Origin of the sequence: Skermanella stibiiresistens SB22 (assembly GCF_000576635.1) — a bacterium.
GTDB classification, from domain to species: Bacteria; Pseudomonadota; Alphaproteobacteria; order Azospirillales; family Azospirillaceae; genus Skermanella; species Skermanella stibiiresistens.
This window is the reverse complement of the sequence record NZ_AVFL01000016.1, coordinates 114785-168663: the sequence shown is the minus strand read 5'-3', so window position 1 is coordinate 168663 and position 53879 is coordinate 114785. Positions and strand designations below refer to the sequence as shown.

The 53879-nt window shown below is 66.0% G+C and carries 40 protein-coding genes; 16 read left to right on the top strand and 24 right to left on the bottom strand.

What is annotated here, in order from left to right; translation table 11 throughout:
* The first annotated feature begins 454 nt into the window (after positions 1-454).
* Positions 455-1138 carry a phasin family protein gene (locus tag N825_RS36750; protein ID WP_051512696.1) on the top strand — a complete coding sequence of 228 codons (684 nt, stop codon included), beginning with the start codon at positions 455-457 and terminating at the stop codon, positions 1136-1138.
* Between the two features lie 75 nt (positions 1139-1213).
* Here N825_RS36750 and N825_RS20935 read toward each other — a convergent pair whose 3' ends face one another.
* Both N825_RS20935 and N825_RS20930 read right to left on the bottom strand, forming a co-directional pair.
* The gene (locus tag N825_RS20935; protein WP_037456434.1) at positions 1214-2059 is read right to left on the bottom strand and encodes a 23S rRNA (adenine(2030)-N(6))-methyltransferase RlmJ; all 846 of its coding nucleotides are present in this window, start codon (positions 2057-2059) and stop codon (positions 1214-1216) included.
* Positions 2060-2134: 75 nt separating this feature from the next.
* The gene (locus N825_RS20930) at positions 2135-2788 is read right to left on the bottom strand and encodes a transglycosylase SLT domain-containing protein (RefSeq protein ID WP_084164929.1); all 654 of its coding nucleotides are present in this window, start codon (positions 2786-2788) and stop codon (positions 2135-2137) included.
* 334 nt (positions 2789-3122) lie between these two features.
* On the opposite strand from N825_RS20930, the gene N825_RS38030 reads away from it, so the two are divergent.
* On the top strand, positions 3123-4460 hold the full coding sequence (locus tag N825_RS38030; RefSeq protein ID WP_051512694.1) for a tetratricopeptide repeat protein: 1338 nt from the start codon (positions 3123-3125) through the stop codon (positions 4458-4460).
* Between the two features lie 20 nt (positions 4461-4480).
* Here the strand turns inward: N825_RS38030 and N825_RS20920 are convergent, their stop codons facing one another.
* The 5 genes from N825_RS20920 to N825_RS20900 form a co-directional block, all read right to left on the bottom strand.
* The gene (locus N825_RS20920; RefSeq protein WP_037456431.1) at positions 4481-5965 is read right to left on the bottom strand and encodes an alkaline phosphatase D family protein; all 1485 of its coding nucleotides are present in this window, start codon (positions 5963-5965) and stop codon (positions 4481-4483) included.
* Between the two features lie 118 nt (positions 5966-6083).
* Positions 6084-6317: an anti-sigma factor family protein gene (locus tag N825_RS20915; protein WP_037456427.1), complete on the bottom strand. Its 234-nt coding sequence runs from the start codon at positions 6315-6317 to the stop codon at positions 6084-6086.
* A gap of 336 nt (positions 6318-6653) precedes the next feature.
* A complete protein-coding gene (locus N825_RS20910) occupies positions 6654-7127 on the bottom strand; it encodes a sigma-70 family RNA polymerase sigma factor (protein WP_037456424.1) in 474 nt (157 codons plus the stop codon).
* A gap of 463 nt (positions 7128-7590) precedes the next feature.
* Complete coding sequence (locus N825_RS20905; RefSeq protein ID WP_037456421.1) at positions 7591-9075, bottom strand: RimK family protein; 1485 nt, start codon at positions 9073-9075, stop codon at positions 7591-7593.
* Positions 9076-10158 carry a GNAT family N-acetyltransferase/peptidase C39 family protein gene (locus N825_RS20900; protein WP_245613184.1) on the bottom strand — a complete coding sequence of 361 codons (1083 nt, stop codon included), beginning with the start codon at positions 10156-10158 and terminating at the stop codon, positions 9076-9078.
* 357 nt (positions 10159-10515) lie between these two features.
* Between N825_RS20900 and N825_RS20895 the strand changes: the two genes are divergently transcribed.
* The 3 genes from N825_RS20895 (at position 10516) to N825_RS20885 (ending at position 16566) form a co-directional block, all read left to right on the top strand.
* Positions 10516-12993, top strand: coding sequence for a glycogen/starch/alpha-glucan phosphorylase (locus N825_RS20895; RefSeq protein ID WP_037456420.1), 2478 nt, complete (start codon positions 10516-10518; stop codon positions 12991-12993).
* A gap of 471 nt (positions 12994-13464) precedes the next feature.
* A complete protein-coding gene (locus N825_RS20890) occupies positions 13465-14904 on the top strand; it encodes a DEAD/DEAH box helicase (protein ID WP_063833890.1) in 1440 nt (479 codons plus the stop codon).
* Positions 14905-14952: 48 nt separating this feature from the next.
* Positions 14953-16566 carry a peptide chain release factor 3 gene (locus tag N825_RS20885; RefSeq protein WP_037456418.1) on the top strand — a complete coding sequence of 538 codons (1614 nt, stop codon included), beginning with the start codon at positions 14953-14955 and terminating at the stop codon, positions 16564-16566.
* A gap of 61 nt (positions 16567-16627) precedes the next feature.
* On the opposite strand, the gene N825_RS20880 is transcribed toward N825_RS20885, so the two are convergent.
* From N825_RS20880 to N825_RS20865, 4 genes are all read right to left on the bottom strand, one after another.
* On the bottom strand, positions 16628-17836 hold the full coding sequence (locus tag N825_RS20880) for a GGDEF domain-containing protein (RefSeq protein WP_037456415.1): 1209 nt from the start codon (positions 17834-17836) through the stop codon (positions 16628-16630).
* Positions 17837-17907: 71 nt separating this feature from the next.
* The gene (locus N825_RS20875; RefSeq protein ID WP_245613183.1) at positions 17908-18984 is read right to left on the bottom strand and encodes a transglutaminase family protein; all 1077 of its coding nucleotides are present in this window, start codon (positions 18982-18984) and stop codon (positions 17908-17910) included.
* On the bottom strand, positions 18962-21571 hold the full coding sequence (locus N825_RS20870) for a circularly permuted type 2 ATP-grasp protein (protein ID WP_245613182.1): 2610 nt from the start codon (positions 21569-21571) through the stop codon (positions 18962-18964). The genes N825_RS20875 and N825_RS20870 overlap by 23 nt, the downstream gene beginning before the upstream one ends.
* Positions 21564-24896, bottom strand: coding sequence for a transglutaminase family protein (locus N825_RS20865; protein ID WP_037456412.1), 3333 nt, complete (start codon positions 24894-24896; stop codon positions 21564-21566). The genes N825_RS20870 and N825_RS20865 overlap by 8 nt, the downstream gene beginning before the upstream one ends.
* A gap of 402 nt (positions 24897-25298) precedes the next feature.
* On the opposite strand from N825_RS20865, the gene N825_RS20860 reads away from it, so the two are divergent.
* The 5 genes from N825_RS20860 (at position 25299) to N825_RS20840 (ending at position 29581) form a co-directional block, all read left to right on the top strand.
* The gene (locus N825_RS20860) at positions 25299-25610 is read left to right on the top strand and encodes a hypothetical protein (protein ID WP_037456410.1); all 312 of its coding nucleotides are present in this window, start codon (positions 25299-25301) and stop codon (positions 25608-25610) included.
* 181 nt (positions 25611-25791) lie between these two features.
* Positions 25792-27312: an aldehyde dehydrogenase gene (gene adh / locus N825_RS20855; protein ID WP_037456408.1), complete on the top strand. Its 1521-nt coding sequence runs from the start codon at positions 25792-25794 to the stop codon at positions 27310-27312.
* Positions 27313-27432: 120 nt separating this feature from the next.
* Positions 27433-27816, top strand: coding sequence for a DUF779 domain-containing protein (locus tag N825_RS20850; protein WP_037456405.1), 384 nt, complete (start codon positions 27433-27435; stop codon positions 27814-27816).
* A gap of 79 nt (positions 27817-27895) precedes the next feature.
* On the top strand, positions 27896-28453 hold the full coding sequence (locus tag N825_RS20845) for an RBBP9/YdeN family alpha/beta hydrolase (RefSeq protein ID WP_037456402.1): 558 nt from the start codon (positions 27896-27898) through the stop codon (positions 28451-28453).
* 78 nt (positions 28454-28531) lie between these two features.
* Positions 28532-29581, top strand: a complete 1050-nt coding sequence (locus N825_RS20840) for a metal-dependent hydrolase (protein ID WP_037456399.1) — start codon at positions 28532-28534, stop codon at positions 29579-29581.
* Positions 29582-29589: 8 nt separating this feature from the next.
* Here the strand turns inward: N825_RS20840 and N825_RS20835 are convergent, their stop codons facing one another.
* The 3 genes from N825_RS20835 to hrpB all read right to left on the bottom strand — a co-directional run bounded on the left by N825_RS20835 (position 29590) and on the right by hrpB (position 34525).
* A complete protein-coding gene (locus N825_RS20835; protein WP_051512693.1) occupies positions 29590-30705 on the bottom strand; it encodes a methyl-accepting chemotaxis protein in 1116 nt (371 codons plus the stop codon).
* A gap of 96 nt (positions 30706-30801) precedes the next feature.
* Complete coding sequence (locus tag N825_RS20830; RefSeq protein ID WP_037456397.1) at positions 30802-31986, bottom strand: BaiN/RdsA family NAD(P)/FAD-dependent oxidoreductase; 1185 nt, start codon at positions 31984-31986, stop codon at positions 30802-30804.
* A gap of 16 nt (positions 31987-32002) precedes the next feature.
* Positions 32003-34525 carry an ATP-dependent helicase HrpB gene (gene hrpB / locus N825_RS20825; protein ID WP_037456573.1) on the bottom strand — a complete coding sequence of 841 codons (2523 nt, stop codon included), beginning with the start codon at positions 34523-34525 and terminating at the stop codon, positions 32003-32005.
* A gap of 199 nt (positions 34526-34724) precedes the next feature.
* Between hrpB and N825_RS36745 the strand changes: the two genes are divergently transcribed.
* Positions 34725-35669, top strand: a complete 945-nt coding sequence (locus N825_RS36745; protein WP_051512692.1) for a putative metalloprotease CJM1_0395 family protein — start codon at positions 34725-34727, stop codon at positions 35667-35669.
* Between the two features lie 129 nt (positions 35670-35798).
* Complete coding sequence (locus tag N825_RS20815) at positions 35799-37034, top strand: ArsB/NhaD family transporter (RefSeq protein ID WP_037456395.1); 1236 nt, start codon at positions 35799-35801, stop codon at positions 37032-37034.
* 520 nt (positions 37035-37554) lie between these two features.
* Here N825_RS20815 and N825_RS20810 read toward each other — a convergent pair.
* From N825_RS20810 to N825_RS20800, 3 genes are all read right to left on the bottom strand, one after another.
* Entirely contained in the window at positions 37555-38676 is a 1122-nt protein-coding gene (locus tag N825_RS20810) for a CobW family GTP-binding protein (protein WP_037456394.1), read from the bottom strand.
* Positions 38673-39230, bottom strand: a complete 558-nt coding sequence (locus N825_RS20805) for a Fur family transcriptional regulator (protein ID WP_063833889.1) — start codon at positions 39228-39230, stop codon at positions 38673-38675. Before N825_RS20805 ends, N825_RS20810 begins: the two co-directional genes overlap by 4 nt.
* A gap of 120 nt (positions 39231-39350) precedes the next feature.
* Positions 39351-41369, bottom strand: a complete 2019-nt coding sequence (locus tag N825_RS20800; RefSeq protein WP_051512691.1) for a PhoX family protein — start codon at positions 41367-41369, stop codon at positions 39351-39353.
* A gap of 237 nt (positions 41370-41606) precedes the next feature.
* Here N825_RS20800 and N825_RS20795 point away from each other — a divergent pair, with 237 nt between their 5' ends.
* Together N825_RS20795 and N825_RS20790 are read left to right on the top strand one after the other, a co-directional pair.
* Complete coding sequence (locus N825_RS20795) at positions 41607-42335, top strand: SDR family NAD(P)-dependent oxidoreductase (RefSeq protein WP_037456392.1); 729 nt, start codon at positions 41607-41609, stop codon at positions 42333-42335.
* Positions 42336-42562: 227 nt separating this feature from the next.
* Positions 42563-43957 (top strand): DEAD/DEAH box helicase, encoded by a 1395-nt coding sequence (locus N825_RS20790; protein WP_037456389.1) that lies wholly within the window; start codon positions 42563-42565, stop codon positions 43955-43957.
* An 86-nt stretch (positions 43958-44043) separates the two neighbouring features.
* On the opposite strand, the gene N825_RS20785 is transcribed toward N825_RS20790, so the two are convergent.
* The 3 genes from N825_RS20785 to N825_RS20775 all read right to left on the bottom strand — a co-directional run bounded on the left by N825_RS20785 (position 44044) and on the right by N825_RS20775 (position 47790).
* The gene (locus N825_RS20785; RefSeq protein ID WP_084164927.1) at positions 44044-45099 is read right to left on the bottom strand and encodes an SGNH/GDSL hydrolase family protein; all 1056 of its coding nucleotides are present in this window, start codon (positions 45097-45099) and stop codon (positions 44044-44046) included.
* Positions 45100-45198: 99 nt separating this feature from the next.
* Positions 45199-45831, bottom strand: a complete 633-nt coding sequence (locus N825_RS20780; RefSeq protein ID WP_037456386.1) for a DedA family protein — start codon at positions 45829-45831, stop codon at positions 45199-45201.
* Positions 45832-45915: 84 nt separating this feature from the next.
* Entirely contained in the window at positions 45916-47790 is a 1875-nt protein-coding gene (locus N825_RS20775) for a potassium/proton antiporter (RefSeq protein WP_037456383.1), read from the bottom strand.
* A 409-nt stretch (positions 47791-48199) separates the two neighbouring features.
* On the opposite strand from N825_RS20775, the gene N825_RS20770 reads away from it, so the two are divergent.
* On the top strand, positions 48200-49357 hold the full coding sequence (locus N825_RS20770) for a porin (protein WP_037456381.1): 1158 nt from the start codon (positions 48200-48202) through the stop codon (positions 49355-49357).
* Between the two features lie 71 nt (positions 49358-49428).
* On the opposite strand, the gene N825_RS20765 is transcribed toward N825_RS20770, so the two are convergent.
* Both N825_RS20765 and N825_RS20760 read right to left on the bottom strand, forming a co-directional pair.
* On the bottom strand, positions 49429-50010 hold the full coding sequence (locus N825_RS20765; RefSeq protein ID WP_037456379.1) for a peptidoglycan-binding protein: 582 nt from the start codon (positions 50008-50010) through the stop codon (positions 49429-49431).
* Between the two features lie 15 nt (positions 50011-50025).
* Entirely contained in the window at positions 50026-50487 is a 462-nt protein-coding gene (locus tag N825_RS20760) for an RT0821/Lpp0805 family surface protein (protein ID WP_037456560.1), read from the bottom strand.
* 217 nt (positions 50488-50704) lie between these two features.
* Here N825_RS20760 and N825_RS20755 point away from each other — a divergent pair, with 217 nt between their 5' ends.
* Positions 50705-50992, top strand: a complete 288-nt coding sequence (locus tag N825_RS20755; RefSeq protein WP_157619452.1) for a hypothetical protein — start codon at positions 50705-50707, stop codon at positions 50990-50992.
* Between the two features lie 51 nt (positions 50993-51043).
* Here N825_RS20755 and N825_RS20750 read toward each other — a convergent pair whose 3' ends face one another.
* Positions 51044-52243 carry an acetate/propionate family kinase gene (locus N825_RS20750; RefSeq protein ID WP_037456374.1) on the bottom strand — a complete coding sequence of 400 codons (1200 nt, stop codon included), beginning with the start codon at positions 52241-52243 and terminating at the stop codon, positions 51044-51046.
* Positions 52240-53658 (bottom strand): bifunctional enoyl-CoA hydratase/phosphate acetyltransferase, encoded by a 1419-nt coding sequence (locus N825_RS20745; RefSeq protein WP_037456556.1) that lies wholly within the window; start codon positions 53656-53658, stop codon positions 52240-52242. Before N825_RS20745 ends, N825_RS20750 begins: the two co-directional genes overlap by 4 nt.
* Positions 53659-53879: the final 221 nt, after the last annotated feature.

Here is a 53879-nt window from a genome sequence, read left to right as displayed (position 1 = left end):
CGCCGCGGCATCGTCGGCGAGATCGGCGCCCTGATCAAGGGCAAGGGCTGAGGGCGATCGAGGGGCATATCCTTCATTCGAAAGGAGGCGGTGGTCCTGGCCACCGCCTCCTTTTGATTCCTTATCCAGATTATCGAATTCATTAGGACGCTTGCTAAAGTGTTTCTGTCAAGAAGACCGCAGGTTTTTGTTTCCATCCCGCACACGCTAACGCTTGGAATCCCTCCCCTAAGTGCAATGGAACTGTACGAAAGGTGCATGTGATTGTTTGTGTGCGCCGCAACTAGGATAAATATTAAATGCTGTGTTTTGCCGATTAAAAAACTTTCACGGAAACTTACTTTGCTGCATGTGCGTTATCGTGGTATAGGTGCGCGACAAGTGAAGTTAATAAAGCGTTAATACCGTGTCGGGGCCGAGGCTCGGACCGGAAGCGATAGCTGAGGAGAACACGATGGCGACCGATAAGGACACCACCACCACTCGCACCGTGAAGGACGCTGGTGAGGATGCTGTGAAGACCACCCGCGCCGCCGCCAACGAGGCCGCCGATACCGGCAAGAAGGTCGCCCGCGACGCAGCCGACGTGACCGAGAAGACCGCGGACAAGGCAGCCGAGGCCACCCAGAAGGCGGTCGATCAGGGTGCTGAGAACACCAAGCGTGGTCTGGAAGTCGGCAAGCAAGTCGCCGCCAAGACGACCGAGACCGTCACCAAGATGACCGAGGAGGCCGCTGGCGCCGCCCGTCAGGTCGCCGACCAGTCAACCCAGCGGCTCGGCCAGGTTTTCAGCATGCAGGCCAAGGCTTCCGAGGAAGTCGGCAAGCGCGCCCAGCAGAACCTGGAAGTCATGATGCAGGCCAGTTCCGTCCTCGCCGAGGGTTTCCAATCGGTGATGCGCGAGTGGGTCAGCTACTCCCAGTCGGCCATGCAGCGTAACATCGACGGCATGAACACGATCATGCGCGCCCGGACTATGCAGGATCTCATCGCCGCCCAGAGCGATCTGGTCAACGCCGAGGTCGAGCTTCTGCTCAACAGCAGCGTCAAGGTATCCGAAGTGACGGCCCGCGTCGCCAACGACGCCGCCAAGCGCATCAATGGGCAGGTCAAGCAACAGGTGCTCAAGAGCGCCTGACAACCCGCTTACCTTCGTCCGGACTGGCGAGCGCCGGGGTTCCGCTGGGAGCCCCGGCGTTTTGCCGTGCGCGCCTTATTCCGGCACCAGCCACTCGATCTTGCCGCCACCGGCGCGGGCGCCCAGCGCCGCGTGGAGCGCCGGCAGCACCGTCTCCAGATCCTTGTCGAGTTGCCAAGGCGGGTTGACGATCAGCATGCCGCAGCCGTTGAGCCGCATATGCGTGTCCTCATCGTGGACCGTCAGTTCGGCGATCAGCACCTTGCGGATGCCGGACCGTTCGATCGCCTCATGGAAGCGCCACACGGCGGGTCGTTCCTTGATCGGGTACCATAGCGCGAAGATGCCGGTGGGCCATTTGCCATGGCCCATCAGCAGCGCGTCGGCCATCCGCTCGAACTCGTCGGTCACCTCGAAGGGTGGATCGATCAGCACCAAGCCCCGCCGCTCCTTGAGCGGTAGATGGGCCCTGATGGCGCGATAGCCATCGATGTGCTGGACGCTGGTGTTGCGGTCGCGCGAGAACTCCGCCCGCAAGGTTTCGACATCCTCGGGGTGCAACTCCGCCAGCAGCAGGCGGTCGGACGGGCGCATCAGCATCCGGGCCAACCTCGGCGAACCCGGATACCAGCGCAAAGCACCGCCTGACCCTAGGTTGAGATCGCGGATCGCTTTGAGGTAGGGCTCCAGTGCCGCCGGCAACGTCTCCGCTCCAGCCATGACGCGGGTGATGCCACCCAGGTGCTCACCGGTCTTGCTTGCTTGCGCCGAGGTCAGGTCGTAGCGCCCGATCCCGGCATGGGTGTCGAGCACGCAATAGGGAGTTTCCTTGGAGCCGAGCCGGCTCAGGATCATGGCGACGACGGCGTGCTTCATCACATCGGTGAAGCTGCCCGCGTGGTAGATGTGGCGGTAGTTCATGGGACGATCATCTAGCGCCTGGAGCGACGCCAGACTAGCCTTTTAGAACCGGCCGCCCTCGATGGGCGGACCTGCCTAGCCTTGGTCGGCGACCTGGGCGCGGCGGAAGGCACGGCGCGTCTCCGGAGCGATGGCGGGATCGCCCTGGCGGGCGCAGCGGGCGCCATCCAGCAAGGCGGCGCTGTTCCGGTCGAGGCTTTCCAGGTTCTGGTGGATCTTGCAGGTGTAGTCGCGCTGCTGCGACCGGCTGCCACCATTGTACCGGGCGACGGCCACGCTCCAGCTGCCGCTGTCGGCGCGCAGGCGCTTGAGGTAGCGGGCGGCGTACCAAACATTGGCGGCGGGGTCGAGGATGCGCTCGACCGGGCGGAAATTGGCCCGGTGATGCTGGACGGAGAGCTGCATGCAGCCGACGGTGGCGTTTTGGCGTACCCGCCCTTGCCGGTCGATCAGGTGGCCCTTGGCTTCGTCAGCCGTGTCGGAATAGACGGATTTGCCGTCCAGGTTCATCGCGAAAGGTTGGGGAATGCCATCCTGGCCGCTTTCGACCAAGGCGATCGACAGGAGCAACCCCCGGGGAATGCCGAGTTCCTGTTCCGCTTCAAGGACATGACCGGTGCAACTGTCCGCTCGCGCCGTGCCCAAGGGGATGAAGCTCAGTCCCGCCGCCATCATGGTGGCGAAAAGACCCATGCACCGGATGCTCGATAGCCGGCCAAGTGCCCGCATTGTCCATCTTCCCCCTCGTCGCACCAGCTTGCGCGCTGGCACCGTGCCCCTTGCACGGATTTATTCACCGGCCGCCGATACCGGTACGGCGACCGCCTCCTGGCTTGAGTTTCGAATGCGACACGCGGCATTCGTAAGGATGTTTCACAGATTTTCCTCGAAACGTCAACTCCTATGTAACTCGGACCCGTAAAGCGGGAGAAACCGGGCCGCACAAGCCGCGATGGAATCAAAGCTAAATAGTGGTGGTGAAAAAGCCGGATTGACCCATCGGTGAATGTGCGGCATATCCATTTGGATACATGGCTCCTGGCCTTTCATGGGTTTACCAATCTTGCCCGATCAGCTTGCTCAGGGCGACATCGATGTCGCCATCGTCACGGCCGTCGAGATGGCGCTGGCGTCGGGACTCGCCTTTCGGGACGCTGGCGACGCCGCCACGGCTGAGGCCAGCTTCCGTGCGGCATTGGATATCGATCCGCTGGCCGCTGACGCGCGCGGGGCCTTGGCCGACCTGCTCGCCGACGCCGGTCGCTGGGCCGAGGCGGCCGAGGCCTTCCGCGCCGCGCTGGCGATCGAACAGGGTCGCATGGAATGGCGGGTCAGCCTGTCCGACGCGCTGGTCCGCTCGGGCGACGCCGACGCGGCGATCGAGGTGTGGCGGGAACTGCTGGAGCGGCGGCCTGACAGCGCGGCGGCGCACAGGGCGATGGCTCGGTTGCGCGTCGCCGTCGGGCAACCCCTGGAAGCCCTCGATAATTTCCGCGAGGCTTTGTTCCTGGATGCCGGCGACCCGGATACCGCCGTCGAACTGGCCGAGGCGCTGGTGGTCTCCGGCGATCCGCTCGCCGCCGTCGAGACGCTCCAGCCCATTCTGCGCCGTCTACCCGATTACGCCGCGGGGGTGTTCACGCTCGGCAAGGCGTGGCTCGACCTGGGAGAGCGGGACAAGGCGCTCGGCGCGTGGCGCCGCTGTCTCGACGCCGACCCCGACGATCGGCGCGGCGTGGCCGTCCTGATCGCCAGCGTGGAGGGCGATACGACCGAGACGATGTCGCAGGCCTATGTCCGCGCCCTGTTCGATCGGTATGCCGAGCGGTTCGACGAGGATCTCACGATCCGACTCAAGTATCAGGCGCCCCAGACACTGCGCGCCATGGTCGACCAACTCCTCGGCGCGGACGCCGCCGGCTTGGACGTGCTCGATGTCGGTTGTGGCACGGGGCTGGCGGGCGTCGCCTTCCGGTCGATGGCGGGGCGCCTGCATGGCTCCGATCTGGCCCCGCGCATGGTGGAGAAGGCCCGGCGCCGCGGCGTCTACGACGATCTCCAGGTCGGCGAGTTGACGGCTGTCCTCGCGCGCGAGGCCCACGCCTGGGATCTCGTCATCGCGGCCGATGTCCTCGTCTATGTGGGGGAACTCGGCCCGGTCATGATCGCCGCCGCCGCCGCGTTGAAGCCGGGTGGCCTGTTCTGCGCCTCGACGGAGCGGTGCGACGGCGACGGCTTCGCCTTGGGCCCATCGCGCCGGTTCGCCCATAGCCCGGCCTATCTCAGACGCATGGCGGTGGAGGCCGGGTTGGAGATCATCGTGATGGAGGACGCCGTGCCCCGCTGGGAAAAGGGCCAGCCGGTCCCCGGTTTGGTTTTCGCGGCGCGCCTCCCGGCTTAGACTCTCCCGGCTTAGACCCTCTAGACCTGGACGACGCGGGTCAGGGCTTCCGCGGCGCCTTCCACGTGCCACCGCGCGTTCAGCCGCCGATCCTCATCGAAGTGAAGCGCGAGCCAGTTGCGGGCCCTGATATAGCGCCGTCCGGTTTCGGGGAAGGGGAGCATTTCCAATGTCGTCCCCGTGGCGATCGTCTCCCGTCCCCGGCTGAGGCGTTCGAGGATCCCCGCGTAGAGCTTGGACGGGGCGGGATGCACGATGCCGGACGATGTCAGCTGCCAAAGATCGTAGCCGGAGCCGCGGATCACACCACAGGCGCCCAGATGGATCTCACCCGAGAGGAAGGTGATCCGCATGCCGCGCTCCCGGGCGATGTCTCCCAGTAGCGTGATAAGGCGATGGTACTCCTTTTCATGGACGTAGCTGCGCCATTGGTCGCGCAGATCGTCCTCCATCGACGCTTGGCCGGGCAGCAGGTTGACCAGGCGTTCGACCATGTGGAGGTTGGCGAACACCATCGGCACGCTCGACATGAACAGCAGGTGGTCGCACCCGGTGAATCGATCCAGCCAGCCCGGCAGCAAACCCCAGGTGTCCTCGCCCATCACGCGGCTCTGACTACGTTCCGTCCGTAGGTCGGGCGCGAAGATACCGAGATTTCCGATCCGGAACCCCTGGGTGAAGGTGCCGGTGGCGGCGCCCCAGACGCAGTCGGCGGGATCCTCCACCGCGCAGCCCAGTTGGAACAAGGCGAAAGCGCGCCGCGCCACATCGTGGAGTCCCTGGAACACGGCGCAGTTCCGTTGGTCGTCCGGATGCGAGCCCCACCCGTCGAAGATGTCGTGATCATCCCACATCATGATGGAGGGCACGGTGGAGAGCAGGGCCGCCGCCTCGGCCTGACTCCATTGGCGACAATACAGGTCGAAGTAGAACCTCTCGGCTTGCCCCGCCATCTCCTCGGTGAAGGGTGCCTCCAGCTGGTCCTGCGACGACAGGGATCGCCAGGCCTCCAGGGTTGGACAGTCCGTCCAAACGGCGTCGGCGTAGAGCTGGTCGCCGCCATGGAGCAGCAGATGGAAAGGCAGGGAGCGGTGCCGGGCGTTGAGGTCGCCCCAGCGCGCGTTGCGGGGGGGATTGCCTTGGCTGAAGACTGATTCGTCCTCAGTGCCATTGCACGCCGTATAGGCGATCCTGGGTGCCTCGTCGGTCCCCGGCACCGTCATGTACCAGTGGTCACCGCCAGCGAACCCGAAGCCGACGCGGCTCTCGGCGGCAGCACGAGGAACGGCGAACTCCCAGCGCCAGACATGCCGGTCATCGAGTGTCGCGATGTGTCGAGCGGGAGCGGGAAGCAACACGCCGTCCACCTCCATGTCGGGCGGTTCGGCGGCTCCCGTGAGGACGAATAGGGCGGAGATCCGCCAGCGGTCACCTTGGACGCCCCGGAAATGCAGGACGGGGCCGATCAGTTCCCGGCGTTCTTTCTTCTTTGGCGGCAACGGCATTCAAGGCGCCTGTCGTTCCTGGGTGGTGGATCAAGGAACAACAACGCGGCGCGCCAGCGCGGGTTCCTCCGCGCGGATGGTCGGACCCATGATTTGCCCTAGGCCGGCGAACGTCGGATCAGTCGGACTCGGATCGGCGGCGGCGAAGTAGATCAAGCATCCTCTCGGGAACCGGCTCGTTCAAGACGCCGTCATAGATGCGGTGAAGTTCCTGAACATGCTGACGATATTGCTGGAGCAGGGCGGCGGCCTCGACATCGGTCTTGATGACCAACTCCACCTCCTTCTTCTCCTCGTCGTTCAGCGCGCCATCAAGATAGGCGTTGATGTCGCTCATCGTCAGTCGCTTCATTGATGTACATCCCGGCGCTACTAGGGGCGGTTCACCCCGCAACGGGAACAAACCGAAGCAGGCGGTCTCCTGTGATCCGTGGGCACTCTTGAGACGGTCGAGCACTTTCATGCCATTTACGCTAAACAACCGGATATCCGCAACGGGTTAGCGGATCGCGACCTCCCGGCAAGCATGAAAAAGGGTTGAACCGGCAGCAATCGTGGCGTCGGGTGCTAAACAAGATTGCCCCTCTCCTTGTTCCTACCGGAAGCTTGGGACCGGAGGCGCGGCGGGCGCGCCTCCGGTCATCGGCACCTGGAGTCCACTGGAGCCTGTTCCCGCGCGAGGCCGGGGTCAGGCGGCCATCAGGGTGTTGAGCCGTTCGCGGGCCCGGCACAAGCGTGACCGGATGGTCCCGATGGAAACGTTCAACTTCTCGGCGGCTTCCTGGTAGGGCCTACCTTCGATCGCGACCAACCGGACGACCTTCCGCTGGCAGGGTGTCAAGCTATCGAAGGCGCGGTCGACGTCGCGGAACACGAGGCGGGAAAGCTGGGACGGTTCGACCGACATGGCGTGATCCCAAAGTTCCACCTTGGTCACATGCTTGTCGCGCTGCAGATTGTTGAAGTGGAGGTTCTTCAGCATGGTGGTGAGCCACGCCTGCATGTTGGTGCCCGGCTCGAAGCGGTGGGAGCGGGACAGGGCGCGCGCGAGGCAGTCTTGGGTCAGGTCCTCGGCGCTCGACGCGTCCCGGGTAAGCTTACATGCGTAACGCTGCAGATTGGGAATGCAGTTGACTAGTTCCATGTCGAACGAGTAAGCCATAGTGCGCTCCAGTGGTCTCTTGTTCTTCGAGGGCGGCTCCGGGGAAATGGCGCCACACCCTCAAGCGATCGGGAGTGGGTGAGGTCTGGGCGGGAGGGACTGGCAAGTCCAAACCGCTTCGATATCTCACCGGGTCTTGGTTGGTGGAGAACGTCTCCTTCCGCTCGTCGGCGGGAGATCCACCTTGGAGTGCCGGTGGCAGCCGGCCCTCCCCGGACTCCGCGCCGGTGGGAGCGCGTCGGTCGGTTCCGTATTCTCGGTCACTTCGTGAACAGTCCATACGGTCACGGTCGGCATCGGTGTCGGGCGCCTCATCGATCCGGAGCGTGTCCAGGTGGCACCTTATCTGGGTGCCGGCCGGTTGCTCCGGTGTTGTGCGATTTCAACGCAAGCCGTTTACGAATGTTCCAATCGGGACCTACAAAGAAATAAGTCTTGAAAGTGCAACTAAGCGGTATATCGATCAGCCGCGTCCGGCTTCCCCGTTTGACCTGCCGTCCAAACGTCGTATGAACTCGCGAATGATAATTTTATATAATTCATCCTTTAATCTGAGATCCTCAACGCCTGTATCAATATTGGGGTTGTCATTGATCTCGATGACGAAGATCCCACGGTCGTTCTGCTTCAGATCAACTCCATAAAGACCGTTACCGATCAGGCCCGCCGCCTTGACCGCGATCTCCACCACGGCGCGCGGCGCCTCGTCCACCAGCATCGTCTTGAACGACCCCTGCTCGAACCGGCCATCGCTGCCATGCTTGACGATTTGCCAGTGTTTCTTCGCCATCAAGTATTGGCAGACGAAGATCGGCTGCCGGTTCAGCACGCCAACCCGCCAGTCGAATTCCGTGTACATGAACTCCTGTGCCAGGATCACATCGGATTGCTCGAACAGCGTCGCGGCGGTCGCCTCCAGCTCGCCCCGGTTCTGCACCTTGTAGACCCCGCGCGAGAACGAGCCGTCCGGGATCTTCAGGACGATGGGGTAGGGGATGTCCCGCTCGATCGTGGCGACCTTGGCCTTGTCCACGATGATGGTCTTGGGTGCCGGCACCTTGTTGGCCCGGAGCAGTTCGGCCAAGTAGACCTTGTTGGTGCATTTCAGGATCGAGTTGGGGTCGTCGATCACCGCCATCCCCTCCTTCTCCGCCTTTTTGGCGAAGCGGTAGGTGTGGTCGTCCAGGGCGGTGGTGTCGCGGATGAACAGCGCGTCATATTCCGCCAGCCGCAGATAGTCCTTCTTCTCGATGAGGTCGATCGCGATGCCCAGGCCCTCGCCGGCCTTGATGAACTTCTGGAGTGTCTTGGCGCTGCTGGGCGGCAGCTCGTCCTTCGGGTCGTGCAGCAGCGCCATGGTGTAGCGGGGTGGGGCCTTCTCGGTCGGTTCGCGCCACGTGGCCTTGGTGTAGGCGTCCAGCGCGGCGCGGAAGTGATCCTCCTGGTCGGGCCGGAGGTCGTCCAGCGCCAGCGGCTGGAGCGAATGGATGTGCCAGTCGTCCTTCAGGCGGATCTGGATCTTCAGCATCGGGCAGCGGAACACGTCGAAGGCGCGCCGCGTCAGGTCCTGGAACCGGCGGTCGTCGGCGCTGCCGAAGAAGCTGTACAGGGTGAACGAGGCTTCCGGCGGCTGCGCCATGCGCTTGGCCCGCCGGCGCAGGAGTTCCTCCAGCTCGGGCAGCGCGAAGCGGTAGATGCTCTTCTGGCTGAGATCGAGGATCGTCTTGACCGACGGGATCACCTTGTGCGACCGCGCCTCCGCCAGCAGCGAGCAGTAGTAGCCGGCGCCCAGATAGCTGTAGGCGCGGCTGAGGTTGACGATCTTGGGTGCCCGCGTCCGGATCGTCTCCGGTCGGGCGATGTAGTCCTTGGTGGTGATGATCTCCAGGTCGGAGCGGTCGAATTTGAAGGTGGAGGCTTTGTCGACGATGATCAGGTGGGACGACATTCAATGAATATCCTGGCGATTGTGACCCCGGACGGAGCCTTGCCGCCGGGAGCGTAGGACGACCATGGCCTTCAACTGCGCCTTGCCGTAGCGGGCCATGCGCTCGAAGTCCTTCTTGAGGATCGGCATGTTGACGCGATCGGTGTCGCTGGTGTGCTTGGCCGTCTCGACCAGGGGATCGTGGACATAATAGAACCGCTCGTCGCAGCCGGCGACGACGACCCAGTGCGGAAACTTCTCGCGGTAGATCCGGTAGGAGCTGATCAGCACCACCGGGATCGCCCCGGACGCCAGCAACTCGGTCAGTTCACCGGCGCCGAACGCCCGATAGCTGACCGTGATGTCGGTCTCCGCGATGTCCTTCTGCATGTCCTCCTGGACCAGCCTCAGCACCTCCTTCTTCTCCTCGCTCCGGACGCTGTCCAGGAACAGCGCGCGGTCGTCGTTGAGGATCAGTTCAACCTCGAAACCGCGCCGCCACGCCGACAGCGCCAGCCCGTATGGACCGCAGCCGCCATGGCCCGAGGTCATGAAGATGGTGGTGGACTCCCGCCAGATCCGCAGTTCCAGCGCGCGGTTCAGGTCCAGCGCCGGGTCCAGGGCCTTCATCGCCATCATCAGGGCCGATGGACCACAGGTGAAATCCAATGTTTGTTCATAATAGGGCACCTTGATGCCCCGCGGTCCGGCCGCGTTGGTCAGGCGCTTCTCCAGGCGCAGCGCCTCCATGTGGTCGGCGTAGTAGTCCCGGTAGATACCGAACTCGCGGAACCCCGAGCGCCGGTAGAGCGAGATCGCCGCCTCGTTGTCGCGCCGCACCTCCAGACGGAGATAGACGCATTCGTGGTCCCTCGCCTCGCGCTCGGCCTCGTCCAGCAGGCGCTGGGCGACGCCCTGGCGCCGGAAGTCGGGATCGACCGCGAAGGAGTAGAGCCGCGCCAGCGAGGTTCCGGCGTTGAACAGCAGCAGCACGTAGCCGGCGACGCGTTCGGAGGGAATGCCGGGCGTGGCCGTGGCATGGCTTTCCAAAAGACAAACGGCATTGCCACGCTTGAGCAGATAGTTGAGGTTGCGCCGCGTCAAGCGATCCTGCTCGAAGGAGCGGTTCTCGACCTCCAAAAGCGCCGTGATATCCGAAACGGTAGCGCGTCTGATCCTCTTTGCCGGCCCGTTTTGCTGAACTACTGTTGTATCCGTGGTATCGTCCTGCATCTTGCCCTTCGGGATGGACACCGGCGGCCCAATGGCAACCCGGTGGCCCCTCCATCCTACTCCCTTCCCGGCGACAGGGAAGATGCGGCGAAAATAACCGGGCGCATAGATCCGGATAGCAACGCTTAGGAAGTCTTAACTGAAATAGCGGTACACGGGTAGTCATTCGCGCGACAACACCGACGCGCGGTCCGATTCATGAAGTTTGCAGCAGAAAGTCGCGTATCCATGGACGCACGCTACAATCCGCGAAACCTGGAACACCGGGGCCTGGACACCGAAGCCTTCAAGCGATCCTTCCTCGAGGGCTTGGTTTACACGGTTGGTAAGGACAGTCGTTCGGCGACCCGCCGCGACTGGTTCACCACTTCGGCGTTCGCCGTGCGGGATCGCCTTGTCGACCGCTGGATGGAGACGACCCGGAACTATTATCAAGCCGACGCCAAGCGGGTGTACTACCTCTCGCTCGAGTTCCTGATCGGCCGCCTGATGACCAACAGCCTCGCCAACCTGGGCGTGATGCGCGAGGTCGGCGAGGCGCTGGACGGATTGGGCATGCGCCTGGACGACATCGTCGACGTCGAGCCCGACGCGGCGCTGGGCAATGGCGGCCTGGGCCGTCTGGCCGCCTGCTTCCTGGACAGCATGGCGACGCTGGGTCTCCCCGGCTATGGCTATGGCATCCGCTACGAGTTCGGCCTGTTCGAGCAGCGGTTCGAGCACGGCTGGCAGGTGGAGCATCCGGAGCACTGGCTCCAGTTCGGCAATCCGTGGGAGTTCCCGCGTCCCGAGGTGCTGTACCCGATCGAGTTCTACGGCCGGGTCGAGGAGACCCGCGACAGCATGGGCGAGCGCGCCTACAAGTGGGTCGATACCGAGCGCGTGCTCGCGATGGCGTTCGACACCCCGGTCGTCGGCTATGGCGGCAAGACCATCAACACGCTCCGGCTCTGGTCGGCGCGGGCGACCGCCGACTTCCATTTCGGGCATTTCAACGACGGCGACTACATGAAGGCCGTCGAGCAGAAGATCCTGTCCGAGAACCTCAGCCGCGTGCTGTACCCGAACGACGCGACCGACGCCGGCCGCGAGTTGCGCTTCAAGCAGGAATACTTCTTCACCAGCGCCTCGCTGCAGGACATCCTGCGCCGCTACACCCAGCACCACAGCGGCTTCGACGAGCTGCCGGCCAAGGCGGCGATCCAGATCAACGACACGCATCCCGCCATCGGCATCGCCGAGCTGATGCGTCTGCTGGTCGATAAGCACGCGCTCAACTGGGACCACGCCTGGGACATCACCCAGCGCACCTTCTCCTACACCAACCACACCCTGTTGCCGGAAGCGCTGGAGGCGTGGCCGGTGCGGCTGATCGAGCGTGTCCTGCCGCGGCACATGCAGATCATCTACGAGATCAATGGCCGCTTCCTCCAGAAGATCCAGGCCCGCAAGACCGTCGACAGCGGCACCCTGTCGCGCGTCTCGCTGATCGACGAGAACGGCGATCGCAGGGTGCGGATGGGCAACTTGGCGTTCATCGGCAGCCACAAGGTCAACGGCGTCGCCGGCCTGCACACCGAACTGATGAAGCAGACCGTGTTCGCGGACCTGCACAAGGAATTCCCGGACCGCATCAACAACAAGACCAACGGCATCACGCCGCGCCGCTGGCTGCACCAGTCCAACAAGCCCCTGTCAGACCTGATCACCAGCCGGATCGGCAGCGGCTGGATCCGGAACCTGGAGGAGTTGGAGGCCCTGAAGCCCCGCGCCGAGGACGAGGTCTTCCGCGAGGAGTTCCGCCGGGCCAAGCGGCAGAACAAGAAGCGTCTGGCGGCGCTTATCGGCCGGGAACTCAACATCGAGATCTCCGTCGACAGCATGTTCGACGTCCAGGTCAAGCGCATCCACGAATACAAGCGCCAGCTTCTGAACGTGCTTCAGACGATCGCGCTGTACAACGACATGCGCGACAGCCAGACGGTCAACTGGGTGCCCGTCACCAAGATCTTCGCCGGCAAGGCGGCTCCCTCATATCACATGGCGAAGCTGACCCTGAAGCTGATCAACGACGTCGCCAAGGTGGTCAACCAGGATCCGTCCGTCCGCGGCCTGCTGAAGATCGCCCTGCTGCCGAACTACAACGTCACCCTGGCCGAGGTGATCATGCCGGCGGCCGACCTGTCGGAGCAGATCTCGACGGCGGGCATGGAGGCGTCGGGCACCGGCAACATGAAGCTGGCGCTGAACGGCGCGCTGACGATCGGCACGCTGGACGGCGCCAACGTGGAGATCCGCGAGGCCGTCGGCCCCGAGAACATCTTCATCTTCGGTCTCAACGCCGAGGAGGCCGGCTCGCTGCGCCACGGCAATTACAACGCGCGTGACGTCATCGCGGCGAACCCGCCGCTCAAGCGGGCACTGGACATGATCGCCAGCGGCGTCTTCTCGCCGGATGATCCCCACCGGTATCGCCCGCTGATCCAGGCCTTGACCGACGGCGGCGATCCGTTCCTCGTCACCGCCGATTTCCAAGCTTACCGCGAGGCGCACGAGGCGGTCGCCGACCTGTACCGCAACGCCGACCAGTGGACCCGCAAGGCGGTGATCAACACGGCGTCGATGGGCTGGTTCTCCAGCGACCGGACCATCGGCGAATACGCCAAGGACATCTGGGACGCCGTCCCGGTCCTGCCGGAGGACTGAGCGCGACACCCCCGGCGCTCCGCGTCCAAGGGGTGCCGCATTTCGTTGGGGTGAGCAAGCCCGCCCGCGGTGTCAACCACCGCGGGCGGGCTTTCGCTTTTCGGATAGCCTGGGCGCGCAACCCTGCCATGACAGCATGCCGCAGGGGGCGTAACATTGAAATCGCCTCTGGTAATTTCCGGAAAAGGTGCTATCTACACCCGTGTTGAGTGGCTTGGGCCCCCGACGGTCGGCATGGTGCCGTATCCGCATTTCGGCCCCTCGTGCCTTGCGGATATTGTATTGCTGGACCATCGGCCGCGACTTTTCGCCCGATCGCCCCGCTCCCTCATTCTCCGAAAGCAGCCGCTCGTTGCGCGCGACGCCTCCCCGCCGGATACGCCGACGGGAGCGCCGCTTTTGTCTTGTCCCAAAGTGGTGGCATGTGCCTCCGCTCTGTGGACGCACGTATCGAGGATTACGTTTTTGACCATGACTTTCGCTGAGCTCGACCTGCACCCGACCCTCCTTCAGGCCGTTGAAGCCGCTGGCTACAACGAGCCCACGCCAATCCAGGAGAAGGCTATTCCCCTGGCGCTGAGTGGTCGGGATCTGGTCGCGTCGGCCAATACCGGAACCGGCAAGACCGCCGCGTTCGTTCTTCCGGCCCTTCAGAAGCTGAAGACGCCGCGCCCGGCCGGCAGCTTCGGACCCCGCGTCCTGGTGCTGTCGCCCACCCGTGAACTGGCGACCCAGATCCTGGACGCCGTCCGCAAGTATTCCAAGTTCGACCGGGTCCAGACCGGCGTGATCCTGGGCGGCATGCCGTACCGCGAGCAGCTCCGCATGCTCGAGCGGCGCGTCGACCTGATCGTCGCCACTCCGGGCCGTCTGATCGACCATCTGGAGCGCGGCCGCGTCAACCTGTCGGGCCTGGAACTGCTCGTCCTGGACGAAGCCGACCGCATGCTGGACATGGGCTTCATCGAGCCGGTCGAGCAGATCGCCGCCGCCTGCCCGGCGACCCGCCAGACCCTGATGTTCACCGCGACCTGCGATGGTCCGATGGAGCGTCTGGCCGCCCGCCTGCTGAAGAACCCGGAGCGGATCGACATCGCTGGCCGCAACGTCAGCCATGACACGATCGACCAGCGTCTGCTGCGCGCCGACGACCTGGGCCACAAGCATCGCCTGCTCGACCATCTCGTCACCGCCGACGCCGCTGGCAAGACCATCGTCTTCGCCGCGACCAAGCGCGACGCCGATCGTCTGGCGGAGGAGCTTTGCGCCAAGGGTCACGCCGCCGGCGCGCTTCATGGCGACATGAAGCAGCATCAGCGCAACCGCACGATCGAAGACCTGCGCCGCGGCCGCATCCGCCTGCTGATCGCGACCGACGTGGCCGCGCGGGGCATCGACATCTCCGACATCACGCAGGTCATCAACTTCGACCTGCCGAAGATCGCGGAGGATTACGTCCACCGGATCGGCCGCACCGGCCGGGCCGGCGCCACCGGCAACGCCTTCTCGTTCTTCACCCGGAACGATTGGAAGCAGGTCAAGGCGATTGAGCACTTCATCGGCAAGCCGCTGACCAACCATGTCATCGCCGGCCTCGAGCCGACCGAGCGTCCGCGTGGCGCCAGCGCTCCCGGCGGCTACGCCAAGCGTCCGTATCGTGGTGGCGGCCAGGGTGCCGGCGCTCCGGGCGGCCGCGGCGGCTTCGGCGGCCAACGCCGTCCGGACGGCGCTCCGGGTGAGCGCGCGCATGGCCATGCCGAGCGTGGCGGTCACGGTGACCGGCCGCACGCCGAGCACCGCAACGCCGGTGGCGATCGTCCGCATGGCGAGCGCGGCGGCTACAACCCGGTGCGTCGCGACCGCGACCATTCGGCTGGTGGCGGCCGTCGCGGGTACTCGTCGGCCAGCTAAGGCTGGTAGGACGATCCGGTACGGTTGGTAAGCCAGGAGAGGCATCTCATGAGTGATCTGCAGGATGCCGTCTCCCGGCGCCGGACGTTCGCGATCATCGCGCACCCCGACGCCGGTAAGACGACCCTGACCGAAAAGCTGTTGCTGTTCGGTGGTGCGATCCAGCTCGCCGGCGCCGTCAAGGCGCGTGGCGAGCAACGGCGCGCCCGGTCGGATTGGATGAAGGTGGAGCGCGAGCGCGGCATTTCGGTGACCGCCTCCGTGATGAACTTCGACTACGACGACCGGACCTTCAACCTGGTGGACACGCCAGGCCACGAGGATTTTTCCGAAGACACCTACCGCACGCTGACAGCCGTCGACAGCGCCGTCATGGTGATCGACGCCGCCAAGGGCATTGAGACCCAGACCCGCAAGCTGTTCGAGGTCTGCCGACTGCGCGACGTTCCGATCATCACGTTCGTCAACAAGATGGACCGCGAGGCCCGCGATCCGTTCGAGTTGATCAGCGAGATCGAGGAGACGCTGGCGATCGACGTGACGCCGGCCAGTTGGCCGATCGGATCGGGCCGGGACTTCCTGGGCTGCTACGATCTGTTGCGCGACCAATTGATCCTGATGGACAAGCGTCAGGGCGATGTCGCGAGCCAGGGCGTCAAGTGCGAGGGCTTGGACGATCCCAAGCTGGACGAGTTGCTGCCGGCCCACGCCGTCGCGACCCTCCGCGAGGAGGTCGAGATGGCGCGCGGCTTGTGCCCGGAATTCGATCTCGAATCCTACCGCGCCGGCCACCTGACGCCGGTGTTCTTCGGCAGCGCCATCAATAATTTCGGCGTTCAGGAACTGTTGAAGGGCCTGGGCGAACTTGCCCCGCCGCCGCGGCCGCAGCCGGCCGACGGACGGATGGTCGAGCCGGACGAGCCGAAGGTTACCGGCTTCGTGTTCAAGGTCCAAGCCAACATGGACCCGAACCACCGCGACCGCATCGCCTTCTTCCGTCTGTGCTCCGGCCATTTCCGCCGCGGCGTCAAGCTGAAGCACATGCGGTCGGGCAAGCTGCTCGCCGTCAACAACGCCGTCCTATTCCTGGCGCGCGACCGGGAACTGGCGGAGGACGCCTGGCCGGGCGACATCATCGGCATCCCGAACCATGGCTCGCTTCGGATCGGCGACACGCTGACCGAGGGTGAGGATCTGCGGTTCACCGGCGTGCCGAGTTTCGCGCCGGAACTTCTGCAGCGCGTGCGGCTGGATGATCCCATGCGGGTCAAGCATCTGCGGAAGGCGCTGGAGCATTTCGCGGAGGAGGGGGCCAGCCAAGTCTTCAAGCCAATGCTGGGCTCGGATTGGCTGGTTGGCGTGGTCGGTCAGCTTCAGTTCGAGGTCTTGGCCGCGCGGATAGAGGCGGAATACGGCATCGCCGCCCGTTTCGAAACAGCGTCGGTCGACGCCGCCCGGTGGATCGAATGCGAGGACCCGGTCGAGATGAAGCGGTTCGTCGACTCGAACCGCGCCAATCTCGCCGAGGACCACGACGGTGCGCTGGTCTTCCTGTCGCGCAACACGTGGCACATGAACCGCACCCAGGAGGACTTCCCCAAGGTGCAGTTCCTCAAGACTCGCGAGCAGAACCGGATCGTACAGCAAGCCGCCGCGCAATAGGCGCGGCGGCCCCTCAGCGTCATCGGGCCGCTTTATCGGGCCGCGATCCTCGGCCGCCTGCTCACACCGCTTCCAGGGCTTCCAACTTCTCCTCGATCGACGCCTGCTCACCACTGCAGACGCGGTCTTTTCCCGCTTGTTTGGCCACGTACATCCGATGGTCCGCGATTTCCACCAGATGGTCGGCTGTCAGGGGATCTTCCGCCAGGGCTTCGGCGACTCCGATGCTGGCGGTTTGAGGCTTGCCATCGGGTCGCATTCCCAGGCCGAACGACCGCAGGCGCCTCAGCGCCGATAAGGCGCCGGGGGTGTCGGTATCCGGCATCACGACCAGGAACTCCTCCCCACCCCAGCGGATCACCAAATCGCCCTGCCGCAGGCCGGTCAGCAAGGCTTGGGCCGCGTCGCGCAGCACCCGGTCGCCCCCCTCGTGGCCGAAGCGATCGTTGACCTTCTTGAAATCATCCAGGTCGATGAAGACCAGCGACAACGGGCGCTGGTTGCGCCGCGCGTTGCCGAACTGGAGATTCAGCATTTCCTCGCCGATCCGGCGGGCATAGGCGCCGGTGAGCTTGTCGTGCGAGGACTGGCTGACCAGCGCCATCAGGAAGTGAAGCTGGCTCATCGCCGCCAGCGTCGCGACCGACGAGAGCAGCAGCAGAAGCCACATGGCGCCGAGATAGGAATTGAACGGGAAGATCGCCGAGCCGTAGACACCGGCGGTCAGATGGGCGAGCAGCAGCGGCGTCGCGAAGACCACCCCCTCGATCGCGGTGATCGGGAAGACGCTGAGCCCGGCGCACATGACGAAGGGCAGGAACGCGTAGCCCGCCGCGATGGCCGCCGCCGCGCTGGTGGGGTCGAACTCGTTGACCATCGGATGCGACGCGATGAAGAACAGGGTGGGCACCGACAGCAGCCAGCCCAGCGCCGTCCAGGCGTGCCTGATGCCGTCACCACCCTTGTACCACAGCGCCAGAGTGCCGAAGGCGATGCTGGCGGTGATCCGGAGCGCGGCGAGATAACCCCACTGCGGCCAAGCGAACAGATACATGTCGATGGCGATCCAGATCGGAGTCAGGATCGAGAAGACCCCCGCGACGATCCGGGCTCGCGAGACGATCAGCGCGGCGCGCCGCCGTTGGATCACCGGCGAGTGTCTCCTCGGTTCGATCAGGTCGTGAACCTGCGCCAGGGAGATGTCGCCATCGATGTTCGCCAAAGTTTTGTCGGCGATCTGGACCAGGAGTTTGGAGAGTTTTTGTTTCACGCCTTCGCCCGCAAGGCCTTGGTCTATTTTGCGGGATTATACTAAAATAAGCCCTACATTGGTAGGGTTTTTCAATCGGACAGCGGCTCTACATCCACCTCCACATCCAGGGAGTGGCCCCAGCCACCCAGAATCACGCCTCTGACGGGACTGACATCGTCATAATCGCGACCCCACGCGAGCGTGATGTAGTCCGTGTCGGCCGGCTTGTCGTTGGTCGGGTCGAGATCGACCCAACCTACCTCGGCGCCGCACCAGACCGAGAACCAGGCATGCGACGCGTCGGCGCCGATCAGCCGCTCGCGGCCCGGCGGCGGGTATGTCCGCAGATAGCCGCTGACATAGCGGCCGGGCAGTCCAAGCGAGCGCAGGCAGCCGACACCGAGATGGGCGAAATCCTGGCAAACACCGCGTTTGTGGGCCAGCACCTCGGCCAGGGGCGTCGCGACTGAGGTCGCGGTCGAATCGAAGGTGAAGTCCTCGTATATCCTGTGCATCAGATCGAGCGCCGCTTCGGCCACGGGACGATCCGCCGGGAACGAGGGCGCCGCGTAGGCCGCCAGATCGGCCGACGCCTTGACCATGACGCTGTCGAACAGGAACTCGTTGGCCTCGATCGCCTCCAGGCCGCGCGGCGCTCGGGCGGTGTCGCGGACCTTCTCCCATGTGGGCGAGGCGGCCGCGTCCAGCCCGGTCGGCGGCTTCACCTCCAATTCGATGACCGACTCGATGACCAGGGACCGATGGGGAGCCTGGACCGCGAAGTATTCGGACGGGTTGCCGAAATAATCCGTCCAGGCGTTCCGCACCGCCGGTTCCGGTTTGATCGTCAGGCTGATGGACGAGCAGGTTTGCCGCAGATGCTCGCGCGGGAGCAGGTGGACGATGTGCTGCGACACCGATACGCCGTCACCATAGTGATAGCTGGTGGTGTGCCTTGTCCGGTAGCGCATCGCCGCCGCGGCGGTCGGCTTCCCGGCCTCAACCTCGGGCTCCGCGCCCGCTTCAAGCTCCGCCCCAGCGTCAAGCTCCGCCTCCGCCGCGGTTTCTGGCGCGGCCTCGGTGACGGCCGGCGCATCCGGCGTCGGCTCGGGAAGGTCGGGCGACTCCGCCGCGGTGACGGGGTCAGGCGGGGCGGGAGAAGGCATGGCTGAAATAGGCATGGGCCAACAGGTTGGAGATTTCCGGCAGCCGGTCGGCCAGACTATTGAGCGCGCCGCGCAGCGCGAAGCGGTCGCGGATGATGTCGGGTTCGCGCAGCATCTCGCGCGTGTCCTCGATCAGGCGGATCGCCGCCGTGATCGGGCTCTGGTTGACCCGCAGGTTGACCACCGGCGGACGCGGCAGCGCCGCCAGATGGCGCGCCAGATGGGACAGCTGATAGGCCAGCGCGCGCGGGTTCGACTCGTCGCACAGCAGCAGGTACAGCACCGGCGTGCGCTGCGCGGTCGTGTAATAGCGCTCCCGGTAGGTCATGAAGCTCTCGCCCAGTTCCAGCAGGATCTCCAGCACGGCGGCCTCGTCAGACGCGCCGTCGCTGATCCGGGAGCCGCGCATCAGCGCGACGCAGTTGATGCCGCGCTCCAGGCGCCTGCCGATGTCGAGGAATCGCCAGCCCGGACCGCGCGTCATGCTCTCCTGCTCCAGGCCGGCCAACGCCGCCAGCGTGGTGATCATGTCATCCAGCCGCAGCAGCATGGCGGTGTCGATCCGCGCCCGCGCCGGCGCCGGTTCGCACTGCCGATCCAACTGCGAGATCACCCGCCACATGTCGAGCGAGAGCCGGTCGCGGACGCCGGCCGCCGTGCGGTGCAGGCGCTGGATGTTGGCGCGCAGGCTGTTGGGATGGCCGCCATCGAACACGGCGCCCTGGAGCGCCTGGCGCAAGCCGCGTCCCGTCCCCCGTTCCGCCATGTCGGCGAGATCACGGGGCACCATGCCGCTCCAGTCCATCAGCCGCATCAGCGGCACCAGCTCGTCGCCGGCGCCAGGCCGCGTTCCGTCGGACAGCCGGGTGTAGACCCCGCGCAGGATCCTCAGCGTGCTTTCCGACCGCTCGGCGTAGCGCCCCAGCCAGAACAGTCCGTCCGCGACCCGCGACGGCAGGTCGCCGCTTTGTGATTTGAACTCGACATCACGGGACGCCACGGTGCGCGGCGCCGTGTTGCGGACCTCGGATGGAACGCCTTGGACGCGCGGCGCCGCCGCCCGCCCCTCGGCGGGGCCCTTGGCCAGTACCCAGGTGTCCTTGCTGCCACCCCCGTGCTGCATCGAGACGATCAGCCGGCCGGGAGTCGCCGACATCCGGGTCAGGCCGCCGGGCATCACCGTGTATCCGCCACCGGGCTTGGCGGCCAGATAGACCCGCATCACCAGTGGGCGGGGCTGCAACCCGCCGTCGATCCAGGTCGGCACGGTCGAGAGGCCCAGCTGCTCCTGGCCGATGAAATCGCCCGGCCGGGCTTTTATGTTGGCGACCATCTCCTGGCGTTCCAGCCGCGTCAGCGACGATCCGAACACCGGGTTGGAGCCGAGATGGGCGAAGGCGGGCTTGATCACCAGACGATCGAGGTGCTCGATCACATAGGTCCGTTCCTCCTCCTGCCCGCACCACCACATGGCGACACCGGGCAGCTTCAACTGCTCGCCCATCAGGTGGCGGCACAGCATCGGCAGGAACGGCTTGAACGACAGCGACTCCACCAACCCGCTGCCGAGCGCGTTGGCGACCGTGACGGTGCCGGCCCGCACCGCCTGGACCAGCCCCGCGACGCCCAGCGAACTGTCGGCGCGCAGTTCCAGCGGGTCGCAATAGTCGTCGTCCAGGCGGCGCAGGATCACGTCGACCGGCTCCAGCCCGCTCAGCGTCTTCAGGAACACCTGCCGGTCGCGCACGGTCAGGTCGCCGCCCTCGGCCAGCGTGATGCCCAGGTGGCGCGCCAGATAAGCGTGCTCGAAATAGGTTTCGTTGTAGGGACCGGGCGTCAGGAGGACGATGCGCGGGTCGTCGGTCGGGCGGGGCGCCAGCTTGACCAGCATCTCGCGGAGCGTGGTGAAGAAGGGCGCCAGCGTGCGGACATTGCAGTCCTTGAAGGCGTCGGTCAGCACCCGGCTGACCACGGCCCGGTTCTCCAGCGCGTATCCGGCGCCGCTGGGTGTCTGGGTGCGGTCGGCCAGCACCCACCACCGCCCGTCGGGCGCCCGCGCCAGATCGGCGGCGTAGAGATGCAGGAAGATGCCATTGGTCGGCGTGGCGCCGTGACAGGCCCGCTGGAACCCCCGGTCGGAGAACAGCAGCGAGGGCGGCAGGCGGCCGGACCTTATCAGGTCCTGGGGACCATATAGGTCGGTCAGGATGGCGTTGAGCAGGGAGGCGCGCTGGGTCAGCCCCGCCTCGATGGCGTCCCACTCGTCCGCCGGGACAAGCAGGGGGATCATGTCGAGCGGCCAGGGCCGTTCCATGCCCTGCGGGTCGCCGTAGATGTTATAGGTTACGCCGTTCTGGTGGAGGAGCCGGCGTGCCGCCTCCCACCGCTCGGCCATCAGCGACGGTTCGAGCGCTCCCAGGCCACCCATGAACTTCTGCCAGTGCGCGCGCAGCCGTCCACCCCCGGTGACCATCTCGTCATAGACCGGGCCGGTGCCATAGTGGAGCGCGTGGGCGTCACCGAACAGGGAACCCTGTCCGGTGACGGTGCGGTCTTCTTCGGATGCTAACGCTTCAATATCAGCCAAGGCGCAGGTCGAGGGTCAAGGGAAACTCCAGGTTCCGCCGCTCGGGCGGCGTCTCCATAGGACCCGGAGTGTGACCGAATGGGAAGAAGCGGGCAAGCCGCCGTCCTTCGGCCTCGTGGGCGTTAACCGGGAATGTCTCGTGATTCCGGCCGCCGGGATGGGAGACATGGTACGAGCAGCCGCCGACCGAACGGCCCGACCACGTGTCCAGGATGTCGAACACCAGCGGGCTGTGGACCGGGATGGTCGGGTGCAGGCAGGAGGGCGGCTGCCAAGCCCGGTAGCGCACCCCAGCGACGAATTCACCCTCCACACCCGTGGGATGGAGCGGAACCCGGCGTCCGTTGCAGACGACGGCGTGACGCGACCCGGTCATGCCGCCGATCTTGACCTGGACCCGTTCGACCGAACTGTCCACGTATCGCACCGTGCCGCCGCCGCCCGGCTCCTCGCCCAGCACGTGCCAAGGTTCGAGCGCTTGGCGGATCTCCATCACCATGCCGCGATGCGCCACTTCGCCGCACAGCGCGAAGCGGAAGTTAACGTGTGGGGCGAACCACTCGTCCTGGATCGGATAGCCATGCTGCCGCATGTCGGACAGCACGTCCGACAGGTCCTGCTGGATGAAGTGCGGCAGCATGAACCGATCGGCCAGCTCGGTGCCCCAGCGCACCAGCTTGTTCTTGTAGGGCGTCTTCCAGAAGCGGGCGATCATGGCGCGGATCAGGAGCTGCTGCGTCAGGCTCATCTGGGCGTGCGGCGGCATCTCGAAGGCGCGGAACTCGACCAGCCCCAGCCGTCCGCTGCTGCTGTCCGGAGAATACAGCTTGTCGATGCAGAACTCCGCCCGGTGGGTGTTGCCCTGCATGTCGGTCAGCAGATGGCGCAGCACCCGGTCGACCAGCCAGGGCGGGCAGAATCCACCATCGGCGGCGTGGTCGATCTGATTGAAGGCGATTTCCAGCTCGTATAGAGAATCGTTCCGCGCCTCGTCGATCCGCGGCGCTTGGCTGGTCGGGCCGATGAAGAGGCCGGAGAAGACATAGGACAGCGACGGGTGGTTCTGCCAGTAGGTGATCAGGCTGCGCAGCAGGTCGGGCCGGCGCAGGAACGGGCTGTCGTTGGGCGTGGCCCCGCCGACCACCACGTGGTTGCCACCGCCGGTGCCGACATGCCGCCCGTCCAGCATGAACTTCTCGGTCCCCAGCCGCGCCAGCCGCGCCTCCTCGTAGAGGGCGACGTTGTTGCGGACCAGCTCGTCCCAGGTGTGCGAGGGATGGATGTTGACCTCGATCACGCCGGGGTCCGGGGTGACGGCCATGCTGTTGAGGCGCGGATCGCGGGGCGGCTGATAGCCCTCCAGGATCACCGGCATGTTCAGTTCCACCGCCGTCGCCTCGATCTCCGAGACCAGCGCCAGATAATCCTCCAGCATGCTCATGGGCGGCATGAAGATGTAGAGCTTGCCGTCGCGCGCTTCGCAGCACAGCGCGGTGCGGACCACCCACCACGCCGACTTGCCGGCTTCCGGCACCTCCGTCCGCACCTCCGCCATGGCCTGATAGGCTTGGCGGCGCAACGCCTCGGGCTTCGGCGGCTCGATCGTGCGCTGGCGCAGCGGCACCGTGTTGGGGGGCAGGGGGGCCCGGTCGTCGAACGGGTCCTGCTCCCACGAGAACGGGTAGTCCCGCATGTCGACCCAGGGCAGCGAGCCCAGCGGCAGGCGATAGCCCAGCGCGCTGTCGCCCGGCGCCAGCAGCAGCCGCTCCTGGCGCAGCGGCCACGTGCTGGACAGCCAGACCGGTCCTTTCTGGTCTATCCGGCGGTTGATCGGCAGGGCGAATCCCACCGGCTCGTTCAGGCCGCGCTGGAAGACCTTGGCGAGCCTCGCGCGCTCCTCCTTGTCCTCCAGCTTGCTTTCCAGCGGATCGACGTTGATCGGAAGCTGCGACTCCTTGCGCAGGTAGTGCCAGGGATCCTCGTAGGCCGCCAGCACCAGGCTGGCGTCGATGCCCAGCCGCTTGGCCAGCGTCACCAGGAACAGCCCGGCCTCCTCGGTGCCGAAGCCGTAGTCCACCGTCTCCTTGCCGAGCAGGTCGGAGTTGGCCCACAGCGCGTCGCCGTCGCGCCGCCAGTAGATGCTCAGCGCCCAGCGCGGCAGGCTCTCGCCCGGATACCACTTGCCCTGGCCGTAATGCACCAGCCCGCCCGGCGCGAAGCGGCGCATCAGGCGGTCGAGCAAGGTGGCGGCGTATTTCCGCTTGGTCGGCCCGACGGCGGCGGCGTTCCACTCCGACCCCTCCATGTCGTCGATCGCGACGAAGGTCGGCTCGCCGCCCATCGTCAGGCGGACGTCGCCCTCCGTCAGTTCGAGGTCGATCTTGTGGCCGAGCGCCTGGATGGCGCCCCATTGGGTATCGGTATAGGGCTTGGTGACCCGAGGCGCCTCGTAGATGCGCTGGATCGTCATCTCGTGGCCGAACTCAACCTCGCACTCGTCAACGGCGCCGGTGATGGGCGCGGCGCTCGACGCGTCAGGGGTACAGGCCAGCGGGATGTGTCCCTCGCCGGCCAGCAGCCCGGAGGTCGGGTCGAGGCCGATCCATCCGGCACCCGGCAGGTAGACCTCGGTCCAGGCGTGCAGGTCGGTGAAGTCCACCTCGGTGCCGCTCGGGCCGTCGATCGACTTCTGGTCGGCGGTCAGCTGGATCAGGTACCCGGACACGAAGCGGGCGGCCAGTCCCAGGTTGCGGAGGATCTGGACCATCAGCCACGCGCTGTCGCGGCATGACCCGGTACCAAGCGTCAGCGTCTCCTCCGGCGTCTGGATACCGGGCTCCATCCGGATGACATAGCCGATCTCCTGCTGGAGGCGCTGGTTGACCGCCACCACGAAGTTGACCGACTGCATCGGCTCGCGCGGGACGGAGGCGACCCAGGCCGCCAATTTCGGCCCAAGTTCCTCCGTCTCCAGGTAGGGCCGCAGCTCGCGCAGCAGCCACGGCTCGTATTCCAGCGGCCACTGCTCGGCGCTGGGCTCCAGGAAGAAGTCGAACGGGTTGATGACCGAGATCTCGGCGACCAGATCGACCTCGATCGACAGCACGTCGGTCTTTTCCGGAAAGACGAAACGCGCCAGGTAATTGGACTGCGGATCCTGCTGCCAGTTCAGGAAATGCTGCTTCGGCTCGACCTTGAGCGAATAGCTGAGGATCGGCGTCCTGCAATGGGGGGCTGGCCTCAGCCTGACGGTCTGCGGCCCCAGGGACACGAGCCGGTCGTACTTGTAAAAGGTCTTGTGGTTGAGTGCGACGTGGATCGCCATGAACTTGCCTCGAAATTCTTGGTGCGCGGCGCGCCGTTCGCCACGCGGGAAAGGTCCGGCCGCCGGTCGACATCCCGGGCGTCCTGTCTCAGCCTAACATCATATCCCGCAATGCGGCATCGCGGTACCCGGCAGAATCACCCGAATGAGGAAAAACGCCGGTCTTGTTGACCCCACCGAAGCGGCCTATCTCTAGCGACACTATGTCGCATGCATAACCGGGCGTGCATAGTGGGACGAAACATGGTTCCAGAAACCTCACACGGGAGGTGTCAAGCAAGCCCAGACCCGGGCATCGCCCACCGGTTCCAAGCCCTCCGGCCGACGTGACGGCGGCATGCCCAGCGGAATTCGAACCAAGAAAAAAGAAGATGGAGGGCACCCTGGGGAAGGAAGCCTGTGATGGGGATCGTCATCGAACTCGGCAAGGGGTTTGGTCCTGAAGCCGAACCGGAACGGGGAATACCCGAACTGGCCGAGCGGGTCGCGGACGCCTGCCGTAATCGCCTGCTGGAACGGAAAGCCGCCGCCGTCTCGTTCAACCATATCAGCGAACAGCTTGGCATCGATCCGCGGCTGGTGCCCCGCGCGGTCGCCTGGCTGGAGCGGAACGGCAGGGCGGAGGTGCGGGACTTCAAGATGCGCAGCCGACCGCACGTGACGGTGCTGGGGATCTGCCGGATCGACGACATCGACATGTGCCCGCCGACCTGAGGCGGTCGGTTCCCCGCTCGCAGGATCAATGCCGCCGGGGCGCGACAAGCGCTCCGGCGAAAAACCGTCCGTCAGGACAATCTGTCGCAGTGCGTCTAAGGTATCATATACAGCGCCCCCGGTTTTCCGGCATTCAATAGGCCGCATCAGGAAAACCAGACAGTCGTACAAGGGGGAAACAATGATTCACCAGGCTCTCGACAAATTCAGTCAGAAGATCGCGATCCGTCCGAAGTATGATAACTTCATCGGTGGACAATGGGTCGCTCCGGTTCGCGGACAATACTTCAGCAACATTACCCCGATTACCGGAAAGCCGGTTGGTGATATCGCCCGTTCGACCGCCGAGGACATCGAGCTGGCGCTGGATGCCGCCCACAAGGCCAAGGACAAGTGGGGCCTGACCTCTCCGGCCGAGCGCGCCAAGGTGCTGAACCGCATCGCCGACCGGATGGAGGAGAACCTCGATCTCCTGGCCTTGGTCGAGACGATCGACAACGGCAAGCCGATCCGCGAGACGACCCACGCCGACCTGCCGCTGGCGGTCGACCACTTCCGCTATTTCGCCGCCTGCATCCGCGCCCAAGAAGGCTCCGCCTGCGAGCTGGACAGCACGACGGTGGCCTACCACTTCCACGAGCCGCTGGGCGTCGTCGGCCAGATCATCCCCTGGAACTTCCCGCTGCTGATGGCCGTGTGGAAGCTGGCTCCCGCCCTGGCCGCTGGCAACTGCATCGTGCTGAAGCCGGCCGAGCAGACGCCCCTGGCGATCATGGTGCTGGTCGAGCTGATCGCCGACCTGCTGCCGCCGGGCGTGCTGAACGTCGTCAACGGCTTCGGCGTCGAGGCCGGCAAGCCGCTGGCGCAGAACAAGCGGATCTCGAAGATCGCCTTCACCGGCGAGACGACGACCGGCCGCCTGATCATGCAGTACGCGTCCGAGAACATCATCCCCTGCACGCTGGAACTGGGCGGCAAATCGCCGAACATCTTCTTCTCCGACGTGATGGCCGAGGAGGATGATTTCTTCGACAAGTCGCTCGAAGGCTTCGCGATGTTCGCGCTCAACCAAGGCGAGGTCTGCACCTGCCCGAGCCGCGTGCTGATCCAAGAGAGCATCTACGACCGCTTCATGGAGAAGGCGATCGCCCGCGTCAACATGGTGAAGCAGGGCAACCCGCTCGACAGCTCCACCATGATCGGCGCCCAGGCGTCCAACGACCAGCTCCACAAGATCCTGTCCTACATCGAGATCGGCAAGGCCGAAGGCGCCAAGGTGCTGACCGGCGGCAACCGCGCCATCCTGGAAGGCGAGCTGGCCGACGGCTACTACGTCCAGCCGACCGTGCTGGAAGGCAACAACGCCATGCGCGTCTTCCAGGAGGAGATCTTCGGGCCGGTCGTGTCCGTGACGACCTTCAAGACCGAGGAGGAGGCGCTCGCCATCGCCAACGACAGCCTGTACGGGCTGGGCGCCGGCGTGTGGAGCCGTGACGGCAACCGCGCCTATCGCATGGGCCGCGGCATCCAGGCCGGCCGCGTCTGGACCAACTGCTACCACCTGTACCCCGCCCACGCGGCGTTCGGCGGCTACAAGCAGTCCGGCATCGGACGTGAGAACCACAAGATGATGCTCGACCACTATCAGCAGACCAAGAACCTGCTGGTCAGCTACAGCCCGAAGGCGCTGGGCTTCTTCTGACCGCGGGAATGTATCCGGACTATCCTCGCTGAACTTGGCCTCTCTCCCCGGCGACGGGGAGAGAGGTTTTCGTCGTTCCGGCGAGTCGGGCGAAAAATGGGAATAGGGAGGAGAATAGTCATGGTGGATCGTGTCACGGTCACGCCGGAAGCGGTCGCCGTCATCGGGAAGCTGAAAGCCCTCCACGGTGCCCTGGCGTTCCACCAGTCGGGCGGCTGCTGCGACGGCAGCGCCCCGATGTGCTTTCCGGCGGGCGAGTTCAAGACCGGCGCGCAAGACATTTATCTCGGCCGGATCGAGGATTGCGACTTCTTCATCGGCGCCGCCCAGTTCGAATACTGGTCGCACACCCAGTTGATCATCGACGTGGTCCCGGGCCGCGGCTCCGGCTTCTCGCTGGAGGCTCCCGAGGGAGTGCGCTTCCTCACCCGGAGCCGCGTCTTCACCGACGCCGAGGCCGCCGAACTCGAAGCGGCGGGACCGCCACCGCGCGGGGCGGACTGACCCGGAGGGGTGGCATGGTGTTGCGCCGCCAGCTGAAGTGATGGCAGGCTGTCGGTCCGCGTCACCACGGGAAGACAACATGGAAGACCAACATTCGGCACCAGTCACGGTGCTGATCCTGCCGGGATTGGGCGGCTCCGGCCCCCAGCATTGGCAAAGCTTGTGGCAGGACGCGGAGCCCTCGTTCCAGCGGGTCGAGCAGGCCGACTGGGACAACCCCGACCGCGCCGCCTGGATCGCCAACCTGGAAACCGCCGCGCGCGCCGCCGAGGGTCCGATCGTGCTGGTGGCCCACAGTCTCGCCTGCCCCTTGGTGGCGCTCTGGGCGAAGCATGGCACGGTCGCGGCCGTCCGGGGCGCCATGCTCGTGGCGCCGCCCGATCTGGATTCCGCCGACCGCGTGCCGGTGGAGGCCGCCGGGTTCGGGCCGATGCCGCTGGACCCCTTGCCCTTCCCAAGCGTGGTCGTCGCCAGCTCCGACGATCCCTATGCCGAGTTGGGTCGCACCCGTGCCTTCGCGTCCGGATGGGGTTCCGAATTCATCGATATCGGGCCGTGCGGGCACATCAACACGGAATCCGGCTTTGGGGACTGGCCGCGCGGTCTGGAAATCCTGGCCGGGCTGATCGGGAAATAGACGGATTGTTTCCGCGCCGCGACGACGCATCTTGGTGTTTTGTTTGATCGGCGCTCCCGGAAGACTTTCAAGGAAGACATGGACAGCATAACACAAGGCCTGCTTGGCGCCGTGGTCGGGCAGGTGGGATTTCGGCGCACCCTGGGCCGGAAAGCCATGGTCGCGGGCGCCTTGCTCGGGACGGTGCCCGATCTGGACGTGGTCGCCAGTCTGCTCGGACCCTACGCCAACTGGCTTTACCATCGCGGCATCACCCACTCGATCTTCTTCGGTCCCGTCGTGGGGCCGCTGTTCGGCTGGGCCATCTGGCGATTCTATCGGTGGCGGGCGGCGCGGCGCGGCTCGACCGACGCGTATGACAGGCCCGAGGTGCTGCGGGCCTGGATCTGGCTGGCGATCCTGGCGCTGTTCACCCATCCGATCATCGACCTGTTCACCAGCTACGGCACGCAGCTGCTGGCGCCCCTGTCCAAGCACCGCTTCGCGCTGGACGCGCTGCCGATCATCGATCCGATCTACAGCCTGGCGCTGATCACGGCCCTGATCATCGGATTCGCCGCGAAGCGGCGGCCGGCATTGGCCGTCAACTCGGCGGCGGGGGCGCTGTTGTTCATCACCGCCTACTCACTGATGGGCTGGGTGATCAACGACGACACGCGGGCGACCGCGCGCGCCCAATTGGAGCGGGAGGGGCGCCCCGGCATCCATGTCGTGGCCTATCCGCAGCTGCTGCAACCCTGGTTCCGCCGCGTCGTCGCGGAGGCGCCCGACGGGCTGCTGGTGGGCTACCACTCCATCTGGAGCGATCGTCCGATCACGTGGGAGAGCCATCCTTACCAGCGCGATCCCTTGATCGACCGGGTGGCCATGACCCAAGAGGCCGGCATCTTCACCTGGTTCGCCATGGGCAAGGTGTTCTGGACCGTCACCGAGACACCGACCGGCGCCATGGTCGAGGCGGTCGATTACCGCTATGGCATGTGGGGCAGTGGGGATCTGGGATTCTGGGGCATCCGCGCCGAGGTCGACCGCGATGGCCAAATCCTCGGGCCGCCCGTTCCCTTCCAGCGCGAGCGCGGCCGATCGGCCGAGAAGCTGCCGGAATATTGGCGCCAGATCTGGGGTTGAGGCGGGAGTCAGAAAAGCTCCACGTCGTCCGGCTCCGGGGAGGCCGCATCCAGGGCGCCGATCCCGTCCAGCCCGGTGCCGCCCAGCAGCAACCGGCGAAGGCTTTGTTCCCTCATCGACCCGGCACCGGACTCGTCCCGGAGGGATGACGGGATCAGCGTCGCCAGCCAGCCGGAGCGATCCGGCACCTCCAGGGTTGGCGGCAGGCCCAGGCCGGTGGCGGCGTCGAGATCGCCGATCCCCGCCTTCATCACCATCATGCCGTCCATGATGTGGTCGAAGCGCTGTTTGGCGAGGTCCTGGAATTGCAGCCGGACCACGATCTGGCCGATGTTGCGGCCCATGTCGGTGGACGCGTCGACGGCGGAACCCAGGACGGAGGTGAAATGGTCGGCCTGCAGGATCAGGCCGGACATGGCGAGGTCTATCCGCTCCTTCGCCAGGAGCTGCGGCGCCAAGTCGGTTTCGGCGATGGTGCGCAGGATGTCATAGCCGCGCGCCACTCCCCGGGACACCGCGCCGACCGTCTGGCGCATCCGCTCGGCTAACGCGGCGGTCCCGGCGGATAATTGCCGCACCTCGCCGGCGACCACGTGGAAGGTCGTGCCGGCGGCGCCCGCGCGCGCCGCCTCGATGCTGGCGTTCAGCGCCAGGAAGCTGGTCTGCTGGTTGATCTCCTCGATCTCACCGATGAACTTGCCGACGACATCGACGTCCTGCACCACGTCGTCCAGCAGATAGACCATCTTCATCGCCTGCATGGACAGCGAGACGATGTTGTTGACCATATCGACCAGGACCTGCTGCATCAGCGCCATGACGCGGTCGATCGGGACCCGCTCGCCCTCCAATTCCACGACATTGGCACTGGCGATGATCTCCTGCACCCGCACGCCCTGTTCCTCGGCGGAAGCGGCCAGTTCGCGGAAGCCGCTGCTGATCTCCAGCGTGCTCCGTTCAACGATGCCGTTGGTTCGCCGGATCTCGCTCCGCAGATGATCCAGGCAGCGCGACTGAAAAGCGGCGAAGGCGCGCCAGTCGGCTAGCAGGGCGGTAATCTGATCCGGGGCTGTCGAGCAACCGGCGCCGGAGTCCATGGTGCCCGTGAAGAGTGGATTACCCATGCCGCCCGTCTACCTCGGTGTTGTTCTATTTTTTGGAACAGGACATTCCAGGGAGATTATTGGGCGTTGGTGAATGAAAGGCAATCGATGCACGCATCAGGCGAATTGTCCGGCGCAGAAACCCGATGACCACGCCCATTGGAAATTGTAGCCGCCCAGCCAGCCGGTGACGTCGACCACCTCGCCGATGAAGAAAAGGCCAGGGACCTTGCGGGCCTCCATCGTCTTCGATGACAGTTCGGACGTGTCGACGCCTCCCAGCGTCACCTCCGCCGTGCGGTATCCCTCGGTGCCGGCCGGCGTGATCCGCCAACGCTGGAGGTCGTCGGCGAGAGCGCGCCAGTCGCGCTCGGCGACGCTCCCGGCCGGCCGGCCTTCCAGCGCCGGCGGCGTCACGCGCTGGGCCAGACGGCGCGGCAGCAGGTCGGCCAGCACCGTCTTCACCTCCGCCTTGGGCCGCTCCGCCACCAGTTCCCTCAGGCGCGCCAGGGCGTCGGTGCCTGGCAGCATGTCGATCTCGACCCCATCGCCGTCGTTCCAGAACGACGAGACCTGGAGGATGGCAGGGCCGCTCAGGCCCCGGTGGGTGAACAGGATCGCCTCGTCGAAGCTGGCGCCGCCGCACCGGACCCTTGCCTCGCAGGCGACACCGGCGAGATCCTTGAAGTTGCGCGGATCGGCGTCGGCGAAGGTGAAGGGCACCAGGCCAGCCCGCGTCGGCAGCACCTTGACGCCGAATTGCGCGGCCACCCGATAACCGAACCCGGTGGCGCCCATCTTGGGGATCGACAACCCGCCGGTCGCCACCACCAGGCTTTCCGACTCGAACGCGCCGCGCGTCGTCCCAATGTGGAACGCCTCGTCCCGCTCGATCCGCGTGACGCCGGTGTCCAACTGGATGACGACACCGGCCTCGTCGCACTCCTTCAGCAGCATGCCGACGATGTCGCGGGCGCTGTCGTCGCAGAACAGTTGCCCCAGCTTCTTCTCGTGAAACGCGATGCCATGGCGGCGGACCAACGCCACGAAGTCATGCTGGGTGTGGCGTTTGAGCGCCGAGATGCAGAAGTGCCGGTTGGCCGAAATGAAGCGGTCGGGTGCGGTGTGCAGGTTGGTGAAATTGCACCGCCCGCCGCCCGAGATCAGGATCTTCTTCCCGGCCTTCTCCGCGTGGTCGATCACCAGCACGCGCCGGCCCCGGCCGCCGGCGGACAGGGCGCACATCAGCCCGGCGGCGCCGGCGCCGATGACGATCACGTCGAAACGGGAAACTTCGGACATCGATATGGCTTCCGGATCAGGTGCCACGCCGCTTGGCGCGGTTGGTCGGTTCGGCCCGCAGGGGATCGTCGGGCCAGTGGTGCTTGGGATACTGACCCTTCAGGTCGGCTTTGACATGGCGGTAGGTATTCGCCCAGAAGCTGGCCAGATCGCTGGTCACCTGCATCGGACGATGGGCCGGCGACAGCAGGTGAAGCACCAGAGGCACGCGGCCACGCGCCAGCGCGGGAGTTTTGGCCAGCCCGAACATCTCCTGCAACCGCACCGCCAGCACCGGCACCTCGCCGCTGGTGTAGTCCAGTGGAATGTGGGAGCCGCTCGGCACCGTGACATGGGTCGGCGCCGCCTCATCCAACTCGCGCTGCCTCTGCCATGTCAGGAGCGACCGGACCGCCGCCGCGAGGTCCAGCCGCCTCAGATGCGCCCGGCGGGTCATGCCGGTCAGGAACGGGGCCAGCCAATCCTCCAGCGTGTCGAGCAGGGCTTCGTCCGACATGTCCGGCCATCCGTTCCCGTCGCCGTCGACCCGGCGCAGGAACTGGACGCGGGCGCGGAGGTTCTCCAGCTCCTTCGTCCAGGGCAGGACGGCCAGACCCAATTCGCGGACGCCTTGGCAGAAGGCTTCGGCGCTCCGCCCGCCGCCCGGATCGGGCAGCGGTTCGTCCTTCAGGACCAGCTCGCCGAACCGGCGCTGGCGCCGGGCCAGCACGGCCTCCTCCCGGCTGTCCCAACCGACGAATTCGACCGTCTCGACCGCGTCGGGAAAGTCCTCCTCCAGATCGGCCAGGGTCAGCGGCGCCGCCACGAAGATGCGGGCCTCGCGCTTGGCGCCGTCCAGATCGGCGACGGCCAGATAGTCCTCGGCCGCCAGCGGCTCCATCCTCTGGAAGAAGGCGCCGCTGCCGTTGCTCAGGCGGAATTGGGCGCCGCCGCCCGGCCGCCGCTGGGCGATCCGGTCGGGATAGGCCAGCGCCAGCACGCGGCCGGTGTCGGCGACGGTGCCGGTTCCCGCCGCGATGCCGAGCTGCCGCCGCCATTGCCGGGCCTGCGCCAGCACCTGCTTGACGATCCAGTTGCCCCGCTGGGCTCCGCTCTCGGACGCGCGCAGCGCCTCGACCCGGTGCCGCAGATCGCTGTCATGCTGTTCGCCCGGCTGGCCGCGCAGGATATCGCGCTCGCCCAGCAGGGCCGCGATCTCGCACCCCAGCGCGCCGCGTCCTTGCCGATCCGCCACCAATACCATGTGGGCGAGCCGTGGATGCATGCCGAGCGAGGCCATGCGCTGGCCGTGCGGGGTGATCCTGCCGGTTCCGTCCAGGGCGCCCAGCTTGCCCAGCAAGTCGCGCGCCTGAGCGTAGGCGGCCGCGGGAGGCGTGTCCATCCAACGCAGCTCGCCGGGATCCAGGACGCCCCATTGCGCCAGTTCCAACACGAGCGGCGCCAGATCGGCCGCCAGCATCTCGGGCGCGGTGCGCGCGGCCAGCGCGCCGTGCTGCCCCGCCGGCCACAGCCGGTAGCAAACACCCGGCTCCAGCCTGCCGCCGCGGCCCCGGCGCTGTTCCGCCGAGGCCTGGCTGACCTTGACCGTCTCCAGCCGGGTCATGCCGGTGCCGGGATCGAAACGGGCGACCCGCATCAGCCCGCTGTCCACGACAACCCGAATGCCCTCGATCGTCAGGCTGGTCTCGGCGATGGAGGTGGCCAGCACGACCTTCCGCGAGCCCGGCGGCGTGCGCCCGATCGCCTGATCCTGCGCCTCCTGGGACAGGTCGCCGTACAGCGGAGCCACCAGGACATTGGTCCCGAGTGCCGCGTCGCGTAATTGGCGCTCGACCCGGCGGATCTCGGCGACGCCGGGCAGAAAGACCAGGATGTTGCCCTTCTCCTCGTCCAGCGCCCGCAGCACGGTGGCGGCGACGGCGTCCTCGATCCGCCGGCTGGCGGAGGGATCGAGGTGGCGTGTCTCGACCGGGAACGCCCGGCCCTCGCTGGTGATCACGGGAGCGCCGTCCAGCAGGTGGGCCACTCCAACGCCATCCAGCGTGGCCGACATGACCAGCAGGCGCAGGTCGTCGCGCAGCAGCGACTGCGATTGCAGGCACAGCGCCAGCCCCAGGTCGGCGTCCAGGCTGCGCTCGTGGAACTCGTCGAACACCACCGCGCCGACTCCTTCCAAGGCGGGATCGCGCTGGAGCAGGCGGATCAGGATGCCCTCGGTGACCACCTCCACGCGGGTGCGCGGCCCGATCTTGCTGTCCATCCGGACGCGGTAGCCGATCGTCTCGCCGACCGCTTCCTCCAGCATATCCGCCATCCGGCGCGCCGCCGCGCGGGCGGCGATCCGCCGGGGCTCCAGCATGATCACCTTGCCGCCGCCCAGCCAGCCCTCATCCAGCAAGGCGAGCGGTACCCGCGTCGTCTTGCCGGCGCCGGGCGGCGCTCGCAGCACGGCGTTCGGTCCCGCGCGCAGCGCCGCGACGATGTCGGGCAGCACGGGGTCGATCGGCAGGGTTGGAAAAGAGGTCGACGGTCTGGACAAGATCACGGTGCGCTGAGGTCGGGGCAAGGGGACGGCGGCGTGTATAGCACGTCGGATTCAGCAAAGCGCGGGCTCCCGCGCCCCGGGCGCGGGCTCCCGCGCCCCGGCTTTTACGGAAAATCAATCAGGTTGGCGGAGACTGGGGCTTGGTCAAGCCTTTCCCGTACCCCGTTTCATTGGACACCGCGAGGCTCGGTCCATGAACATCAGCGCCGCTTCCGGCCAGCAGGCCCCCACGTCGACGGTTGGACCCAGGTTCAACCGGGTCAAGCCGTGCGGCTGCGCCGAGGGGCAGGCTTGCAACCACGTCCAGACGGTGGAGGCGGCGGAGGCCAGCAAGTCGAGGGCGGGGGTCGTCGACAAGGTCGATGTCAAGGACGGCGCCAAGGTCAGGGATGGCGTCAAGGTCAAGGACATCGTCAAGGGAAAGGACGGCTCCGGAGATGACGGCTCCGGAGACGGCGGCGCCGGGCCCGCCGAGGGATCGATCGGACCCGATGGCACCAAGACCGGCGAGGATGGCGTCAAGCGTGACGCGTCCGGCCTGACCGAGGCCGAGCGCGAGCAGGTCAAGGAACTCAGGAAGCGGGATGTCGAGGTGCGGACGCACGAACGCGCGCACCAGTCGGCCGGCGGCCAGTTCGCCGGATCGCCGACCTACACCTATCAAAGCGGTCCGGACGGCAGGCGCTACGCCATTGGCGGCGAGGTGTCGATCGACGTCAGCCCCGAGAAGGACCCCGCCGCCACCGTCGCCAAGATGGAGCGCGTCAAGAGCGCCGCGACCGCTCCCGCAGAGCCTTCGCCGCAAGACTTCAAGGTCGCGGCCGCCGCCAACCAGATGCTGCTGGACGCCCAGAGCGAGTTGAACAAGAACGCGCAAGAAAATCTGAAGGCTGGTGGCGCCAGGGACGATGGGGCGGGTCATGACCATGCGGGGCCGGAAGGCGGGAGCCATGCGGCGGACGAGGATCCGACGGCCGGAAAGCCGGCCGATCCGGAGAGGACGGATCGCGGAGACGACGCCCGGTCGGCCGGTTCCCTGATCACCGCCGCCGCCCGCGCCTACCGCGAGGCGTCGGGTCTGGGCGGCCTTGGCGTCACCGGGCGCGCGTCGGGCGCCTTGATCGGCGTCACGGCCTGATTACCGACCATGTTCATGGCGACGGAACCACGGTTCGGGTGTTAAGGGAAACCCGCCCAGCGCGGGCTTCCCTCAATCCCGCCGTTCGACGCCCCCGTTCGACGCGGTGCTTAGCCGGACCCTCCAACCGTGACCCTGTTCGTTCTCGCCGTTTTCGTCGTGACCTATGTCGGCATGGCGTTCGGGCGCTTGCCCGGCTTGCGGATCGACCGCACCGGCATCGCCCTGGTGGCCGCCATCCTGATGCTGGCATCCGGCGTCCTCGACAGCGCCGCCGTGACCGGAGCCATCGACTTCCCGACGCTTTTCATCCTGTTCGGCTTGATGATCCTGTCGGCGCAGTTCGCCTCCGCCGGCTTCTATGACTGGTGCGCGCTGCGCATCGCCAGGGCCGGCCGGTCTCCCACCGCGCTTCTGGCCGTGACGGTGGCGGTCGGTGGCGGCCTGTCCGCCGTGCTGGCGAACGATGTCGTGGTGTTCGCCATGACGCCGATGCTATGCGCCGGCCTGAAGGGCAGGGGACTCGATCCGCGCCCTTACCTGATCGCCTTGGCGGGAGCGGCGAACGCCGGGTCGGCCGCGACCTTGATCGGCAATCCGCAGAATATCGTGATCGGGCAAGTTGGCGGGCTGGATTTCTGGCGGTTCATCGCGGCCTGCGGCATCCCGGCGCTCGTGGCGCTGGTCCTGGTGTTCGTCACCGTCACGGTCGTCTGGCGTGGCAAGCTGACCGACGGCGCGTCGAAGGCCTTTGCCGAACTGCCCGAGCCGGAATTGGACCGTTGGCAACTGGGCAAGGCCGCCTTGGCGACGGTGGCGCTCCTGGCGATGTTCGCGACCAGCATCCCGCACGAGGTCGGCGTGCTGTTAATCGCCGGCGCGCTGCTGATCAGCCGTCACCTTGAGAGCCGCCGCATGATCGCCATGGTGGACTGGCCGCTGCTGCTGCTGTTCGCCTGCCTGTTCGCCATCAACTTCGCGCTGGGCCGCACCGGCCTGCCGGGACAGGCGGTCGACTGGCTGGCCGCCTCCGGCCTGCTGCCGGATCGGCTGGCGGTCCTGGCTCCCTTGTCGGTCATCGCCAGCAACACCATCGGCAACGTACCGGCCGTGATCATGTTGCTGGCGGTTTGGCACCAGCCGCCGGAGGGGGCGCTCCATGGCTTGGCGCTGCTGTCGACGCTGGCTGGCAACCTGATCATTCCCGGCAGCCTTGCCAACATCATCGTCGTGGAACGGGCCCACGCAGTCGGCGTCCGCCTGGGCTTTCTGGAGCATGCCCGGTGCGGTGTTCCCATGACGTTGATTTCCTTGGCCTTCGCCTGTGTCTGGCTATGGGGCACCGGACTCATGCCACTTCGTTGACGGGTGGAACGATGGGCGAGATGGCGTTATTTCGCACCTGCGAAGAGAAACCGATCTCCATGATCGATTGATACTGAATGATTGTGATCCACTATTCCAGATTACTTCCGGACGGAGTGGGTTCCCCCTATGAATTTTGGTTTCGATGTGAATTCTTGAACAAAGCCCTTTGCCAAATGTGGGAATTGGGATATGGTCAGTCCAACGATGTGGGAAGAGGGAAACAAAAAAAGCCCAACCCACACGAAAATGGCGCGCGTCGGGGGAGGGCGTGGCCGACAATAAATGATCCCGCTCGCTCAAGAGCGGGGCGCAAGGTTGAGGAAAGCAACGCACCAGTGACCGCTTCCATTCGATGGGGGTCGACTTGGCCGCACCGGGGGCTTCGCCTCCGTCACGAAAATGTCCACCGCGCCAAGCGTGGGGACGGGCCAGGTGCGAAAACAGTTAGGGGTTAGAGAGTTTTAACGGCGGGTCCACAACCCGCCGTTTTCTATTTGGACCTCCGCCGTCGCGACGGTCAGTCCGACGCGTTCCGATAGGCGTTGAACATCTCCTCGATCGTTTCGCGGCCGACATCGCGGGTGATGAAGACTATGCGCGAGCGGTGGTCGTCGGATGGCCAAGCCTCGAGCCGCACCGGAGGGTGGAACACGTGCTGCACGCCGTGGACCACGATCGGCGTGTCGGATTCCCGGACGTTCAGGATGCCCTTGATCCTCAGCAGGTCCGGGCCGCGCAGCGTGATCAGCGTCTCGATCCAGGTCGCGAAGCCTTCCCAGGCCAACGGCTCGTCGATCGTCATGCAGAACGCGGTGATGTGATCGTCATGCCGGTTGCGATCGTGGGCGTGCTGGCCATGGCCATGATGATCGTGACCATGACCATCCCCGTGGTCGTGTCCATGGTGGTCATGCCCATGGTCGCCGTGACCATGGTCATGGGCCTCCTCGTACGCTTCGGCACGCAGCCAGCGCTCCACGTCGGGGCTCTTGGTGGTGGGGTTGTACAGCCCCGCGTCGAACAGGCCGGCGGGGTCGATCCCACCCTGGACCGCGCGCAGGATCGGCGCCGCCGGGTTCAGCGCCTTGAGGCGGCCCTCCAGATCCGCGATCGCCTCGGGCGTCGCGATGTCGGTCTTGGTCAGCACGATGCGGTCGGCGACGGCGGCTTGCTTCAGGCTCTCCTGATGCCGGTTCAACTGGTCGGTGCCGTTGACCGCGTCCACCGTCGTGATGACGCCGTCCAGGCGGAAGCGGGCGGCGATCAGCGGATCGTTCATCAGGGTGTGGAGCACGGGAGCCGGGTCGGCCAAGCCCGTGGTCTCGATCACGACCCGGTCGAACTGGTTGACCTCGCCCTTGACGCGCTTCAGGAAAAGGTCGCGCAGCGTGTCGATCAGGTCGCCGCGCACGGTGCAGCACAGGCACCCGCTGTTGAGCAGGACCGTGTTCTCCGAGCTTTTGGCGACCAGAAGGTGATCCAGGCCGATCTCCCCGAATTCGTTGATGATCACCGCCGTGTTCGCCATGCCGGGATGACGGACGAGGTTGGATAGCAGCGTGGTCTTGCCGCTGCCCAGGAAGCCGGTGAGGACGGAGACGGGCAGACGGGTGGGGTTGGCGGCGACGACTGTTGTCACGATTCGGCCTTTTGACGGGTTACGGGCTGACGAGCTTCCGGGCGCTCTGTGTCGGCTGGTGAATGGGATGGGTGCGGGCGGTTCTGGCAAACGGGACAAAGCCCCCGGACCTCCACCGTCGGCCGGTCGATCTGGAAGCCCCGCGCGCGGGCGCTGTCGGCGATGGCGGCGCTGACACGCTGGTCGTTCAATTCGATCGCGTCGCCGCAATCGCGGCAGACCAGGAATTGGCCGGGATGGGCGTGATCGGGCGAGGGACAGCCGATATAGGCGTTCAGGCTTTCCAACCGGTGGACCAACCCGTTCTCCACCAGGAAATCCAGCGCGCGGTAGACGGTCAGCGGTGCCACCCGCTTGCCGTCCACCTTCATGTCGTCCAGGATCGCGTAGGCTCCGCGCGGCCGATGACCGCTCCACACCAGTTCCAGGACCTGCCGGCGGATGGGGGTCAGCTTGGTTCCCCGCGACGCGCATAGGGCCTCGGCACGGGTCAGGGCACCGGAAACGCAGGTGTCATGGTCGTGATGGATCGTGGTCTGCGGCGTCGTGGGCATTGCGGCTCCCGGTTGGGCGTCGGGGGATATGTAATCATATAACAACACCGCGGCCGGAATGCCCGAAAAAGAAAAGGGCGGCCTAAGCCGCCCCTCTCCCCTGTTCGGCCATGGACGGGATCAGACGCCGATCACGCCGCCGTCGTCCTTGGTGATGACGACGATCGACGGGCGCGGCGGCATGTCATCCTTGAAGTCCGGCCAGCGGGTCGCCGGGTCCTCGAAGCTGGACGACTTGCCGAATTCCGGCCAATCCTTGACGTTGTCGGTCGCCGGATGCTGGACCGCGACGAACAGCGTCTTGTCATCGGGCGTGAAGCGCGGGCCGCACATCTCGGCGCCGACCGGCACCCGGAAGAACAGCTTGCTGGTGCCGCGCAGGTCGCCGTCGGTCTCCATCGCCCAAACGCCGTCGGTCGTCTTGGTGGCCTTGAAACTGTTGCCATCGGTCGTGACCCACAGGCGTCCCTGGTTGTCGACCGAGCAGTTGTCCGGCATGCCGAACCAGCCGTTCGGCGAGGTCGCCGGGTTGAAGCTGGCCCCGACCTCCGCGACGCTCGGGTCGCCGCACTTGACCAGGATGTCCCAAGTGAAGGCGGTCGCCGCGTGGTCGCCGTCGGGCGGGGTCATCTCGACGATGTGGCCGAAGGCGTTCTTGGCCCGTGGGTTGGCGGCGCTGACATCCTCCGCCTTGCGGTTGGTGTTGTTCGTCAGCATCACATAGACCTTGTTGGTCTTCGGATTGGGCTCGACGTCCTCCGGGCGGTCCATCTTGGTGGCGCCCACCAAATCGCCGGCCTTGCGCGCCTGGATCACCACGTCGGCCTGGCTCTTGAACCCGTTCTCGGCGGTCAGCTTGCCCTGGCCGTGGACGAGGGGCAGCCACTCGCCCTTGCCGCTCTCGTCATAGCGGGCGACGTACAGCGTGCCTTCGTCCAGCAGGTTCATGTTCGCGGCGCGGTCGCTCGGGTTGAACTTGCCGGCGGTCACGAACTTGTAGACATATTCGAACCGCTCGTCGTCGCCGACATACAGGACGACGCGGCCATCCTTGTTGACGATGCTCTCGGCGCCCTCGTGCTTGAAGCGGCCGAGCGCCGTGCGCTTCTTCGGGGTCGAGGTCGGGTCGAGCGGGTCGATCTCGACGATCCAGCCGAACCGGTTGGCCTCGTTCGGCTCCTTCGACACGTCGAAGCGGTCGTGATAGGCACCCCAATTGTACCAGTTGCCGGGAACGCCCATCCGCTTGTGGTTCTCGGTTTCCGGATGGCCCTCGGGGACCTTGCCCCAGAAGTTGCCGTTGATGTTCTCCTCGGCCGACAGATAGGTGCCCCACGGGGTGATGCCGCCGGCGCAGTTATTGACCATGCCGATGACGCGGCGCCCCGACGGGTCGGCCTTGGTCTTCAGGCGGTCGTCGCCGGCGGCGGGGCCGGTCAGCTCCATCGCGGTGTCGGAGGTGGTGATTCGGCGGTTGTACTTGCTGTCGGCGACCACCGACCACTTGCCGCCGGTCTTGACGACCTCGATCACGGTGCCGCCATGGGCCGCCATCTCGATGTCGACCAAGTCCTTGGTCATGGCGGAGAAGTTGACGGTCTTGTCCTGCTGGTCGACCCCGACGCCGGGGAACATGACCTCCTCGTCGGTGTATTCGTGGTTGACGCAGAGCAGGCCGCGCTCCGGATTGTTGGAGCCGTAGGGCAGGCCGATATAGCCGACGTAGTCGTTGTTGTAGCCGAACTGCATCTTCTGCGCGGCCGCCGTCTGCTTCATCGGATCGAAGGCGGGGGCACCCGGAATGACGGGATCGCCCCAGCGGATCAGGATGTCGGCCTTGTAGCCCTCGGCGACGTGGTGGGTGCGGTCGACGCCGCGGGTCAGTTCGTCGAAGCTGAAGCTGGCCTTCTTGTCGCCGGCGGCGGCCTTGGCCTTCTCGGCGGTCGCCAGGGCCAGCGGGCCGAACGTCGCGGTGATGGCGGCCACGGCGAGCGATCCGCGCAGCACGTCGCGCCGGTCGAAACGCTTGGCGATGATGTCGCCCAGGGTCGGACCTTCGGACGGATTGCGGCCGATGTCCTCGGAGGCCTCGAAGGCTTCCGCCTTGCTCGAGAATTGGGAAATGTCGCGGTTGTCCATGGCTCTCTCCACCTGATCCGATGCCTGATTTCCCCGGTGTGCCGGGTTTGTTGCGGCGGACCATAGTGCGCCTGCATGACACTTCGGTGACCCTTGGATGACGGCACGGTTAAATCCCACCGGACCAAAGTTGGGATCGGCGCCCGGTGGGTGCCTAGTGGACGCGTGGCTGGCGAGGGCTAGTTCATTGGCTCGACACACGCTCATTCCATCGATCATCGAGAGGCGAGATTCCCCATGGCCGCACCCATCATCATCCTCGGAGCCAATGGCGGCATCGGCGAGGCCCTGGCGCGACGCCTGTCGGCGCGTGGAGCGGAGCTGTTCCTCACGGGCCGTTCGCCCGAGAAGGTCGGCGCCCTGGCCGACGAGTTGAAGGCGCGTCACGCGGTCTGCGACGTCCTGGACCCCGGCTCCGTCGCCGCCGCCGTGGCGGAGGCCGACACCGGCGAGGGCATCGCCGGCCTCGCCTATTGCGTTGGTTCGATCGACATCAAGCCGCTGAAGGCGACCAAGCCGGAGGATTTCATCCAAACCTACCGGCTGAACGTGCTGGGAGCCACCGACGCCATCCGGGCGGCGGAGAAGGGGCTGAAGGCGGCCAAGGGCTCGGTCGTCCTGTTCTCCACCGTGGCGGTTCAGCAGGGCTTCGCCAACCACGCCCTGATCGCCACGGCCAAGGGGGCGGTCGAAGGTCTGGGCCGGTCGCTGGCGGCCGAGTACGCGCCGCATGTCAGGGTCAACGTCGTGGCGCCCAGCCTGACCCGGACACCGCTGGCCCACACCCTGACCGCCAACGAGCAGATGCTCCAGAGCATCGCCGGGCTGCACGCGCTGGGACGGATCGGCGAGGCGGAAGACATCGCGGCGCTGGCGGATTTCCTGCTGGGTCCCGACAGCGCCTGGATCACCGGCCAAGTCTATGGCGTGGACGGCGGACGCAGCAGCCTGCGCACGAAGGGTTGAGGGTGATGGTGAAATCGGCCGGGCCGTCCCGGCCTGTTTCACCCGTCCGCCGGAACGGCAAGGACATCGGGCCTTGACTTCGCACTTGCGAAAGAGCAACTATTGATCTCGAACAAACGTACCACCTGATCGCGCGAAGCGGCATCGCCGCTGCATCGGGTGGACCAGCATCAGCACCTAGGGCGACCCGGCAGCGCGCGGGGCAGGCCCCGAAAGATCCCTTTCCAGTGACGTCTTTCAGTGACCTCGGCTTGAGCGAGCCGATCCTGCGCGCCATCAGCGCCGAAAACTACTCCACTCCGACGCCGATCCAGGCGCAGGCCGTTCCCCACCTGATCGTGGGCCGCGACTTGTTGGGCGTCGCCCAGACGGGTACCGGCAAGACGGCGGCCTTCGCGCTGCCGATCCTGCATCGTCTCTCCGAGAACCGGAACCGGCCGCAGCCGCAAGGCGCCCGGGTGCTGGTCCTCACCCCGACCCGCGAACTCGCGATCCAGATCGGCGAGAGCTTCGCCACCTATGGCCGCAACCTGCCGCTGACCCGCACCGTCATCTTCGGCGGCGTCGGCCAGAACCCGCAGGTCCAGGCCATGGCGCGCGGTGTCGACATCCTGGTCGCCACGCCGGGCCGTTTGCTCGACCTGATCGGGCAGGGGCTGGTCAAGCTCGACCGCCTCGAGGTGTTCGTGCTGGACGAGGCCGACCGCATGCTCGACATGGGCTTCATCCATGACGTGCGTCGGATCATCAAGGTCCTGCCGGCCAAACGCCACACGCTGTTCTTCTCGGCCACCATGCCGCCGGAGATCGCGAAGCTGGCCGACAACATCCTCAGCAACCCCGTGCGGGTCGAGGTCACCCCCGTCTCCAGCACGGCGGAGCGCATCGAGCAGCACGTCATGTTCGTCGAGAAGGCGGACAAGCGTCCCTTGCTGGGCCAAGTGCTGAAGCGGCCGGAGATCGGGCGCGCCCTGGTCTTCACGCGGACCAAACACGGCGCCAACCGGGTGGTAGAGCAGCTTGGACAGGTCGCCGTGCGGGCCGAGGCCATCCACGGCAACAAGTCCCAGACCGCGCGCCAGCGGGCGCTGGAGAACTTCCGCAGCGGCGAGATCCGCGTGCTGGTCGCCACCGACATCGCGGCTCGCGGCATCGACATCGACGGCATCACGCATGTCATCAACTATGACCTGCCGAACGTGCCGGAAAGCTACGTCCACCGCATCGGCCGCACGGCGCGGGCGGGGACCAGCGGCATCGCGATCTCGTTCTGCGACGCCGAGGAGCGGTCGTTCCTCAAGGACATCGAGAAGCTGATCAAGATCCGCATCCCGGTGGTCGACGATCATCCTTGGCATTCGGATGGCAGCGTCCGGCAGGCCGATCCGACCGATCGCCCGCCCCAGGAGCGCCGCCCACAGCGCCACGGCCGTCCGCCCCAGGGCGCGCAGGGCCAAGCCCGGCCGGATCAGGCCCGCCAGAACCATGGACAGGGTCACGGTCAAGGGCACGGCCAAGGCCAGGGGCGTCCCGCCGGACAAGGCCAGGGTCGCCCCTCCGGGCAGGGTCAGCAGGCCCGCCCAGCGCAAGGCAATCCGTCCCGCCGCCGCACTGGCCGCTGATATCGGGATTAACGAAAAAGCCCGCCGCCACGTCATGTGGCGGCGGGCTTTTTCTTTTCTTCGAACCGGAGATCGATGCCGAACGTTCAGGCCGGGACGCTGGACTGGCGCCGACGCAGCAGACCCATGCCCAGCAAGCCGCCCGCGACCAGCACGAGTGTCGCTGGCTCCGGCACATCGGTCGGATCGCCATCCGATCCACCCACCCCCGAGCCCCTCAAGGCGGCCAGCGCGTAGTCGGCCAGGATCCGGTGCGCGGCGGCGGTCGGATGCAGGCTGTCCCAAAACAGGTATTCGTCGGGATTGGAGCACACCGTTCCCGGCCGGTCGACGGCACCGCTGAAGCAGGGCGTGTTGACGTTGGTCAAGCCGTAGTTTCCCGGATTGGCCGCGACGTCGTTGAACAGGCTGCGGACATCCAGCGGGATCAGATCGACAGGCAGGACCGCCTCCAGCCCAACCATCACCGAGGTCAAAGCGGTGTTGAAGGCCGCCGATAGCGACGTGGCGCGCTCGGCGAACTCGCCGCCCGCCATGATCGCCTCGGGCGTCAAGGCGAGATCGCTCAGGTTCGGCACCATGATGTGGCGGGCGCCGGCCAACGCCAGATTGGTGACCGCCTGACTGACATTGGCCGTGGCCGCCGCCGCCAGCGTCTCGCCCGGCAAGTTGGACGTCAGCTCGTTCCGCACATCGTTGCCACCGCCATAGACGATGTACAGCGCGTTGGGATCGGCGCCGGTGGTCGGCACCTTGGACAAGAAGTCGAGCGTCTGGAAAGTGACGCCGGGCGGTACCGTCCCGCCGGTCGTGGCACCACCGAAGGCGTGGTTGGTCCCGCCCAGCAGCGATGCCTTCGACTCGGTTCCGAAGGCGGCCGCGACATGATCGACCCAGACTGGCCCGTTGGAAAAACGTCCCTGATAATAGAACTCCGGGAGCGGCATGGTGCCGAACGTGGCCGCCGCGATGTTGCCGGTGTCGGACAGGCTGTCGCCGAACGTGTAGACGGCGCTGACCGGGGCGGCTTCGGCGCTTCCGGCGGCGACGATGCCGAGAAAGCCGCCCATCAGGCCAATGCCAGCCAGCGTGGCCGTCAAGCCCTTCGACCGGGACGGCGAACGCGCGAAACACCAAAGCATTGTCGCCTCCAAAAACAGTCGCAACTTATGGTTAACAAAGGTTCGGCGAGCTTTTAAAGGAACGGGGTGGACGGTGCAATGGCGCCTTCGGGCCGCGCGTTATTCTCCTTCCTGACGTGCGGCTTCCTCGCCACGCCGGTCCTTCCATTGCCGGACGACGCGCATAGCGAACCACACGACCAGGGCCGCGACGATGATCGTGCTGATCGGTCCGATATAGGCTTCGACGACCTGCCACTGCTCGCGGAGCCAATAGCCGCACAGCGCCAGCGCCGTGGTCCACACAACTGTTCCGATCGTCGAATAGAGAAGGAAGGGGAACAGGGACATGCCGCTGATGCCGGCGGGAACCGAGATCAGGGTCCGCACCGCCGGCACCAGGCGCCCGATCAGGACCGCCGACCGGCCGTGCCGTTCGAACCAATGGGTCGCGCGGTCGATGTCCTCGGGGGACACGGTGATCCAGCGGCCGTATTTGTCGGCCAGTTGGCGCATCCGGTTGGCGCCATAGATCCTGCCCGCGTAGTACCAGGGCAGGGCGCCCAGCAGGGATCCCACCGTGCCCGCGATGATGACGCCGATCAGCGTCAGGGGACCCTCCGCCGCCGTGAAGCCGGCCAGGGGCATCACCGCCTCCGAGGGGATCGGTGGGAAGACGTTCTCCAGGAACATCAGCAGGGCGATGCCGGCGTAGCCCAGCGAGTTCATCAGACCGGTGATCCAGTCAATCATTATTCCAACCTGCCATTGTCTCAACCCGCGGATTTTTGCGGTCGCGGTAACAAACCATTGCGAAGCCCATCCGTTGCCGGCCGATCACTCCCGTTTCTTCGCATCCGCCTCCAACTGACGGCGGGCGATTCGGTCGGCGCGGCGCTGGCGGCGCTGCCAAAGCCGGAATTGGAAGCGGCTGCGCGATGCCTTGATCGCCTGGATCAAGTCGCTCGGCCTCGGGATGACCGGGATGCGGAACCCCGCCGCCGGTGTCGCGGGTTCCAACGCCAAGCCGACCGTCAGCAGTTCGCCATCCTCCATGTCGCGCGCGATCAGTTCGACGGCGCCCATCCTCAGGCGGTCGCCGACCTCGACCGCATCGCGGAACTCCTGCCGGAACAAGTCGGCCAGCGTCAGGCGCGCGTTCCGCACCGACAGTGGCAAGCCGTAAAGCTCGGCTAGCGCCCCCACCGTGATGTCCGCCTTCAAGGTCAGGTCACCGAAGAACTGCCGGTCGTCCTCGACCAGTTCGCGCGTCTCGCCGAATAGGCGGTCGAGCAGGGCCACCCGCGACGGTGCCGTGAACAGATACACCAGATCGCCAGCCTGGAGTTGCCGGACGCTGTGGACCGTCTGCACGTGCCCGTCCCGGATGATCAGCGACGGCCTGGCCCAGCGCGGCAGCCGATGGCCGCTGACGACCGGACTGTGTTCGCGGATCGTGTAGGCGACCAGCTCGTAGTCGGCTTGACCCGGCAGTTCCAACTCCACCCTGTCCACCGGTCCGATTCGGGGCGGCACGATCAACTTCAGCCAGTGCGCCAGTGGCCGGATCGTCCAACCCTGGACCAGCAGCGACATCAGCACGATCAGGAAGGCGATGTTGAAGTAGAGTTGGCCATTGGGCAGATCGAATAGGGTCGGCACGATCGCGAGCAGGATCGACACGGCGCCCCGTAGGCCGACCCATGCGATGAAGGTCGTCTCGTTGGCGGTGAACCGAAACGGCGCCAGGCACAGCCAGATCGCCAAGGGCCGCGCCACCAGGATCAGCACCAGCGCCAGCAGCGCCGCAGGCACGAACAGATCGAGGAAACGCGACGGGGTCGCCAGCAATCCCAGCATCACGAACATGACGATCTGGCTCAGCCAGGTGATGCCGGTGTGGAAACGCCGGAGGCTCTGGCCGCCCCGCAGCTTGGCGTTGCCCGCGATCAGGCCGGCGACATAGACCGCCAGAAAACCGCTGCCGCCCAGCGTGGCGGCCAGGGCGAAGATGAACAGCGCCAGCGAGATCGAGACGACGGGGTAGAGGCCCGGCTCCAGCCTGATCCTGTTGATCGTAAGGATCAGAATGCCGCCGCCCGCCACGCCGAACAGGAGGCCGCCGCCGATCTGCCAAATGAACAACAGCGCCAAGTGCCAAGGAGATCCGGTTCCGCCAGACGCGATCAACTCGACCAGCGAGATCGTCAGGAAGATCGACATCGGATCGTTGGTCCCCGATTCGATCTCCAAGGTCGATCGCACGCGGTCGCGCAAGGTGATTCCGCCGACCCGCAACAGGAAGAAGACCGCGGCCGCGTCGGTGGAACTGACGATCGCGCCAACCAGCAAGGCCTCCAGCCAGGACAGCCCCAGAGCGTAGCGTGCCGCGACTCCCACCAGCGACGTCGTGATGACGACTCCCAGCGTCGCCACCGTCAAGGCGGGCCACGCCGCCGCCCTGTAGCTGGAGAAGCGGGTGTCGAAACCGCTGTCGAACAGGATGATGGCGAGCGCCACGCTGCCGATCAGGAACGCCGCCGGCGTGTTGTCGAAGGCGATCCCGCCTATGCCCTCCTCGCCCGCGGCCAACCCAACCCCCAGGAAGATCAGGAGCAGCGGCGCGCCGATGCGGAAGGAGATCAGGCTCGTGAAGATACTGACCAGGAGCAGTATGGCCGCGACGAGAATGATTAGGTTGATCAGTTCCATAAGGCATCCTGGACGCGGCCGCGGGGCGGGACGGGCCGCGTTTTATATGTCATCCGAGGCCGCCAGGCGACCTCCCTGGGTGTTCGGTGTCCGTCGAAGTTTCAGCTGTGGTTATGACGTTCGGTGTCAACGACAGCTTACGGGACGTGCCACCAATCATCAGGGCAAAAGCAGGTTTCAGTCATCGGTTCATCATCCAGCATCGAACAAGTAGTTGCACAAAAGTGGTAGTTATAGGCGTATTGGATGATGTTACCGATGAAACACATATGTGCCCAAAGCTCACACCATGAGGCAGAAAGAACTTCAGCTTCGTCGGCATTCAGGTATCTATACGTCCAAGACGACAGCGGGGACGACAAGATCGTGGCTGCGTCGGTTGATTAAATACTCGATAGGGGTAGCTTAAATGAAAAAGATCCTTTTGGGGACCACCGCGATCGCCGCCGCCGCTCTGTACGCACAGGCCGCTCAAGCGCAGATCACCGTGTCCTTGGGTGGCTACACCGAGTTCTTCGGTGCCTACTACGATGACGATGTCGGCAACCGCACCAGCCGCGAATTCCAGATCGAGACGGAAATCGTCGTCCGCGCCGACGGCAAGGCCGACAATGGCCTGCTCTATGGTGCCAAGATCGAGCTGCAGAACGGTTCGACCTCCTCGGTCGGCACCGACGAGGCGTCGGTCTACTTGGGCGGCACCTGGGGCCGTATCGAGTTGGGCGACTTCGACGGCGCCGCCGACACCCTGGCGATCTACGCTCCGCTGGTCGGCATCGAGCAGATCGACGGCGACGCCTACGACTTCCTGGCGGTGAGCTCGGGCGGCTTCTCGTTCGGCAACGTTCCGGGCGGCAGCCTCGTCAAGGTTCCGGACAGCAGCGACGCGACCAAGGTCATGTACCTGACCCCGCGCTTCGCTGGCGTGCAGGCTGGTGTCAGCTATGCCACGCAGAGCGGCAACAGCGGTGACAGCGCCCAGAGCGTCGTCGGCTTCAAGACCGTTGGCGGCTACAAGGACTTCTGGGAGTTCGGCGCCAACTACACCGGCAGCTTCTCGGGCTTCTCGCTCGCCCTGGGCGCCACCGGCACGACGGCGACCGGCCAGGACCTCGGCACCATCGGTGGTCCGCAGCTCGAGGACTTCTTCGCTTGGCAGGCTGGCGCCCAGGTCGGCTACGCCGGCTTCAAGTTCGGCGGCGGCTACTACGACGGCGATGACTACAACGGTGTTTCCGGCGCTCCCGGCAGCTCCGAGGACAGCAAGGCTTGGCACGTCGGTGCCAGCTACACGGCTGGTCCGTTCGCCGTCGGCCTGACCTATGCCGACGCGGAAGGCTACAAGGGCGGCCCGAACGTCACGACCGGCATCCCGGCCACCTACGCCAGCGACTACAAGACCTACGGCGGCGGTGTCGCCTACACCCTCGCTCCGGGCTTCGTGGTCCAGGCCGACCTGATGTTCGTCGACGAGGAACTGAGCAACGTCAACGCCGCCGGCACCACCACCGGCACCGCTGACAACGAAGGCTACGTCGCCGTGCTCAGCACCCGCCTGAACTTCTAATCCGACGAGGGACCCGGCTGGTCCGGGTCCCTCACCGGAAAGGGATCAAGGATAAGGAAAAGGGCGGTGGTTCATCCACCGCCCTTTTTCGTGCGCGCGGCTTGGACACGCAGGCGCTCCAGAAGGTCCGGCGACGCGGCCCCCGTGATCTCGATCGCCGCGTCGCGTTGAAAACGTTCGATCGCGTCCCGCGTCCGCGCTCCGGAAACCCCGTCGGCCGGGCCGGGGTCGTAACCGAGCCGCTCCAGCTCGATCTGTACTCCGGTGATCAAATCGGGCCTTTTGCCCAGCGTCGGCTCGGCCGCGGTTGCGGTCAGCCGCCGGGCCTCGGCGATCTGGGCGGTGGTCAGGATCTTCGCCAGCCTCGCCCGCTCGCCCTCCGCGTCCTGGTGGCCCCGGGCGGCGGCCCGGTCGAACCAACCATAGGCCACCACCAAATCCGCCGGCCGGCCACGGCCATCGGCGAAGATCCTGCCGAGCCAATATTCGGCGTCGGGATCACCGGCGCGCGCGAGCGGTTCGAACACTCGCGCCGCCGTCACGGGATCTCCCCGGTTGAACGCCGCGAGCCCGTCCTCGTAGCGGGTGGTGGCACCGGCATCCGCCGTCGTCAGGGCGAGCGCCAGCAGGACGGGCAGGGGAAACACGGACATGGGAGCGTCGCGCGCTCAGCTCACGATCCGCCATGACCCGTCGGGTTGTTGGCAAGCGGTACCGCTGGCCCGCTCCGGCTGACCGCCGATATAGACGGTGTGCTGATATTCCCGGCAGGTTCGGCCGGTTTCATTCTGATAGGTCCGGATCGGCTCGATCGTACCCCGATTGCCGGTGTTGGTGTTCGACCACTGGATCGGCTCGTTCTGGGAGACGGCCCTCTGTTCCGCCTGGACAGCCGTATCCCGATCGTTGCCTTGCAGGCGGCCACCCAGTTCCCGACCCGCCAGGGCTCCGACCAGGGTTCCGATCGCGGTCGCCGCCAGCTGCCCGGTCCCGCCGCCGATTTGCGAGCCGAGCAGCGCGCCGCCGGCCGCTCCCCCGAGGGTTCCGACCGTCTGACCGGTGTTCATTCCCTCGCAGGCGCCAAGGCCAAGGGAAAGGGCGGCGACCGCCGCGATGGTTGTTTTGCGCATGATCATGACCGCATCCTTCCGGGATGTCTGGGTGGTGGGCGTCATGGCCCGTCCAAGCCATGGCCCAACGTCATGTGCATGCGATTGTTCCCGGTTCAATTCCCTCCATCGCCCCACCGATTGGGACGGAAGCCGTCTCTGGGTGTTTACCAAGTTAGGGTGGCGTGAACCGGGGCATCAAGCCTCCGCCAGCGTCCACCGAACCTCGGAGAACGATATGACACGATTAGCCATGGCGGCCCTCGGCCTAGCCCTGCTCGCGACATCGGCGTGCGAGAACCTGACCGGACCGGGAAACAACACCATGCCGGACGGCAGGTCGACCACGTCGGGCGGTTCGACCCTGGGCAGCCGGGGTAGCTACGGTCCCGCGACCGGTGCCCCCGGTACCGGCCCCAGTTCCGGAAGCGGTGTCGACGATGCCGAGCGGGGAGCCACGACCAGCCCGTCGAGCGGCGACATGACCCGCCCGGGCAGCATCCCGGGCGAGGGCATGTTGAACTGACCAAGTCCCGTTCGCGGGAGCGCCGCTGGAGGCCGGTGGCGGGGAATGGCGTCAGGCGACCGCCTGTTCCGCCAGCGCCTCCAGCACGTGGAGGCCGATCATGGTCTCCTCGCTGGTCCTGACGACGAGGACCTTCACCGGCGACCCCGGCGCGGAGATCACGCCGGCGTTGGCCTCGTTGGCGGCGGGGTCCAGGACGATGCCGAGCCAGCCCATCTTCTCGCACACCCGGCGCCTGACCATGGCCGAGTTCTCGCCGATGCCGGCCGTGAAGACCAGCGCGTCCAGACCGCCGACCGAGGCCACCAGCGATCCCAGCTGGCGCTGGATCGCGTGGATGAAGTAGTCGATCGCCCTGACGGCGCGCGGATCGTCGCTTCGCTCCAAGTCCCGCATATCCGAACTGATGCCCGAAAGACCCTTCAACCCCGAGTCGTGGTAGAGCATGCGGGTGACTTCCGGAACCGTCATTCCGGCCGCGCCGATCAGGTGAAGCAGGACGCCGGGATCGATCTGGCCGCTTCGGGTGCCCATGGCGAGGCCATCGAGCGCCGTGAAACCCATGCTGCTCTCGACGCTTTTGCCCTCACGAAGCCCGCACATGCTGGCGCCATTGCCAAGATGGGCGACAACGACCCGGCCCAGCGCCACGTCGGGTGCCACCTCCCTCAGGCGGCGCGCCACATATTCATACGACAGGCCATGGAAGCCGTAGCGGCGGATGCCCTGTTCGTAATACTTCAACGGTATCGCGAAGGCCTCCGCCGCGAAGGCATGCCCGCGATGGAAGGACGTGTCGAAGCACGCGACCTGAAGCACGCCCGGATAGCGAGCCTCGACCGCGTCGATCGGCGCCAGATTGTGTGGCTGGTGAAGCGGCGCCAAGGGGACAAGTTCCTGGAGCTTGGCCCGGACGGCGGCGTCGATCCTCACCGGGCCGGAGAAATCCAACCCGCCATGGACGACCCGATGACCGACCGCCAGGACACGCGCGTCGCCCAGGAAGCCATCGAGCCATTCGCTGATCACGCGCAATGCCGAGTCGTGGTCCATCGGGCCGTCACCGTCGGCCCAGCGTGTTTCCGCCAGGACCGCTCCGTCGGCGTCCTTGGCGATGAAATGCACGTGGTTGCCGATACCCTCGATCTGGCCGACCGCCAGCATGCGAACGGCGGCGGCACCGGCGGGCGCCTCGACCGAGAACTTGATGCTGCTCGATCCGGCGTTGAGGACGAGGATGCTGTCGATCATCGCCGATCCTCCTGGGTGTTGAGGCCAGCCAGCGGCTTGCCGGTCTTGGCGAAGACTTGATGGAGCTGAGCCAGCGCGCAGGAGGCGAGCCTGGATCTCTCGTCGTCCGCCCTGCTGGTGAGGATCACCGGAACCTGCGCGCCGAGCACCAGCCCGGCGGCGTCCGCGTGGGCGATGAAGGTCAGTTCCTTCGCCAGCATGTTGCCGGCCTCCAGGTTGGGCACGATCAGCACGTCCGCCCGCCCCGCCACCAGCGAGACTATTCCCTTGGTGCGGGCGGCCTCCAGGTCGACGGCGTTGTCCATCGCCAGCGGGCCGTCAACGATGCCGCCCTTGATCTGGCCGCGCTCCGCCATCTTGGACAGGATCGCCGCGTCCAAGGTCGAGGGTATCTTGGGGTTGACCGTCTCGACAGCCGACAGGATGCCGACCCGCGGCTGGCTGATGCCCAGGGCCAGCCCCATGTCGATGGCGTTCTGGACGATGTCGACCTTGGTCTCCAGGTTGGGTAGGATGTTGATGGCGGCGTCGCTGATCAGCAGCAGGTGATCCATTCCCGGCACGTCCAGCACGAAGACATGGCTGATCCTGCGCGCGGTGCGCAACCCGGTGCCGGCCTTGGTCACCTCGTGCAGCAGCTCGTCGGAGTGAAGGTTGCCCTTCATGATCGCCCCGACCTTGCCCTGGTGGACCAGTTCGACCGAGTGGATGGCCGCCGCCTCCGACCGCGCGATCTCGATGATGGGAAAGCGTGAGATGTCCACGCCGAGATCCTTGGCGAGGGCGCGGATCTTGTCGCCGGGACCGATCAGGATCGGCTCGATCAGGTTGGCCTCGGCCGCGAGGACCGCGCCGCTCAGCGAGGTCCGGTCGGTCGGGAACACGACGGCGGTGGCCAGTGGCGGCAGCGACTGGCACGCCCTGATCATCCGGGTGAACTTCTCGTGCCGCTCCACCACCAGCTTTGGCAGGTCGGCGTCCGGCGTGTCGACGCTCTCGGGCGGGGCCAGCACGTCGGCGATGCCCTCGGCGACCAGCTCACCCTTCTGGTTGAACAGCTTGCAGTCCAGGATGATGGTGTTGGGCTCGCGCTTGTCGGTCACGACCACGGTGATCGCCAGTTCGTCGCCGACATGGACCCGTTCGTGGAAGACCAGGGTCTGTCCCCGGTAGCGCGTGCCGGCACCCGGCAGCGAATTGCCCAGCAGCGCCGAGATCTGCGATCCCACCCACATGCTGGGGGCGATCGTGTCCGGATCGGTGACGCCGTCGTTGTCCCGGTCGCGCGGCAAGGACAAAGGATTTCGATTGCCTGACGCGTGCGCGAAAATCACCAGGTCGTTCGCCGTGCAGACCCTGCGGATCGTCGCCGTGTCTCCGACGGAGATCTCGTTGAAAGTCCGGTTGCGTGCCATGGATCCCCTGGAAATCACGTCGGCCGCCGAAGCGGCCGTGGAGTTGAGGTTGCCGAACACGGCGACTGTGTACCACCCTCCACGCTCGACGGCGGTTCAATCTCGATTCGGCGACATCACCCTAGGGCGGAACCATGACAAGATCATTACCTTTCGCCGCGTCTTTATTGCGCTGCGGCAAAACGCCATCATCGGCCCTGGACACTGGGGAACGTCGGGAA

Bases quoted from the DNA above. Each gene is read 5' to 3' on its own strand.
- N825_RS36750 (WP_051512696.1), top strand. From the start codon at position 455: ATGGCGACCGATAAGGACACCACCACCACTCGCACCGTGAAGGACGCT.
- N825_RS20935 (WP_037456434.1), bottom strand. From the start codon at position 2,059: ATGAACTACCGCCACATCTACCACGCGGGCAGCTTCACCGATGTGATG.
- N825_RS20930 (WP_084164929.1), bottom strand. From the start codon at position 2,788: ATGCGGGCACTTGGCCGGCTATCGAGCATCCGGTGCATGGGTCTTTTC.
- N825_RS20920 (WP_037456431.1), bottom strand. From the start codon at position 5,965: ATGCCGTTGCCGCCAAAGAAGAAAGAACGCCGGGAACTGATCGGCCCC.
- N825_RS20915 (WP_037456427.1), bottom strand. From the start codon at position 6,317: ATGAAGCGACTGACGATGAGCGACATCAACGCCTATCTTGATGGCGCG.
- N825_RS20910 (WP_037456424.1), bottom strand. From the start codon at position 7,127: ATGGCTTACTCGTTCGACATGGAACTAGTCAACTGCATTCCCAATCTG.
- N825_RS20905 (WP_037456421.1), bottom strand. From the start codon at position 9,075: ATGTCGTCCCACCTGATCATCGTCGACAAAGCCTCCACCTTCAAATTC.
- N825_RS20895 (WP_037456420.1), top strand. From the start codon at position 10,516: ATGGACGCACGCTACAATCCGCGAAACCTGGAACACCGGGGCCTGGAC.
- N825_RS20890 (WP_063833890.1), top strand. From the start codon at position 13,465: ATGACTTTCGCTGAGCTCGACCTGCACCCGACCCTCCTTCAGGCCGTT.
- N825_RS20885 (WP_037456418.1), top strand. From the start codon at position 14,953: ATGAGTGATCTGCAGGATGCCGTCTCCCGGCGCCGGACGTTCGCGATC.
- N825_RS20875 (WP_245613183.1), bottom strand. From the start codon at position 18,984: ATGCCTTCTCCCGCCCCGCCTGACCCCGTCACCGCGGCGGAGTCGCCC.
- N825_RS20865 (WP_037456412.1), bottom strand. From the start codon at position 24,896: ATGGCGATCCACGTCGCACTCAACCACAAGACCTTTTACAAGTACGAC.
- N825_RS20860 (WP_037456410.1), top strand. From the start codon at position 25,299: ATGGGGATCGTCATCGAACTCGGCAAGGGGTTTGGTCCTGAAGCCGAA.
- adh (WP_037456408.1), top strand. From the start codon at position 25,792: ATGATTCACCAGGCTCTCGACAAATTCAGTCAGAAGATCGCGATCCGT.
- N825_RS20850 (WP_037456405.1), top strand. From the start codon at position 27,433: ATGGTGGATCGTGTCACGGTCACGCCGGAAGCGGTCGCCGTCATCGGG.
- N825_RS20845 (WP_037456402.1), top strand. From the start codon at position 27,896: ATGGAAGACCAACATTCGGCACCAGTCACGGTGCTGATCCTGCCGGGA.
- N825_RS20840 (WP_037456399.1), top strand. From the start codon at position 28,532: ATGGACAGCATAACACAAGGCCTGCTTGGCGCCGTGGTCGGGCAGGTG.
- N825_RS20835 (WP_051512693.1), bottom strand. From the start codon at position 30,705: ATGGGTAATCCACTCTTCACGGGCACCATGGACTCCGGCGCCGGTTGC.
- N825_RS20830 (WP_037456397.1), bottom strand. From the start codon at position 31,986: ATGTCCGAAGTTTCCCGTTTCGACGTGATCGTCATCGGCGCCGGCGCC.
- N825_RS36745 (WP_051512692.1), top strand. From the start codon at position 34,725: ATGAACATCAGCGCCGCTTCCGGCCAGCAGGCCCCCACGTCGACGGTT.
- N825_RS20805 (WP_063833889.1), bottom strand. From the start codon at position 39,230: ATGCCCACGACGCCGCAGACCACGATCCATCACGACCATGACACCTGC.
- N825_RS20800 (WP_051512691.1), bottom strand. From the start codon at position 41,369: ATGGACAACCGCGACATTTCCCAATTCTCGAGCAAGGCGGAAGCCTTC.
- N825_RS20795 (WP_037456392.1), top strand. From the start codon at position 41,607: ATGGCCGCACCCATCATCATCCTCGGAGCCAATGGCGGCATCGGCGAG.
- N825_RS20785 (WP_084164927.1), bottom strand. From the start codon at position 45,099: ATGCTTTGGTGTTTCGCGCGTTCGCCGTCCCGGTCGAAGGGCTTGACG.
- N825_RS20780 (WP_037456386.1), bottom strand. From the start codon at position 45,831: ATGATTGACTGGATCACCGGTCTGATGAACTCGCTGGGCTACGCCGGC.
- N825_RS20775 (WP_037456383.1), bottom strand. From the start codon at position 47,790: ATGGAACTGATCAACCTAATCATTCTCGTCGCGGCCATACTGCTCCTG.
- N825_RS20770 (WP_037456381.1), top strand. From the start codon at position 48,200: ATGAAAAAGATCCTTTTGGGGACCACCGCGATCGCCGCCGCCGCTCTG.
- N825_RS20765 (WP_037456379.1), bottom strand. From the start codon at position 50,010: ATGTCCGTGTTTCCCCTGCCCGTCCTGCTGGCGCTCGCCCTGACGACG.
- N825_RS20760 (WP_037456560.1), bottom strand. From the start codon at position 50,487: ATGCGCAAAACAACCATCGCGGCGGTCGCCGCCCTTTCCCTTGGCCTT.
- N825_RS20755 (WP_157619452.1), top strand. From the start codon at position 50,705: ATGACACGATTAGCCATGGCGGCCCTCGGCCTAGCCCTGCTCGCGACA.
- N825_RS20750 (WP_037456374.1), bottom strand. From the start codon at position 52,243: ATGATCGACAGCATCCTCGTCCTCAACGCCGGATCGAGCAGCATCAAG.
- N825_RS20745 (WP_037456556.1), bottom strand. From the start codon at position 53,658: ATGGCACGCAACCGGACTTTCAACGAGATCTCCGTCGGAGACACGGCG.